The sequence below is a fragment of the Nonomuraea sp. NPDC050383 genome (assembly GCF_044459125.1).
Classification (GTDB): domain Bacteria; phylum Actinomycetota; class Actinomycetes; order Streptosporangiales; family Streptosporangiaceae; genus Nonomuraea.
Genome location: NZ_JBITIP010000001.1, coordinates 338774 through 394626, shown reverse-complemented (window position 1 = coordinate 394626; position 55853 = coordinate 338774). Strand labels below are relative to the sequence as shown.

Here is a 55853-nt window from a genome sequence, read left to right as displayed (position 1 = left end):
GCTTGCGCCCCCAGCGGTCGGTCAGCTTGCTGCAGGGGATCATGCAGATGGCCATGATCAGCAGGAACAGCGTGATGGTGATCTGCACGCCCTTCACGGTCGTGTCCAGGTCCTCGCTGATGTCGTTGATCATCACGTTCATGTTCGAGCCCGCGAAGCTGCAGATGAACTGGGCGAGCGCGAGGGGCGCCAGCATGCTCCGCGATGAGGCGGCGGAGCCGGAGGTCCCGTTCACCACTAGCTCCCGGGCGTCAGCGACACGGCCCGCGGGGCGCGCGAGACCACCCGGCCCCTGGGCCGGCGGTGCCGCAGGACGAGTTTGACCAGCTCCTCGACCACGACGAGGCTCGCCGCGAGCCCGGCGCACGCCGCCCATTGGGCGCCGCTCAGCTCGGTCGTCCCGAAGACGCGCTGCAGGAGCCCGATCCCGGTGACCGCGATGATGAGGATCAGCGCGAAGGCGTACCGGCGCAGCTGGGTCGGGCCCGGTATGGCGGCCCGAGAGAAGATCGTGTTCGTCTGGTCGCGCGCCAGCAGCCCGGCCGCGACGTGGAAGAGCGAGAGCGTGGTCAGCAGCATGGTGGACGCCACGGCGGCGCCACCCTGGCGGGCGCCGATCTGGTACGCGGCCAGCGATCCGGCCGTCATGACGAACCCCTGGAAGCACAGCCTGACCCAGTTCGCCCGGGACAGGACGGGCGCGCCGACCGGCCGGGGCGGGCGGCTCATCAGGCCGCGCGTCGGCTCGTCGAAGCCGAGGGCGACGGCGACCGGGATGTCCACGAGCATGTTCACCCACAGGATCTGCAGCGGGGTGAGCGGGATGCCGCCGGCGACGCCCAGGGCGGCGGCCCCGATGAAGATCGCGATGTAGGCGACGAGGGTCGACATCTGGAAGCGGAGGTACTTGAGCAGGTTGTCGTAGAGCGAACGCCCGTACTCCACGGCGCCGACGATCGTCGCGAAGTTGTCGTCCGTGAGGATCATCACGGCGGCTTCCTTCGACACCTCGGTGCCGGTGATGCCCATCGCCACGCCGATGTCCGCCGCTTTCAGGGCGGGGGCGTCGTTCACCCCGTCGCCCGTCATGGCCACCACGTTGCCGTCCTGCTTGAGCAGCCGGACCAGGCGCAGCTTGTCCTCCGGCGAGACCCGCGCGATGACGCCGATGTCGTCCAGTTGCCCGCGCAGCTCCTCGTCGCTCAGCGACGCGAACTCCGCCCCGGTGATCGCCCGGCCGGGGATGCGGAGCTCGGCGGCGATCGCGCCCGCGGTCGTCACGTGGTCGCCGGTGATCATCCGTACCCGGATGCCGGCCTGCGCGCACTCGGCGATCGCGGCCCTCGCCTCCGACCGCGGCGGATCGACGATGCCCACCATCGCAAGCAGCGTCAGGTCCCGTACCAGGTCGATGAGGTCCGCGCCGGGGTCGAACGCGGCCGGGGCGAGGTCACGCTGGGCCACCACCATGACGCGCTCGCCCGCCCGTGCCATCCGGTCGTTGGCCTCCAGCGCGAGCGGGCGGTTCTCGTCCGTCACCGTGACGAGGGTTCCGTCGGGGGAGCGGTAGGACGTCGCCCGGGAGATGAGCACGTCCGGCGCCCCCTTGACGTAGCAACGGACGACCGGCTCACCGTTCGCGCCGGTCATCCGGTGGAACGTCGCCATGAACTTGTAGTCGGCGTCGAACGGGACCTCCCCGACGCGCGGGTAGGTGCCGCGCGTGCTCTCGACGTCGAGGCCGCCCTTGGCGGCCAGCACGATCAGCGCGCCCTCCGTCGGGTCGCCGATCAGAGTGTCACCGTCCAGCACGGCGTCGGCGCACAGGATCATCGGCAGCAGGTACGGGTCGAGGTCGATGTGCGCGCCGGCGACGTGCTTGATCTCGCCGGCCGTGCCGTAGCCCTCGCCCGACACGGTGAACCTGTTCAGGCCGGGGATCACCAGCTCGCGGGCCGTCATCTTGTTGAGCGTCAGCGTGCCCGTCTTGTCCGAGCAGACCGCCGAGGTGGAGCCGAGCGTCTCCACCGCCGGCAGGCGCTTCATGATCGCGTTGCGGCGGGCGATCTCCTGGGTGCCGATCGACAGCAGCGCCGTCACGACCGCGGGGAGGCCCGTCGGGATGGCGGCGACCGCGAGCGCCACCCCCGTGATGAACAGGACGTCGAACGGCTTGCCCTGGAGCAACCCGAGCACGACCACCAGGGCGAGGGCGATCCCCGCGATCGTCGCGATGATCTTCGACAGGGAGTCCAGCTGCTTCTGCAGCGGCGTCTTCTCGGCTTCCGTGCCGGCGAGGAGCCCCGCGATGTGGCCGATCTCGGTCCCCATCCCGGTCGTGGTGACGACCATCTCGCCCCGCCCCCGCGTGACGGAGGTGTTCATGTAGCCGAGACAGGTGCGGTCCCCGAGCGGCACGTCCTTGCCCGGCACCGGATCGGTCCTCTTGGCGACCGGCAGGCTCTCGCCGGTGAGGGCCGCCTCCTCGATCTCCAGCGAGGCGGCGACGCAGATCCGGCCGTCCGCCGGTATCCGGTCGCCGGCTTCGACGAGCACCACGTCACCCGGTACGAGCTCCTCGGCGTCGATCTCGACGGCCTGGCCGTCCCTGCGGACCCGGGCGACCGTCTTCATCATCCGGGAGAGCGCCTTGACGCTCTCCTCCGCCTTCGCCTCCTGGCGCAGCCCGATCACCGCGTTGAAGACGGTGAGGCCCGCCAGCACGGCGAACGTCCCGACGTCGCGCGTGACGACCAGGCTGATCACCGCGGCGGCGAGCAGCACGATCTGCATGAAGTCCCGGTACTGGCGGAGCCACGCCTGGATGGCGGACTCCTTCTTCGCGGTCTCCAGCCTGTTGGGGCCGTGGGTCCGCAGGCGCTCGCGGGCGGCCTCGGGGCTGAGCCCGCGGTCGAAGCGGACGTCCAGCTCCCGGATCACCGTCGTGGTGTCGGCCTCGTGCCACGCGGGGTGGCCGTCCTGCTCTCGTTCCACGGTCCTCCCCTTGCGACAGGAGCCGGTCGGCGAGCGTCATCGGCGCCACAGGGCCCGCCTTATCCGTAAAAGCTGCAGTATGTGGTGTTGTGTCCGTTTCTGGTGAGGGTATGCCTCTCGACAGGGGTATTGCGTGAGGACGGGGACATCCATGAACGACTATCCGCCGATCGCGGACCACGGCATGGTCGGGGACCTGCAGACCGCCGCACTCATCTCCGGGACGGGGACCGTCGACTGGTGGTGCACCCCCCGCTTCGACTCGCCGAGCCTGTTCGCCTCCATCCTCGACAGCGAGCGCGGCGGCCACTGCCGGTTCGCGGCCGACGTCGAGCGCATCGCCGGAGAGAGCGTCCGGCAGCTCTACCTGCCGGACACCGCCATCCTCGTCACCCGGTACATGGCCCCCAGCGGTGTCGGTGAGGTCGCCGACTACATGGAGCCGAACACCTCCTCCACGCCCACCGACCGGCACCGCCTGCTGCGGGTCGCCCGGGTGGTGCGCGGCAGCCTGCCCTTCACGCTCGTCTGCCGCCCCCGCTTCGACTACGGGCGGGCGCCGCACACCCTGTCCCTCCTCGACGACGGCTCGGCCCTCTTCCGCGGCCCCGGCACGGACCTGCACCTGCAGGCCACCGAGCCCATCGCCTTGCGCCGGGACGGCGACGACATCGTCGCCGACTTCACCCTCCGGGCCGGAGAGACCGCCGCCGTCGCCCTCACCAGCGCCGACAGCGGCAACCACACCATGACGCCGCTGACCGCCGGCGAGGTGCGCGACAGCATCGAGGGCTGCCACGACTTCTGGCTCCGGTGGCTGCGCTCCTCCCGCTACCACGGCCGCTGGCAGGAGATGGTCAACCGTTCGGCGATCACCCTCAAGCTGCTCACGTACGCGCCGACCGGCGCGCCGATCGCCGCCGCGACCATGGGCCTGCCGGAGCAGATCGGTGGGGAGCGCAACTGGGACTACCGCTACACCTGGATCCGTGACGCCTCCCTGTCCGTCAGGGCGCTGATCGACCTGGGCTTCACCGACGAGGCCCAGGCGTTCCGGGGGTGGCTGCGTGAGCGCCTCGCGGCCGGCAGCACCGCGTCGGGCGAGCCCCTGCAGATCATGTACCGGATCGACGGTGACCCCCACCTGACCGAGGAGGTCCTCGACCACCTGGAGGGATACCAGAAGTCCGCCCCGGTCCGGGCCGGCAACGCGGCCGCGGACCAGATCCAGCTCGACATCTACGGCGAGGCCGCCGACGCCCTCGCCCAGGCGCAGGACATCGGAGGCGTCCACGGCTGGCGGGCTCTCGTCGGCGTCCTGGACTGGCTCGCCGACACCTGGGACCGCCCGGACGAGGGCATCTGGGAGACCCGGGGCGGACGCCAGGACTTCACCTACAGCCGCCTGATGACCTGGGTCGCCTTCGACCGCGGCATCCGCATGGCCACCACCTACTCCCGTCCCGCCGACGTCGTCCGCTGGACGACCACCCGTGACGCGGTCTTCAACCAGATCATCGAGCGGGGCTGGAACCCGCGACGGCAGGCGTTCGTCCAGCACTACGCCACCGACGTCCTGGACGCCTCGCTGCTGCTCATGCCCCGGGTCGGCTTCGTCTCGCCGCGCGACCCGGCCTGGCTGAGCACTCTCGACGCCATGGACCAGGAGCTGGTCAGCGACAGCCTCGTCTACCGCTACGATCCCGCCGCCTCCCCGGACGGGCTGCGCGGCTCCGAGGGCACCTTCAACCTGTGCAGCTTCCTGTACGTCGAGGCCCTCGCCCGCGCCGGCCGGGTGCGGCAGGCGCGCTACGCCTTCGACAAGATGCTCACCTACGCCAACCACGTCGGCCTGTTCGCCGAGGAGATCGGCCCGTCCGGCGAGCAGCTCGGCAACTTCCCGCAGGCCTTCACCCATCTGGCGCTGATCGCCGCGGCCATCGCCCTCGACGAGCAGCTCGACGCCTCCACAGGCTGACCACCGGGTTCTACTGGCGGGTTCTACAGGCCGGCCACCGGGTCGAAGGCGCTGATCTCGTACCGCCCGTCGCGGATCAGCGCCCAGGAGCTCTCGGGCAGCTCGTTCCACGCGCCCGTGAGGTCGAGCAGCGGCTCCGAGACGACGAAGCGCGCCCGGGCCCCCAGCCGCCGCAGGCTCGCCAGCTCCGGGTGGAGCTCCCGGAGCTGGGAGATGTCGGTGGAGTAGAACAGCGTCCGGGTTTGTCCCTCACTGGAGTAACGGAAGATCCAGACGGACTCGCCGTCGCTCGTGGCCACGGTCATCTGGACCGGCTGGAGGATGCCGTGGCGACGGGCGAGCTCCTCCACCAGGCCGACGGCGCGGGCGACCGCGCCCGGCGGGTCGTCGGCCAGGCCGAAGGTGAGGGCCAGGAAGAACAGCAGCTCGGAGTCGGTCGAGCCCTCGATCTCGGGATAGAGCGCCGGGTCCACCGCCAGCGACAGATCGCGCTTGAGCTGCGGGAATCCCTCCACGTGCCCGTTGTGCATCCACAGCCAGCGTCCGTACGCGAACGGATGGCAGTTGCTGCGCTGCACGGGGCTGCCGGTCGAGGCGCGGACGTGCGCGAACAGCAGGGGTGTGCGGATCTGCCCGGCGATCTCCCGGAGGTTCTCGTCGTTCCAGGCCGGCAGGATGCTCTTGAACACGGCGGGCGCCGGCCCCTCGCCGTACCACCCGATGCCGTAACCGTCGCCGTTGGTGGTCGTGTGCCCGAGCCGGGAGCGCAGGCTCTGCTCGATGAGCGAGTGAACCGGCTGGAACAGCAGGGCCCCGGCGAGAACGGGATCTCCGCAGTACGCCATCCATCTGCACATCGGCTGCTCAGTCCCCCCGGTGACGCCTCCGTCGAATTCCGCACGACATGCAAAAAACTCTATCGGCCGGAAAGTTCGGCGCATGGCATCAATTGGGTCGTTTTACCTCTTTATGGCTATATACCGAGACGGCGTCGGGAAAGCTTCCCAGGCAGCCGTTCAAAGGATGAATCATGAGCAACCTCATCGTCATTTCCTATCCCGACGTCGCCACCGCCACAGCGGTGCGTGATCGCCTGCTCGACCTCCAGCGTCAGAACCTGATCACGATGGAGGACGTCGCCGTCGTCGAGCGCCGGCGGGACGGCAAGATCAAGATGCACCAGGCCAGCAACATGGCCGGCATGGGGGCGGCCAGCGGCGCCCTCTGGGGCGGCCTGATCGGGCTGCTGTTCTTCATGCCGCTGTTCGGCATGGCCCTGGGCGCCGCCACCGGTGCCGCCGGCGGCGCGATGGCCGACGTCGGCGTCAACGACGACTTCATGCGCCAGGTCTCCGACCGGCTGGAGCCCGGCATGGCCGCGCTGTTCGTCCTGGTCGTCCGGAGCACCCCGGACAAGGTCATCCCGGAGATCAAGCCCTTCGGCGGGAACGTCCTCCAGACGTCGCTCAGCCACGAGGAGGAGGCCCAGCTCCGCGAGATGGTGCAGGGCGCCGTCTAGCTCGTCCGGAGCACCGAGCGCACGAGATCCCCGGAACCCGCCGCACGGGTGCCGGGGATCTCCATGCCCGCCCTCCCGCCGATGAGCTGACCGTTTTATGACCATACGTTCTGTACGTTCGGTTTTGGGCCCTCGACACCCCACCCGGAACCGAAGAGGAGCGACCCATGGAGCACCACGACGTCCCCGGCACGACGACTTCCCGCCGCGGCATCCCGTGGCTGATCGCGACGGCCGTCGCCCCTCTCCTCCTCCCGTGGTGCTCCGCGCTCGTCCCGGCGGCGTCGGCCGACGCCGCGGCGGAGGGCCGTCAGCCCGCGCGGCCGACCATCGTGTTCGTCCACGGGGCGTTCGCCGACTCCTCCAGCTGGAACGGGGTCGTGTCCCGGCTGGCCGCGGACGGTTATCCGGCGATCGCCGTCGCCAACCCGCTGCGCGGCGTCAAGAGCGACGCCGCCTACGTGTCCTCCGTCCTCGGCACGGTCAAGGGCCCCGTCGTGCTCGTCGGGCACTCGTACGGCGGGATGGTGATCACCCAGGCCGCGGCCGGCGCCAAGAACGTCAAGAGTCTCGTCTACGTGGCCGGCTTCGCCCCGGCCGCCGGGGAGAGCGCCCTGAAGCTGTCGGGCCGGTTCCCCGGCAGCACGCTCGGCCCCGCGCTGACGCCTCCGGTGCGGATCCCCGGCGGCGGCGCCGACCTCTACATCCGGCAGAGCAGGTTCTGGAAGCAGTTCGCCGCCGACCTGCCGGAGGGGCAGGCCAGGCTGATGGCCGTCGCCCAGCGCCCCGTCACGGAGGCCGCGCTCGGCGAGCCGGCCACCGGCGCGCCCGCGTGGAAGACGATCCCCTCCTGGTTCGTCTACGGGGAGCGGGACAAGAACATCCCGCCGGCCGTCCACGCGTTCATGGCCAAGCGGGCCGGCGCCAAGGAGACCGTCGAGGTCAAGGGAGCCTCACATGTCGTGATGCTCTCGCGCCCCGCCGCGGTCGCGAAGACGATCGAGGACGCCGCGGGGGCGAAGTAGGGAGAGCCATGGCCAAGCTGGTGTCGGTCAACGTGGGCCTTCCCCAGGACGTCGCCTGGCAGGGCAGGACGGTGCGCACCGGCGTGTGGAAGCGGGCCGTGACCGGCCCCCGGATGGTGCGGCGGCTCAATGTCGAGGGCGACGGCCAGGGCGATCTCGCCGGGCACGGCGGTGAGTACCGCGCCGTCCTGGTGTACCAGCTCGACTCCTACCGCCACTGGCAGGAGCACCTGCGCCGCGACGACTTCGCCTACGGGCAGTTCGGCGAGAACTTCACCGTCGACGGGCTGCCCGACGACGAGGTCTGCATCGGCGACAGGTTCCGGGTGGGGGAGGCGCTCTTCGAGGTCACCCAGCCGCGCGTCACCTGCTACCGGGTGGGGCTGCGGATGGGGGAGCCGCGGATGGCCGCCCTGCTGGTGGCCCACCGGCGTCCCGGTTTCTACCTGAAGGTCCTCGCCGAGGGGCGGGTGGAGGCGGGGCAGGAGATCGTCAAGGTCGCCTCCGGCCCCGAGGAGATGACGGTCGCGGACATCGACGCGCTCCTGTACCTGCCGGGCCACCCCCGCGACGACCTCGTCCGGGCGCTGCGCATCCCCGCGCTCAGCCCCGGCTGGAAGGCGTCGCTGCGGGCGCTGCTCGACCAGGCCGGCGTTTCCGGCGCGCCGGCCGGCAACGCGGGGCTGGCTCCCGCCGCCGCACCACCCCCGGCCTGGCCCGGATTCCGGCCGCTCCGGGTCAGGCGGATCGACGCGGAGAGCGCCGGCGTGTTCTCCGTGACCCTGACCGCCCCCGACGGCACGCCGGTCCCCGCGGCGCTGCCCGGCCAGTTCCTCACCGTACGGCTGCGGCCCGGCGGCGGGCCGGCGCTCGTCCGCAGCTACTCGCTGTCGGGCCCGCCGGACCGCGGGGAGTACCGCCTCAGCATCAAGCGGGAACCGCACGGGGCCGCCAGCGGATGGCTGCGAGCCCGTCTGCGGGCCGGGGACCTGCTCGACTGCGCCGCCCCGCGCGGCGCCTTCACCCTCACGGCCGGCGACGGCCCCGTCCTGCTGATCTCGGCCGGCATCGGCGTCACGCCCGTCCTCGCCATGCTGCACGCGCTGGCCGCCGGCCGCTCCACGCGGGAGGTGTGGTGGGTGTACGGCGCCCGCGACGGCACCGAGCATCCCTTCGCCGAGGAGAGCCGCACCCTGCTGGGCCGGCTCCCCAACGCCCACCGGCACGTCTCCTACAGCCGCCCGGCGCCCGGTGACCGGGAGGGGCGCGACTACGACGCCGCGGGCCGGATCTCCGCCGGCCTGCTCCGCGACCTCGGCGTGCCACACGGCGCCGACGCCTACGTGTGCGGCCCTCCCGCGCTGATGCGCGAGCTCCCCGGCGCGCTCGCGGCCTCGGAGCTAGCGCCGTCCCACGTCCACACGGAGGTCTTCGGCGCCGGCCCCGCGCTGACGCCGGGCGTCGCGGCCGCTGCGGAGCGGCCGGTCCACCCGCCCACCGGCCCGCCGGGTGACGGGCCGGTGGTCTCCTTCGCGCGCAGCGGCCTGACGGTGAGCTGGAGCAGCGCGTACGCGAGCCTGCTGGAGCTGGCGGAGGCCTGCGACGTGCCCACCCGCTGGTCGTGCCGGACAGGCGTCTGCCACAGCTGCGAGAGCGGGCTGCTGGCCGGAAGCGTCGCCTACTCGCCCGAGCCGCTCGACGCGCCCGCCGAGGGCGACGCGCTCATCTGCTGCTCCCGCCCGCGCGAGGACGTCGTCCTGGACCTGTAGACCAGGCCGGCGTCAGAGCGGTTCAGCCCTGCGCCTTCAGCTCCTTCTGCTCCTTCTCCGGGTTGCAGTACGGGCAGGCGGGCGCGGGGTCGACGCAGACCTTGACGGAGTCGCTGTTGTTCGACGGGTCGAGCTCCATCTCCTTGCTGCCGGCCGTGGCGGTGTTGACGGTCTCGGCGACCGTGGTGGCCTTGGCCTGGACGACCAGGGTGGCCGTGGCGCCGGCGGCGAGCGTGCCCACCGTCCAGGCCCCGCCGGCGTACGTGCCGGTGGACGGCGTCGCCGACAGGAGGGCGAGCCCGGCCGGGAGTGCGTCCTTGACGACGACGCCGGTCGCGTCGTTCGGCCCGGCGTTGCGGACGGTCACGTGGTAGGCGACCATCCCGCCGACGGAGACCCGGACCTGCTCGGCCGACTTGACCACGCTCAGGTCGACGGCCGGGTTGACCTCGGTGACGGTGTCACCGCTGGTGGAGGTCAGCGGCTCGGGCTGGGGGCCGAGCCGGTTGTCGTAGGTGACCGTGCCCTGGTTGGTCACCCGCTTGCCCGCGGCGGCCACGCCGACCTTGACCCGGAACTCCACGGTGGTGCCGCCGGGCAGGATGTCGCTGTTGGGCAGGCTGCCCCCGGCCGTGGCCGTCGCGCCGTTGCCCAGTGTGAAGGCGATCTTCCCGGTGCCCGGGTCGAACGCGGCCTGGTCGTCGCCGGCCCCGTCGGTCTTGGCGCCGGCGTTCGGGCCGCTCACGACCTGGAGCGAGCCGGGCACCAGGGAGGTGCCCGGCGGGACGGCGTCGCTCAGCCGGACGTTCTCGGCCACGCCGCCGCCCTTGTTGACCGCGGTCAGCCGGTAGGTGATCACGTCGCCCACGTCGACCGGCCCCTGCGGGCTCGCGGTCTTGGTCACGATGACGCACGGCGCGGTGCCGAAGAAGACGTCGTCGAGGAAGTTGCCCACGCTACGGCTCCCTCCGGCGGCGGAGAGGGAGCGGAAGGCGAACCTGGTGGTCGTCTGGCCGGCGGGCACGGTGTAGACGCCGGAGTAGGTGCCCCACTTCGTGGTGCCGTCCGACATGGTCGCCTGCTGCGCCGGGCCGGCCGGATCGCCGATGTCCAGTGCCATCGTGTCGGTGCCGGAGCGCCCGCGGTGGGACAGCCGCCAGTACAGCTTCTGCCCCGGCGTGGTCGCGTGGTCCTGGTACAGGGTGGCGACCTGGGTCGCGTTCAGCTCGGCGAACTGGCCCCCCTCGAGGGGCGGGACGCCCATCCGGGTGCTCCAGAGCTCGATCAGGTGGTCGGAGGCGGTCGTCCGCCAGCCCGGCACCGAGTTCGGGCGGTTCTGCGTGGCGTCGGGGAACGAGAGCCACGGCGCGCCGGTGATGACGGGCTGCTCGAAGCCACCGTTGACCAACGCCACCCGCTCGGGGCAGGAGGCCGGATCCGGCGCGGCCACCCGGGCCGGTCCGGCGTGGGTGCCGGCCGCCGGCGCGGTGTCGGCCAGCACCGCAGGGGACAGCGTCAGTGGCAGGGCCATCGCCGCCAGCGCGGCGACCGGGTAACACATCCCGCGGATGTGCCTCATGGTGATGTTCCTCTCGTCGGGCGGAAACCGCCTCCGTCCACCAGCACCGGGCAACCGGCACTGGCACCGCATGGCAGGTTCACCCGGCGGGACGACCGGCCGGGACGTGACACCGGCCGACCGGCGAACTTTTGACGCGATCTTGTTCCTGCCGGGAGCGGCCGCGCGTCGAGGCCAGCAAATGGAATTTTCCAGTTGCTGGAAGTTTCCATCGGACGTACATTGTCGCCATGCAGGAGTCGCGGCGTGAACGGAAGAAGCGCGAGACCCGGCGGCGGATCGTCCTGGCCGCCATCAAGCTGTTCGAGGAGCAGGGGTACGAGCGGACCACGGTGGCGCAGATCGCCGCGGCGGCGGACGTGGACCCCAAGACCTTCTTCAACTACTTCCGTACCAAGGACGACGTCCTGTTCGTCGACATCGGACAGGACGTCGACGTGCTGCTCGGGGCGATCGCGCGGCGCCGGCCGCACGAGAGCCCGGGCGAGGTGCTGGCGAGGGCGTTCCAGGAGTACGCCGCCCACCGCCGGCCCAAGGCTCCGCTCAGGGAGCCCGAGGAGCTGCCGGCGGCGGCCCGGCTGGCCCTGACGACGCCGGCACTGCAGGCCAAGGGGCTCTACCTGCTGCAGGACCTGCAGCAACGGGTCGCCGGCGAGCTGCTGAAGGCGTTCCCCGGGCTGGATCCGATCACCGCGGCGGCGATGATCGGGTCCGTGATGGGCGCGATCCAGCAGGCGAGCCTGACCAGTGTCCGGCTCGGCCGCTCGCAGGACGAGCTGTGGGAGGCCGCCGGTCAGGGCCTCGGCCTCGCCATGCACGGCCTGCTCTCGGTGCGGCGGCCCACCGAGAGCCCATGAGACCAGGTACGAGAGAGGATCGGCTCGTCATGGACGGACAAGAGAGCATCCGGCACCTCGCCCGCGACGCACGGCGCGTCATGCGGGACGGCCCCGGGGGGATCGCACGGCGGCAGCGCGACCGCCTGGCCCGGATGGTGGCCCACGCCCGCGCCCGCTCGCCCTACTACCGCGCGCTGTACCAGGACCTGCCGGAGCACGTCGACGACCCGGCGCTGCTGCCGGTCACCGGCAAGAAGACGCTGATGGCCGCCTTCGACGACTGGGTCACCGACCGCGAGGTGACCCTGGAGCGGGTGGAGGCGTTCGTGGCCGACCCTGGCCTCGTGGGGCAGCGGTTCCAGGGCCGGTACCTGGTGGCGACCACCTCCGGCACCAGCGGCCTGCGTGGCCTCTTCGTGATGGACGACCGCGACCTGGCCGTGCGCACCGCGCTCGGCGTGCGCGTCGGCGGGCTGTCGGCCCGCGATGTCCTCCGGACCCTCGCCCGCGCCGGCCGGACCGCCGTCGTCACCGCGCCCGGCGGCCACTTCTCCACCGTCGCGGCGACGGTCCGGTTCGGCCTGGACCGGCCGTGGCTCGCGCGGATGATGCGGATCTTCTCGATCGACCAGCCGATGGCGGGGCTGGTCGACGAGCTCAACCGGTACGACCCCGCGAGCATCGCCGGCTTCACGGGCATGCTCACGCTGCTGGCCGGGGAGCAGGAGGCGGGCCGTCTGCGCGTCCGCCCGGCGATCGTCATCCCCGGCGGCGAGACGTTGACCCCGGGGGCCCGGGAGCGGATCGCCGCCGCGTTCCAGGCCAAGGTGCGCGCCGCCTACGCCTCCACCGAGTGCGGATTCCTCAGCTCCGGCTGCGCGCACGGCTGGTACCACGTCAACAGCGACTGGGCCGTGCTGGAGCCGGTCGACGCCGACCACCGGCCTGTCCCGCCGGGTGTCCAGTCGCACACGGTCCTGGTGAGCAACCTCGCCAACCGGGTCCAGCCGATCCTGCGCTACGACCTGGGGGACAGCGTCCTGCTCCGCCCCGACCCCTGCCCGTGCGGCAGCCCGCTCCCGGCCATCCGCGTGCAGGGCCGCGCCGCCGACCTGCTCACCTTCCCCACCGAGCGCGGCGAGCACGTCAGCCTCTCGCCCATGCTGTTCGGCGCTCTGCTGGACCGGATACCCGGCGTCGACCAGTTCCAGATCCTCCAGACCGCGGACACCACCCTGCGCGTCCGCCTGCGGTCCGGCGACGCCGCCGACACCGACCGCGTGTGGGAGACCGTGCGCGACGAGATCACCCGGCTGCTCACCGAGCACAAGGCCGGTGACATCACCCTCGAACGCGCCGGCGAACCGCCGCAGCAGTCACCCGGCGCCAAGTTCCGCAGGATCATCCCCCTGCCCAGGCCCTGACCCCTGGAAAGAGAGATCCCCGGGACTCGGTGGACGAGTCCCGGGGATTGTCGGCTGACGGCGTCGGGGCAGGCCGATCCGCAGCCGAGCCTGTTGGAGACCGAGGCTGCTAGTAGCCGAGGCGCTTCAGGTCAGGCTGCTCGGCGCCCGACTGCGGGACGTCGCCGCGGTACGGGCCGGTGATGACCGGCGGCACGAACGTCTCCTTGACCGTGCGGGCGTTCACCCAGCGGATCAGGTTGAAGATCGAGCCCGCCTTGTCGTTGGTGCCCGAGGAGCGGGCGCCGCCGAACGGCTGCTGGCCCACGACCGCGCCCGTCGGCTTGTCGTTGACGTAGAAGTTGCCCGCCGAGAAGCGCAGCCGCTCCGAGGCCGAGGCGATCGCGTAGCGGTCCTGGGCGATGAGCGAGCCGGTCAGCGCGTACGGCGAGACGGACTCCATCTGGTCGAGCACCCGGTCGAAGTCGCCGTCGTCGTAGACGTGGACGCCGAGGATCGGGCCGAAGTACTCCTTGACGAAGACCTCGTCCGTCGGGTCGGCGCACTCCATGACGGTCGGCTTGACGAAGTAGCCGGCGGAGTCGTCGTAGGAGCCGGTGAGCACGTCCACATGGGACGCCTGGCGGGCGCGGTCGATGGCGGCCTTGTGCTTGGCGAAGGCCCGCTCGTCGATCACGGCGCCCATGAACGTCGACAGGTCGCCCGTGACGTCGCCCACGGTCAGGGACTCGGCCACGGCCACGAACTCGTCGCGCATGCGCGTCCAGAGCGAGCGCGGCACGTACGCCCGCGACGCGGCCGAGCACTTCTGGCCCTGGTACTCGAAGGCGCCCCTGATCAGCGCGGTCTGGAGCGCGCCGAGGTCGGCCGACGGGTGGGCGAGCACGAAGTCCTTGCCGCCGGTCTCGCCGACGAGGCGCGGGTAGCTCCGGTAGGAGCCGATGTTCGTGCCGACCGTCTTCCACAGGTGCTGGAACGTCGCGGTCGAGCCGGTGAAGTGGATGCCCGCGAGGGCGGGGTGGGCCAGCGCCACCTCGGAGACGGCCTGGCCGTTGCCCGTGACCATGTTGATCACACCGGGCGGCAGGCCGGCCTCCTCCAGCAGCCGCATCGTGAAGTGCGCCGCGAACTGCTGCGTGGGCGACGGCTTCCAGACGACGACATTGCCCATGAGGGCGGCGGAGGTCGGCAGGTTCCCGGCGATGGCGGTGAAGTTGAACGGCGTGATCGCCAGCACGAAGCCTTCGAGCGGCCGGTACTCCATCCGGTTCCACACACCCGGCGACGACGCGGGCTGGTCGGTGTACAGCTGCCGCGCGTACGCCACGTTGAACCGCAGGAAGTCGATCAGCTCGCACGCGGAGTCGATCTCCGCCTGCTGCGCCGACTTGGACTGCCCGAGCATGGTCGCGGCGTTCAGCGTCGCCCGCCACGGCCCGGCCAGCAGGTCCGCGGCCTTGAGGAAGATCGCCGCCCGCTCGTCGAACGACAGCGCCCGCCACGCGGGGGCGGCCGCGAGCGCGGTGGAGACGGCCTCCTCGACGTCCTGGACGGTGGCGTCGTGGGTGCGGCCGAGCACGGCCGCCTTGTTGTGCGGCTGCACCACGTCGATCGGGGCGCCGCCGCCCATCCGCTGCCGGCCGCCGATCGTCATCGTGAGGTCGATCGACGCCCCGGACAGCTCCTTGATCCGGTTCTCCAGCGTGGAGCGCTCGGCGCTGCCCGGCGCGTAGGAGTACACCCGCTCGTTGGCCGGCGTGGGCACGTTGGTGATGGCGTCCATTTACTTACCCCCAAGGGCACGAAGGAAGAAGGCGACGTTGGCCGGGCGCTCGGCCAGGCGGCGCATGAAGTAGCCGTACCAGTCGTCGCCGTACGGGACGTAGACGCGGACCGTGTGGCCGGCCCCCGCCAGGGCCTCCTGCCGGTCGGTCCGGATGCCGTAGAGCATCTGGTACTCGTAGTCCCCGACGGAGCGGCCGAACCGGTCGGCGAGCAGCTCGGTGACGGCGATCAGCCGGTCGTCGTGCGTCGCCACCATGGGATACCCCTTCCCCGCCATGAGGATGCGCAGGCATCGCACGTACGCCCGGTCGACGTCGCCCTTGCTCTGGTGGGCGACCGAGGCGGGCTCCCGGTAGGCGCCCTTGACCAGCCGCACCCGGCTGCCCTCGACGGCCAGGTCGCGGCAGTCCTGGACGCTGCGGAACAGGTACGCCTGGATCGCCACGCCCGTCGACGGGTGGTCCTCGCGCAGCGCGCGCAGGATGCCGAGCGTCGAGTCGACGGTGGTGTGGTCCTCCATGTCGAGGGTGACGGTCGAGCCGTTCGCGTCGGCGGCGGCGCAGATCTCGCGGGCGTGGTCCAGCGCCATCGCGTCGTCGAGCCGCTGGCCGACGGCCGAGAGCTTGACGGACACCTCGGCGCTCGGGCCCAGGCCGAGGGGGCGCAGGGACTCCAGCAGCGTGACGTACGCCTTGGCGGTCGCGGCGGCGGCGCCCGCGTCGCGGGTCTCCTCGCCGAGATGGTCCACGGTCACGGTCAGTTTCGCGTCGGTGAGCCGTTGGATGGCCGTACGGGCCTCCTCGACGCTCTCGCCGGCGACGAACCGGTCGACGACCTTCCGCGTGAGCGGGAAACCGGACACGGAGCGGCGCACCAGCGCGCTCCGGGACGTGGCGAGCAATACTTGACCGAGCATGTAATCAGCCTAAAACCGCAGCTCAACCGGGGCCATCCACACTCGTAACGCCCAATGTGGCAGGCTGTCATACACATGGACAACTCGGCTGATCTGCAGGACATCGTCGATGAGCTCGCCCGCCTGCTCGGGGCCTCCGCGACGCTGGAGGACCGCTCGTTCCGCCTGCTCGCGTACGGCGCGCAGCACGGCGACATCGACACCGTGCGGCAGGAGTCGATCCTGCGCCGCCGCGCCACGCCGGAGGTCCGCGACTACTTCGAACGGTACGGCATCGCCCGCGCCGGCCACCCGGTGCGCATCCCGGCCGACGCCGACCTCAAGGTGCTGGCCCGGGTCTGCTGGCCGCTGCGGCACCAGGACGTCACCTACGGCTACCTGTGGCTGCTCGACTCCGGCAGCCTCACCGACGAGGTGCTGAGGCGGGCCGAGCCGCTGGTGGGACGCGCCGCCGCCGCGCTGGCGCAGGAGGCCCGCGGCCGCCGCGACGCCGGGCGCGACCTGCGGGCGCTGCTCTCGGCCGACCCCGAGGAGCGCGCGGGCGCCTCGCTGGAGGTGCTCGGCCCGGTCGCGGCGATCGCGGTGCGCGAGTCGGAGGAGCGGGTGGCGGCCCTGTGGACACTGCCGCGCGGGGTGCTGGCCCGGCCCGGCTCGCCGGTCGCGCTGCTCGCCCCGGCCCACCTGGCCGCCGAGGTCGCGCGCACGGTCCAGGCCGCGTACGGCACGGCGGCCGGCATCGGGGCGACCCGGCGTGACCCGGGGGAGGCGTGGCAGAGCTGGCGGGAGGCGCGGCAGGCGCTGCGCATCGCCGAGCACTTCCCGCGCTTCGCGCCCGTCGCCCGCTGGGAGGACCTGGGCGCGCACCGGCTGCTGGCCCGCCTCGGCCAGGCCGACCTGACGGAGCTGGCGGCCGAGACCGCCGTGCTGGACCCGGAGCTGGGCCACACCGTGGAGACGTACCTCGACCTCGGCGGCCACGCCCAGAAGACGGCGGCCGAGCTGGGCATCCACCGCCAGACGCTCTACTACCGGCTGGGCAAGGCGGAGCGGCTGCTGGGCCGCGACCTGTCGGACGGCGACGACCGCCTGGCCGTCCACCTGGGCCTCAAGGCCGCCCGGCTCGTCTGAGGAAGGTTCCCGGCGAGGCTCTCAGGACAGGTGACGCAGGGCCGAGACGTCGCCGGGGCCGCCCCGCGCGGCCAGGAGCCCCGCCACCCGGCCCTGGTGCCCGGCGTCCTTGTGGCCGTCGTACTTGAACTTGCCGCGGATCTCCTCGACGGTCAGCCGCAGCCCCTGGAGCCCCGACAGCAGCCGTGGCATGGCGGCGGGGTCCCCGGCCTCCGCGTCGAGGTCGCCGAGCTGGGCCCGGAGGATCTCCAGCTTGCCCTCGGGGTCCGCGACGATCTCGGCGTGGCAGGCGAGCTGGACCGCCGAGTAGTAGGTGGTCGGGACGCCGAGCGCCGGGTCGGTGCCCGGCTCGGCCCGCCACGAGCCCGGGATGTACGCCCAGGGGCCGGCGACGGACAGGAGCACCTTCGGGTTCTCCTCGACGGCCGCCCAGACGGGGTTGGGCCGGGCCAGGTGGAGGAGAACCGTCCGGTCGTCGTACAGGAGGAACTGGGTGGGGACCACCACGGGGAGATCGCGGCCCCGGCCGGCGGCGATGAGCTGCCCGAACGAGTTGGCCCTGACGTAGGCGAGGGACTGCTGCTCGTCGCCGGCGTCCCAGGGGTGAATCAGCATGCGGGGGATCATATGTCCCGTACGGGCCGGACACGGGGAGCGGGTCCGGCCCGGGGGATCAGGCGCAGGCGGCCTCGTACACGCGGACGAGCTCCTGGCTGACGCGCTCCCAGGAGTAGCGAGAGCGGGCGCGGTCGGCGCCGGCGTAGCCGAGCGCGGTCCGCAGCGTGCCGTCCGCGAGCAGCTCGCGGGCCAGGCGGGCGGTCTGGGCCGGGCGGTCCGGCGGCACCAGCAGGCCGGTCACGCCGTCGATGACGGAGTCGAGGTGGGCGCCCACGGCGGAGGCGATCACCGGAACGCCGCAGGCCATGGCCTCCAGGGCGACAATGCCGGTCGTGGACTCGCGGGGGACGGTCACCACGGCGTCGGCGCCGCGCATGAGCTTGGGGACGGCGGTCCGCTTGACCTGGCCGAGCAGGGTCACGCGGTCGGCCACGCCGAGCTGCTCGGCCAGGGCCCGCAGGCGGCGCGCCTCCCGGTCGTCGCCGAGCTGCTCGGGGTCCGGCCCGCCGGCGATGACGAGCTCGACGTCCGTCAGGCCCTGCAGGGCCCGGATGATCGTGTGCACGCCGCGGTCGGGGGAGAGGGCTCCGACGTGCAGCAGCCGCTTGTGCGAGCCGCGCGTCGCGGCCGGGCCGGTGCGGTGGAAGCGCTCGGTGTCGACGCCGTAGGGGACGATGGCGATGTTGTTGCGCGGCACGCCGAGCCGGATCAGCGCCGACTCCTCGTCGTTGGAGCCCGCGATGACCGCGTTGGCGCGGCGGCCGAGCGCCCGCTCCAGCTTGATGTGGGCGGCGTCGACCGAGTGGAAGGTCTGCGTCACCGGCACGTCCAGGCCCTTGGCGCCGGCCACGGCGGCCAGCCCGCCGGTCCAGGAGTGGGCGTGGATCACGTCCGGGCGCTCCTGGCTCCAGCGACTGGTCAGGTGACGGCCGATCTCGTTGAGGTACGGCATGACGTCGTCAGGCCGCAGGTCCTGGGCCGGGCCCACGTCGATGTGCTCCACCGTGACCCCCGGGGCCACCCGCGTCCTGGGCTTGCCCTCGGCGCTGTCCCGGCGGGAGTAGATCGTGACGTGGTGCTCACGCCCCAGCTCGCGGGCTACGGCGTGGATCTGGTGGCGCTTGCTGCCGTTGACGGAAGCGACGATCGCGATATTCATGGCACACCTCAGGTGGAAAGCACAAAGAACAGCCTTCAAGGTGTGCCTGCGTCTTAGGCACGGATATCTGTGCTGAAGACTTTACCCGGAACGGGCCCACGCGCAAACCCCGACAGAACCGACTTCTCACCCAAATACCGCGTACTACCCGCTGGAGCTCCAAGAATTCCGACCACGCCGGGACCGGCTCCGGCGGAAACCGCGAGGTCAGACGCCGCGCAGCGCCAGGACGACGATCTCGTCCCACACCTGGCCACCCGAGAACGCGCTGCGGTCCGCCTCCACGGCCTTGACCACCGTCGCCGGGGACTGCCCCGCGCACCGGCCCAGAACGTCCGCCAGCCGCTCCTCGCCGTACGGCTCACCGGCCTCGTTGCGGGAGGAGACCAGCCCCTCGGAGTAGAGCACCAGGGTCTGGCCCATGCCGACCGTGATCTCCTCCACCGCGGTCTCGGCCGCGGGTGAGATGCCCAGCGGAACGCCGCCGCCCGCCGCGAACCGCACGCTCCCGTCCGGCTGCATCAGCGCCGCCGGATGGTGCCCGGCCGACGACAGCCGGATCCGCCGCCCCTGCACGAACCCCGCCACCGCCATGACGAACATGCCCGAGCCCTGCTTCATCAGGGCCTCGTTCACCTTGCGCACGACCACGTCGGGGTCGGACTCCCATGCGCTCAGCACCCGCAGCCCGCCCCTGACCAGGGCGCTGACCGAGGCGGCCTCCTCGCCCTTGCCGACGGCCCCGCCCAGGGCGAACCCCCACCCGCCCTCCACGGGGAACACGTCGTAGAACTCCGCCCCCACCGAGGCGCCCGGATGGTAGATGGCGCTCGCCTCGTACCCCGGCACGTCCGGTAGGTTGCGCGGCGCGACACTGGCCGACAGCGCGTCCGCCGCCCGCGAGCGCCGCTGGAAGCTTCGCTGCGCCCGTACGGCGAGCCCGAGCTGCAGCCCCACCTCCTGCATGACCCCCAGATCGGCCAGCGTGAACGGCGGCCGGTGGTGCTCGCGCACCAGCGTCAGCGCGCCGTCGCCGGTGCCGATCGGCACGCACAGCAGCGAGCCCGCGCCCATCGCGGTCAGCAGCGGCCCGTCCGCGCAGAAGCCGAGCAGCGTCTCGTCGTCCACCATCTCGTGGACGAGGCCCGAGCCGCGCGCCAGCACCTGCGCCACCACCTGGGCGGCCGCCGGCTCCGCGCCCTCGACCTGCCGTACCAGCCCGCCGAGAGGATGGTCCTTGGGCGCCACCACGACCGAGCGGCGCGGCAGCCCGTCGCGGACGACGTCGGCGATCACCCAGTCGGCCCAGCCGGCCGCCAGCAGCCGCGTGGCGCGGGGGAGCGCGACCGGCTGCCGCAGCGCCTCCTCGTCCAGCAGCAGCGCGCCCATGCGGGCCAGCAGGTCCTGCCGCCGGGCCGCCGCCATCAGCAGCGCGCCGTCGGACTGCTCCGGCCGCTCCGCCGCCGGGCCCGGGAGCTGCACCTCGGTCGGCAGCGCCACGGCGGCCACCATCTGCTGCGGCTCGCCCGGCATCGTCAGCCGGGTCAGGGCGAGCTGGACGGTGTGCGTGCGTCCCTGGTGCGCCAGCCGCGTCTCGAACGCGGCCGGCTGCCCGGTCTGCAGCACCGACGTCAGGTGCGAGCGGAACGCGGCCCGCCGCGACACGTCCACCAGCAGCGGGAACGAGCGGCCCACGAGATAGCCGTCGGGGCTGCCCAGCACCCGTGAGGTCTCGCCGTTGACGCGCCGCACCACGCCGCCGCCGTCCAGCACGATCACCGGCACCGGGAACGCGCGGAACACCTGCCGCAGCAGCTTCAGCTCCCGCTGGGGGCCGTCCTTCTTGCCGCCCTGCCGCCTGTCGGAGGCCCTGCTCAGCTCGGCGCGCGCCTCGGCCAGCAGCTCGGTCGCGGTGTCGAGCTCGGCGAGCGCGGCGTCCAGGGTAGGGGCGAGTTCGGACGGGTAGGCCGTCCTCGCCTCACGCAGAGACGTGACGCGCGCCGAGAGCGCGTCCAGAGCGTGTTCGAGGTCCGGCACAGTCATGCTCTGACGCTACGCCACGCGGGATAATGCTAGCTATAAGGGGTAGGGAGGCGAAGCTATGGAATCGACCGTGACGATGATCACCCCCGGCCTCGCGCGTGACCTCGCGGCACTCGGCCGCCTGGACGAGGCCACCTCGACCGAGAGCGTGCTGCGCGGCCTCACCACGGCGCTGGCCGACGGCGTCCCCGGCTGCTCGGGCAGCTCGGCCGAGCACTGGCGCGACCAGCGCGTCCTCGTCTCCGGCTCGCACAGCGAGCTGATCACACTGGCCGAGGAGGAGCGCCGCCTGGGGGAGGGACCCTCCGTCGACGCGCGCCGCACCGCCGGCCAGGTGGTGGTCGGCGACGTGCTCGATGAGGGCCGCTGGCCCCGTTACGCCGCCCTGGCCAACCGCTGGGGGGTCCGCTCGGTCCTCGTCCTGCCCATCAAGGTCGCCCCCGCGTTGCTGCTCGTCGGCCTCTACTCCGTACGGCCCGGCGCGTTCTCCCCGGTGGCCGCGCACGCGCTCGCCGAGATGCTGACCCAGCAGGTCGGCGTCGCCATGGCGAACATGTGGGACTTCGAGGAGGTCCGCACCGACGCCGCCCAGCTCCAGGAGGCGCTCAACGGCCGGGCCGTCATCGACCAGGCCAAGGGCATCATCATGCAGACCAGCGGCTGCACCGCCGAGGCCGCATTCGAGGAGCTGCGCCGGATCTCCCAGCACCACCAGGTCAAGGTGGCCGACCTGGCCAGGCTGCTCGTGGACGAGCACCAGCGGAAGTCACGCCGCTGAGGGTCGCGCCGCAGATGGTCACGCCGCCGAGGGGCGCCACCCGGCTAGCCGAACGCCGCCAGTGCGTCGTCCAGCGTGTCGTACAGCGGCAGCCGCTGCGCCAGGCCGGTGATCCACATCACCTTGGACTTCGAGTACTCGACCCCCACCAGGGCGAACCTGGAACTGGCGGCCAGGCTTGTCTGCCACTGGTGCACGATCAGCCCCAGGGCGCGCGAGTCCATGAACGTCACTCCGGCCAGGTCCAGGATCAGATCCGGGCCCGACAGGGACAGGTAGTCGGCGAACTGCTCGCGCGTCGTCGCGTCGAGCACCCCGTCGACCTTGACCACAGTGATCTCGTTCACGGTCGACGACGTCAGGCTCAGAGCGGCCACAGAGCCCTCACCGTTCTCCGGCATTGTCACGGGGCAACCCTACTGTCACCGCGGTGGGGAGGCATACGCCCCGCGGGATGAGGCATACTGGAAGCTGAAGTCCAGCAGAGGGCTTTCGTCTCGAAGTTAGACGCGAGGCGTGCCTCTGCATGGGCTTTTTTCGGTGGAGGCCGCCCTGCGACCCATATGAGGAGCAGCGATGGCCCTGCAGGAACTCGTTCTCGAGGAGTTGACCGCCGAAGAGCTCCTGGCCGAGATGGTCAGGATCGACACCCCCGACAGTGTGCGGGAACGGCTGCGCGAGCGCATCGTGGAGATGCACCGCCCGCTGGCCATGGAGATCGCCCGGCGCTACCGCTACCGCGGCGAGCCGCTGGAGGACCTGCTCCAGGCCGCGTACGTGGGTCTGATGAAGGCCATCAACGGCTTCGACCCGACCCTCGGCCACGCCTTCCGCGGCTATGCCGTCGTCACGATGACCGGCGAGGTCAAGCGCCACTTCCGCGACCGCACCTGGGCCATCCGCGTCCCCCGCCTCTACCAGGAGCGCCGCTCCGAGCTGAACCGGCTCGTCGCCGATCTCAGCCAGACGCTCGGCCGCTCGCCGACGGTCGCCGAGCTCGCCGCCAAGATGAACATCAGCGAGGAGGACGTCCTGCTCACGCTCGACGCCTCCGCCGCCTACAGCACGCTGTCGCTGGACGCGCCGCTCGGCACCGACGACGACGCCGCCTCGCTCGGCGACGTCATCCCGGAGGACGACGACACCCTCAGCACCATGGTCGACCGCGAGGCGGTCAAGCCGCTCATCGACGCCCTGCCCTCCCGCGAGAAGCACATCCTGCTCCTGCGCTTCTTCGGCAACATGACGCAGGCCGAGATCGCGGCGGAGTTCGGCATCTCGCAGATGCACGTGTCCCGGATCCTGCGCAAGGTCCTCGACCAGCTGCGCGCCGAGCTTGTCGGCTGAGAGGGCGGAACGCCGGGTGCACGAGGACAGGCATCCTCACGACGCGGGCCTGACGGGCCCGCCACCCGGCACGCCCATCAGGAACATCACCTTCCGGCTGCAGGACCTGCCACGGGTCCGGGAGCTCGCCGAGACCGAGGCCCGCGGCGCCGGCATGCCCGAGGAGGCCGTCGGCGACTTCGTCATCGCGGTGAACGAGGTCGCCACCAACGCCGTCACCCACGGCCATGTCGAGGCCCGCGCGCGGATGTGGGCGGACGGCGACGACGTCCTGGTGGAGGTGCACGACCGCGGCGCCTGGAAGCCCGGCCCCATGCCCGGCTCGGTCGGCGGGATGGGACTGTGGGTCGCCCGCATGCTCTCCTCCGACCTGGACCTCCGGGTGGGCGCCGGCGGCAGCACGGTCATCATGCGCTTCCCCGCCAAGTGATTCATGCGAAAGACCCCCGGACCGTTGCCGTCCGGGGGTCTGGCCGGTCATGCCGGCCGGTCCTACCTCCTGGTCCGCCCGCGCCAGCCGCTGTAGCTGCGGACGCTCGCCGTCCCCACACCGGCCTGGTGCAGCGCGAGGAACATCAGACCGAGGAGCATGAACGTCGTACCGGAGATGCCGCCCGGTATCCGTACGTTGACCAGGTCGAGCAGGAACCCCAGCCCGAACACGATGGCCGCGACGATCGCCAGCATGAGCCGCTCACCTCGTCCCTGTGGTGGCGGGCGTTGTCGTGGTGGCGGGCGATGCCGTGGTGGCGCCGGGCGTCGCCGTGGTGCCGCCGCCGGACAGGGCCAGCAGCCGTTCCAGCACGGTCCGGTACTCGCGCAGCGCCAGGCGGAGCTGCTCGGTGTCGGTCCGCCCGCCGCCGTTCCCGTCGGAGTCGTTCCAGCGTCGGCGCAGCTCGCCCGTGCGGGACGTCAGCGCGCTCGTGAGCGCCTCGACGACCTCGCCGACGAGCCCGTCGGCCCGCTTGACGGCCTCGTTCGGGTCGTCCACGAAGCCGGCCTGCAGCTCGCGCCAGCGCGCCTGCACCTCGGCCGGGTCCTGGTCGAACAGCACGATCTCGGCCGGCGCCGCGTGGGACGGGGCCGCGCCGCCGTCCGCTCCCGCCACGTCCTCGTCCACCGCGGGACCTGGGCCGGTGGAGACGCCGGTCGCGTACGGCTCCCGCCGCACGCCGTCGTCATTCGGCCCCGGTACGTCGTCCTCGTCATCCAGCCCGTCACGCCCGGTGCCGCCGTGGTCGAGGCCGTCGCGCTCTCCGCGGGCGCCGTCCCCGTCGCCGGCGCTGTGCACCAGGACGTCGTCACCCGTGCCGCGCGCCGGTTCGTCATCCAGGGCCGCCCGGCCGCCGTCGCGGTCGTGGTCGTCGTCCACGATCATGCGCAGATCGTCGTCCTCGGGCCGCGCGGCCCGCACGTCGTCGTCGCCGCGCACGTCGTCCAGCGCACCGTGACGGTGGTCGTTCGCCGGGTCCCGCCGCTCCCCGCTCCAGTGCCCGCCGCCCGGGCGCCCGTCAGCCACGTGCTCGTCACCCACGTGCTCGTCCCCGGGCCGCTCGTCGGCCCGCTGGGGCGGCACTCTCATCTCGTCACCCACGTCCCTCACCGTCCTCGCGTCGTCTCTTCCAGCAGTTCCTCGAAGAGCGCGCGGTAGTGGACCATCGCCTGCCGGAGCTCCTCCGTGGAGGCCTCCTTACGGGCCGCGCGCCCGCTGATCTCGTGCGCCCTGCGGTAGTGGTCGAGCGTCGACGCGTGCACCACGGACAAGTCGGACAGTCGCTGCTCGAAGTTCTCCGTCGGATAGCCGCGGTCGGCCATGACGGACGTCACGAGCTGGTCCGCCTCGGTCACCGCGAACCCGGGCGCGTCCACGAAGCGCTCCTGCACCTCGGTCCACCGCTTGGCGTAGCTGTTGCGCGTCTCCTCCGACAGGGGGCGGATGTCGAGCTCGGCGTGCCGCTGCTCCCGGGCCAGCAGCTCCTGCTCGGCTTCCTTCTTGTTGTCGTGCTCGGCCATCAGGCGTTCGTACTCGGGGCCGAAACGGGCGCGGAGGCGGCTACGGCGCTGCTGCTGGAGCACCACGTAGCCGACTGCGGCGAGCGCCACCACCGCGACCACGACGACGGCCACCCAGATCAAGGTGGACATGATGTTCGCCTCCGGTCTCTGTGTTGAGACCAGCGCCTGCCCCCGAACCGGCTCTCGAAACGCTCGGGAACGGCCCGCAACCCCCTGCCGGCCGCGCTTTCCGGGACCGCGGAACCGCCCCTGCCCCCGGGACAGGATCACCCGGCGTCCAGCGCCTCCCTCGCCTCGGCCAGCACCGCGGCAACATGCGAACGGCCAGCCCCCACCGGCACCTCCCGGAACCCCTCCACGGGGTCGTACGCCACATCCAGCCCGGCGTCGACGAGCCGCTGCGCCCACCGCAGGGCGGTGTTCAGCCGCTCGGACGCGGGCGGCTTGCCCTGCGCGGCGGCGGACAGGTTGCGCAGGTTCGTCGCGGGACCCGACTGGATGTGCTCCCGGGACACCTTCCACGGCACGGCACGACCGTGATCCAGGGTCGGCTTCACCAGCCCGGCGGCGCGCTTCGCCTGGAGCACCCCGGACTCGCTCACGCCGAAGTGCGCGGCCAGCTCCCGCACGCTCCACCCCTCGGCCACGAGCCTCGCCAGCTCCCCGCGATCGATCGCCGCCCTACGCCCCAAGGCCGCCTCCGCTCCCGCCCGCGCTGTGCACAGGCACCTCCGATGTGCGCTAAGGTTATGACGTCTCGCCCCACAGGGACGGACACACACCGGGACGTAGCGCAGCTTGGTAGCGCACTTGACTGGGGGTCAAGGGGTCGCAGGTTCAAATCCTGTCGTCCCGACCAGATTCTCGCTGGTCGATGAGGGTGTCACTCGAAAGGGTGGCACCCTTTTCAGTTCTGGGAAGCCAAGTGGGAAGTCACTCGCTCACGCCGTCCTGGCCTTGAAGATCTTGTCCATGGCCTCGGCGCCCTTGGTCAGGGCGGGACGGATCTCCTGGCGGTAGATGGTCTCGGTCACGTTCGTCGACGAGTGTCCGACGAGACGCGAGATCTCCTCTATGGCGACATCATGCGCGGACAGTAGCGAGACGAAGCTGTGCCGCAGTTCGCGCGGACACCAATCGGTGCCGATGCCCGCCGCATCCGTGATCTTCTGGAACTCCCGGCGGACGTACCAACGGTCCATGGGACGCCCGTCTTCTCGCCGGAACACGAGAGCATCGTCGGTGCCCCGTTCGCCTGACGCGAGGCGTTCGGCCGCTCTGGCCTTGTGAAGGTCCTTGAGGACCTGCAACGCCCTCTTGGAGAGCTTCAGAACACGCCTCGACTTGCGGGTCTTGGTGTCACCCTTCGCTCGCACGGAGCGGTACACGGCCACGGTGCCGGCCTTCAGATCGACCTCTGACCACCTGAGGGCACGCGCCTCCTCTGTCCGTACGCCGGAAAGCAGGCTGACGATGACGTACGCCCGCAGGGGAGTCAGCATCGCCACCTTGATCACCGCCTTCGCCTCCTCCAGGTTGAGAGACTTGGACGGGCGGCCCTCCTGACCTTCCGGGACGTCCACGAGGCTGGCCACGTTCCGCTTGACGCGGTCGCGCGCCTGAGCGTGGGAGGCGGCTAGGGATGGGCTGGCAATCGTGCGGGAGACCGCATCGGTGATCTGGCGACCCCGCTTTGAAGTGCTGGGGGAGTCGCTGAGGCGTTGGCGCACTCAGCAGCCGGTGCGGGCCTTCCTGGAGGACCTCGTCATGACGAGGCGTCACTTTGCCTCGTCTCCTCGCTAATCCAGCGGAGATATTCGGGACTTCCCGCGACGATCGGGGTCGCGATGATCTCGGGAACTTCGTATGGGTGGTGCGCCCTAATGTGGCTCTGTAGCGCAGGGTAGAGGGTCGCCAGTGTTTTGAATAGTAGCTGCCACTCTTGTGTATCGTGCAAGGCCCCCTTCCACCAGTAGACGGACCGTATGGGACCAATGATCTGCACGCCCGCAGACAATCGGGTTGTGGTAAGAGTGTGTGCCAGCTCCGCTGCACTTGTCATGGAATCTATAGTTGTTGAAACCTGCATATATTCCGTCATGGATTTGTTTCCTCGTCTACTTGCGTGCGAAAATGCCGGTCCGGGCACCCTATTCGGTCTTCCGTCCCGTGATCAGTTTGCGGGATGGAAGGATCGCTGCTGTCCCGTGGAGCCTCAGCTGACCACATCAACGCCACGACAGGCCGATGCTAGATCATTTAGCATCGGCGGCGCTATCGTCATGTGCGACAGGAGCTGTGGCTCCTCTATAGCGATAAAGAAGCTCCATTGCAACGCACGTAAAGCTACCTGCTATTAGTCCAATGCCCGCTTTCACTTGAATGTCAAGAACGGAGTGCACCCCACCGTACTTCAGCGCTATATATGTGGACCGAAATATCATGAAAACACCTAAGATCATGAAGGATGCTTGGGCAGTTCTGGTGGCGAGGTATCTCCTGTGTTTGCGCAGCCAGAGTACGGAAGCGATAACCAAGGGCAAGGTGGCCGAGATGGCGAATAGCTCGCCCGTGCCCATCAGGAAACCTTCGACATTTGCCCATAGTATATTCATATCGCTGTTCGTCCTCATGTCATATCCCTTCTCTCAATATTAACGAACGGTCTTCGCCAGGCCGCTTCCCGGCGAAGACCGTTCAGGAGTGGGCTGCCACTCAGCTGCTACCGTACCGCTTTCCCCAGTAGGTCATCCACCAGCTGTAGTAGTCGTTATTCTCCCATGGAATGCATCTAGCGGTTGACTTTGTCACGTGGTAGCAGAATGTGACTTCTGCTCGGAAGTAGTGTCGGTATGCTTCGACCTGGCAGTACTGCAGCATATTCTGGAAGCATTCGGCTTTAACTCGTCTCTTGTTCCAGACGGGTTGTAGCTCGAAATCTTCTCCCGGGTTGGGGTCGGATGGCTTTAGTGGGCCTGCTGCTTCATAGGACTTGCAGGTTACTTCTGCATTCCCCTGCACTGTGCCGTTGACTCCACCGCTGGGGGAACGGGCGCCGTCTATTTCGATCGAAAACCCAATCTGGGAGCTGTACTTGTTGTTAAGAAAGCATGCCTCCCCGACGGATTTGATGGCAAGGTTGCGCTTTATGTACTTCGCTTCCGCCGTGTTCGTCTTGCTTTCTTGGGACCAGACGCGGATGTAGTTGTAAAAAGTCCCTGGATCTGTTGACGGGAAGTTTCGGTTAGTCGCTAGATCCCAGACAGTCTCCCCTAATCCGTCGTTCTCGCTCGACCGGGCGAACCAGTAAGACCCTGCATCTACTGTAATTCCCCAGCCCTTGCGCTTCTTCCCCTTCGGCGTGTATTCATTCTTGATCAGAAGTGTAGATGTTTTGAACCCAGGCTTCTCGCACTTCCATTGGCCTGATGGGTCGCTCATTTCATATTTCAGGCATATGCCCTGGCCGGCGGAGCCTCCACCAGAGCCACCCCCGGAACCGCCTTCGCTACACGTTCCCGCGCTGGAGATAGATGCCATGGAGGTCGGAAAACTTCCGTCGACCTGACCCGCGCAGGAGTCGGCATTATCGGTCCAGTCTTCATAGGTGGCGTAGGGAACTTGGATCACAGTCATGTTTCCGCAGCGGTCGAAAACATGGACCGAGATACTGAACGTTCCCGGATCCACCTCCCCTTGCGTACCTGCGGTCGCCGACTGGGACTTCGCTGGCGCATCCCACGTGCGCTTAACTTCGGTCGTGACATTGATTGTACCGTTTGCCCCAGGTGTAACAGCCGCATTGTCCAGAGCCACCGTGAGATTCTTGCGTGGCTCCCCTAGTTTTGTCAGACTCTGGCGTTCTTGGATCAGCGCGGTGTTCAGAAGGGAAAGCTTGGCCGTATTTGGAGCTGTAGCTGAAACTCCGGGCGCTTCCCATATGGTGGGTGCGAGTCCTTCGAGAACAGCATTTTGAGCCTCATAATACTTCTTTACTCGTGCGATGTATGAGCTGGCGCTCGACTCGCTGGGCGTTGATGCTCTCGCTGGCTGAGACTGATCCAAAAAGGGGATGCATGCGTCCCCGGCGGCGGGCGGTGGAGGCAGTGCTTTGGGATTCGCCTCTGCTGTGACCCAGTCACCTGAGCCGAAAGCGGTCTTCGCTCGTACTTTAACGGTGTACTTCGCGCCGTTCGTCAGCCCTGTGATTGCGGCGTAGGGCTCTTTCACCTCAAGGTTCTTCACCGCTGTACCATCATCGGCGTTCACCTGAACGTCGTAACCGTCGAGTAGGGCGACACTGCCGTTGTTTGTCGGCAATCCCCAGCTGGCCACCGCACTGCTATCGCCAGCTTGGACCGATAGATTCAGCACTTCGCTTGGAGGGCCTGCTGGAAGATAGGTAATCGCTATAGACGGTTGCTCAGTCGACGTGGCATCAGCGAAGCTGATAACGGCATCAACGTTTGATGTAAGCAGCAGCCATTGATATTCGCTTCCCGCAATATCGGCTTGAGGCTTCCCTATGGGGAAATCGTATCGCTTGTTGAGGTCGGCATCTCCTTCCAGGTCTGAGCCTTTGGTATCGACGGTGACTGGGTTCTTCAGCGGTCTTGCCGAGATCACTGCATCCGCCGGGCAGGTTCCTGAAGGGCAAACAGGTGCACCGAGCTTCAGGATGCCCTCTGAGACACCCGCGCCATCTGGAAGTTCATCGAGTTTTAGCGCGATTGCAGCAGCAGACTTGTCGGTACCTGTGCCACCAATCCGGATCACGGTGTCATCGGTAACTGGACAGGGATTTCCATTGCAAGCGGTGGGATCAGTTTTGACGGTCTTGATTGCGATACTGTCCCTTGCCAGGGTCAGACGCCGCACGTCCTCAACCGGGTTCGGCGGAGGGGTTCCTGGGATTGTAAAGGAGACCGCGCCGGTCTTGGCGGTGCAGACTTCCTCCAGCCCGCCAGTGTCAGCATCACTCATGCTGTCGACCCGGCTGGTGGCTGTAGAAGGTGAAGGCCCAGCCCCCGTGACGGCGGTGCCCATGTCAGCCGTGATCTCGGCGGCGGTTTGGGCGCGGTTGTAGATGCGGACCTCGTCGATGGTGCCCTTGAAGTACTCGCCGTAGATGGTGTTGCCGCCGATGTGGACGGCGCCGCCGTCGTCGAGCACGGCGCCTGAGATCGCCTTCTCGCCGATCTGGCTACCGTTGAGGAAGAGCCTGGCTGTCGTACCGTCATAGGTGAGGGCGAGGTGGTTCCAGGCGTTGAGGGGCAGCAGTGCGCTTCCGGTGACTTCGCCGGGTTTGTTGTTCTCCGTGTTCAGCCATCCATCCGGCGTTCTGTTGTTCGAGGCGTACAGACCGTAGGAGAGGTCGGTGCGCGTGGCGTAGTCCTTGGCGACGACGGTGCGCCAACTGGTGACATCTGATGGTTTGACCCATGCCGACAGTGTCAGTCCGGTGGTCATGGTCAATGAAGGTGAGTGATTGATGTTGACCATGCTGGAACCGTCGAACGACAGAGCCTTGCCGTTCTTCCCGTCGACCCACGTTGCGCCGCTCGTCGTGCCGTTGTTGGCGCCGGTGGAGTCGGTGATGGTGGTTCCGGCACCCTCGTTCATGCCGTAGGCGGCGACCAAGCCGTCCGGCGTGGGACTCGGTGTTGGCGTGGGAGTCGGCGTCGGGTTGGGGTTGGGGCCTGGATCGGGGTTCTGCGCGGGGGCGCAGGCGATCATTTGCCACTTGTACGTGGTGCCGGCCTGCACGGTGTTGGCGGGGATCTGGAAGGAGGCGCGTTCGCCGCCGTTGACCGTGCGGGTGCCCAGTGGTGCTGATCCGACCGGCGCGCCGGTGTTGTCGTACAGGTAGTACTTGGCCAGGACCGGGCCTCCCGATGGCCGGTTGACCATGCCGGACAGGATGGGCTGCGTCGGGTCAGCCATGCCGGTCTCAGTGTCGGTGGGCCGCATCGCCGCGTCGGAGGTGATGCGATAGGCCGGACTCTCGTTGCAGGACGGCGGCGTCACACCGGTACGGCATGCCTTGACCACGAACTTGAAGCTGGCCGGATTATCGAGCGAGAAGATCCTCTCCGGGATCTGGCCCGCAGGGACGCCGTTGTTCGTCGTAGTGCCCGGAGCAGTGACCATCGTGCGGAGATCGGCCGGTGACAAGACCCTCTGGTACGCGTGGACGTCGTCAATCGCGCCGGTGAAAGGCGTCCGGATGCCCGCGATCTGGCCCTTGCCGAACTGAAAGGCGCCGCGGGCGTTCCAGTCCACGGTGTGATCGCGTTCGTCGGCCAGCTCGCCGTCGACGAACAGACGGATTTTGTGAGCCGTCTGGTCATACTGGACGGCCAGATGGCTCCACCCGCCGACCCGCGCGATGTTCTTGGACACCGCCCACCGTTCGTTGATCCGGTCAGAAATGTCCTGGGTGACCAGGGTGAGGACCCACCGCTGATCCACCTCAGGAACCGTTGAGCGGGCGTAGGCCAGGGTGAAGGCGGGCTGGTTGACACCCTGCTGAGAGAAGACCACCTGGTCTTTGGTGCTGTCCTCCAGCTTGACCCAGGCCGTGACGGTGTAACTCTGATCGGTGTTGAGCACCGGTCCGGAGGTAGCGCCGCTCCCACCGGAAAGTTTGAGGGCCTGGCCGACCTGCCCGGGAACGCGACTGTAGTTCCCTGCCAGGGTGACCTTCAGACCGTGGCCGGAGGCGTCGGCTGCGTTGTTTCCAGAGGTCTCATCCAGTTTCCAGTAGGCCGCCTCGCCGGTGGGAAGCTGCGCCGGTGGCGGGGTCATGGTCGAGTCGTTGACGCTGACGGTGTAGTCGAGCGGGCTGGCCTCAGGCACGCTGGACTTGTAGGTGACCTTGACCGCGGTGGAGCGGGCGATTGCGTCTGTGCCGCTCAAGGAGTCGATGGACTCGGCCGCGACAGTCGGGATCTCCGGCGGTAGCACCCAGTCCACGCTCAGCTTGGGCACATTCTGGCTCCACAGCTGGGGCCAGAAGTCGAAGTTCTCGCTGGCGTTGGAAGCGGGCGTGGTTTCGGTCCCCAGCTGCAGCATCAGTCCGTGGTTGGCGGTGCCGCTAGCCCAGGCCTGGGCCATCGTGGTCAAGTCCCAGCTCCACACTGCGCCGGCGGCCTGCGGCTGGATGCAGGGATTGATCGAGGAGCGTCCCTCGGCAGTGGTGGCGGGTTGCCTGCTCCAGAAGGTGTCGTCGGCCACCCAGGCGTCGGTGATCCGGTGCGCGAAGATCGATTGGTAGTTGACCAGGCAAGAGCTGGCGTCGGTGCGCAACGTCAGCTGCATGGTGGCCTTGACAACGTTCCGGTTGGCGATCGGAGTGGTGTCGAAAGCCATGAGCGCACGGAGACTCTCCGGCCTGTCGGCACAGGTCTGGTTGGGCCACTCCCCGGTACAGGTCCGGTAGTTCTGACGGCCGACCCTTCCTGGGGCGATCTGCGAGTTCGGGGACTTGATCCCCACTTCCTGGGTGACCCCCAGAGTAGTGGTGGGGTCTACGGTCACCGGGTACTGGGTGGCCGGGTCGGCCAGCCACGCCGCATCCGGCTTCAGCACGAGGACCGTCGCGTCGTCCTTCACCTCCACCGAGGTGTCGATTTTATCCTGCCGGCCGGGACTCCCGGCGCTCGGCTTCTCCGCCGCCGCATCCCACATGAGCGGAGCGGGCGCCGACGCCACCTCCTTGCCCTTACCCGCGGTCAGCGACAACCCGCCCGACTTGGTCTTGCCCAGCTTCAGGCCCTTGGCCTGCACGGGGATGCGATACTCCACCGGGCCAGTGGGACGCTCGCGCAACACGATGTCGTGCCGGAACCCGGTGGGCAGCGCCGTGACGACGAGGTCCGCCGACGGACCCGCAGCACCCACGTACGTGGCCACGTTGCCCTTGATCTGCGGACGCGGAAGCTCTGTCGGCCACGACAGCCCAAAGGAGCGTTCCCGATCCAAGGTCATGGAGGCGAACGGACCGGAACCCCCGGTCGACAGGCGCACGTTTCCCTTGGCCAGCTTGGGCCTCAGCGCGCCGTTCTGCTCGACCAAGGACGTGTCGATCCACGCCCACCCACCGTCTCCTTGACGCAGTTGCGCCGGCCCTGTATAGGACTCGGTGGCCAGATGCCCGTCCGGATACGCCCACGTCCGGGACGTCTCAGTGAAGGCGGTCTCAACAGCGACCGCCTTGTTCTGCTTCATAGCCTCCTGCACTGCGGCCCGAAGCGGCGCATCAGCATCTTCCGGGCGCGGGAAGGTGGTCACCGCGGGAGTCACGGGGCCCTTGGCGGCTTTTGGGTTAGGGGCGGCAGTTGCTCCAGTAATGGAGCCGGCGACAAGTAGTGACGCTGTCACGGTTAGTATCGTCACAGCAGCCAGCTTGCGCTTCGCGCGCCGTTGAGGTCTGAATGAGCCTAACTCGTTCACTAACACCTTCAATCACGGTGAGTCGGATTGTCGGCCTTGATCTTCGAGTGGCAGGCATAGATGATCAATATGAGAAAGATCACTGCGAGATGGATGCAAGTTCATGTAACGTTTGTGCGGCGAAAAACGATACATACCTTAAACTCGCACATTTGGTAATCTCGCTTGCCGGGCCGATTTGCGCGAAGCCTGCTGCTCGAGAAGATCGTCCCTGTAGCTGGCAGCCTGTGGCAGGGCGATACAGACGCCGTCCGGGGTGGCCAGATGCCCCTTTGATCGCTAGACCTCTGCCTGACTAATGCGCCATCTGATGGCGGGCAGAAGGGCAGCTGGGAAGCCAATCCGGGAAGCCAACGGGCTCAGGCGCTGCCAGATCTCGACCGACGTACCTGGACTGTTGTTGCTGGTGAGTGGCTCCCCACTCGACTTGCCCAGACTGGCCCGGACCCTCGTCCCGTGGCTGGGGGTCAAGGGGTCGCAGGTTCAAATCCTGTCGTCCCGACGGTGACACAAGGCCGGTCGGCTTGGGTGAAAGCCCAAGTAGGCCGGCCCTTCTCGTTGTCGTAGTCGTGATCGCAGTCTCCTTCGCGATCTCTGACCTGGGGACCAGCCGGCGGACAGATGGCTGCTCAGAGCGGCTCCGGCCGGATAGAGCGGCCTTTCTCCATCCTGCGGGGCGAACGGCACGGATCACCGTGATTCCGATCACCGGCGCGAATCGTGCCACCGGAATCGCGGCCGCAGCCAAGCCGTTACCGAATGCCGCGTTCCCATGCCACTGCGCTGAGCCGGGATTCGAGTGCGCCGCGAGCTGCTTCGGCGGTGAGCATGATCCGCGTCGTGACATAACCCAGTTGATGATTGACGCGCGTCATGTAGTCGTTGCCCGCGTCCACGTTCGTCACTACCAGGCAGATCTCCGGTCGCTCGGCCAGCAGCCACCGCATCATGGCGGCTTTCACGGTGCGGCCCAGCCCGCGGCCCCGGTGCCTGGGTAGCACGGCCGTGTCCTGCTGGACGGCCGTGTCGGGCATGCCGGGGAAGATCTCCAGCTCTGTCAGGCCGACCACGGCATCGCTCGCCTCGTGCACGACCACGACGGCCCGGTGTTCGACGCCGCGCCGGCGCGCGTCGTGCTCGGCTTGCCGCACTCGGGGTACGGACCAGTGCGGGTGACGGTAGCTGGAGTCTCCGACGGGGGCGTCATGGATGGCGCCGCGCGCTCGTGCGAAGGACTCCACGAGGGTGTCGGGTGCGGCTCCCGTCCATTGTTCCAAGCGGTGACCGGCCGGCACGGGGACCTCCCACAGCGCCGGGTCCACCTCAGGAACCCTGAGCACCTGGAGGGCCACCCGTTGCACGACGGTGAAGCCCCGTGCCCGGATCCACTGCTCGCCGTCGCCGCCGGCGGTCACGCCTCGTCCCACGATGAGCTCACGGCCTTCGGCGGGCGAGCCGCCGAGCGCTCGGCGGAGCAGCGCCGTCCCGATCCCCTGCCGGCGCAGCTCAGGATGGACGCGGACGTCGACGACAATGCTGTTGTCGTCCTCCGACCGTGACACCTGCGTGATCGCGAGGCCCGCCGGGTGACCTTGCCTGCGCGCCGCCCAGAACCGCTGCCTGTCCACGCCCGGCGGAATGGCACGCAACCGGCCCACGAACGTGTCGTAGCCGGGCTTCGGCGCGTCGGGCCGATCCACCGAGAACGCGGCGATCGCCAGGTCGTACTGACCACGGAGCTCGGCGTCAGAAGCTTTGTCCGGATCAAAGGGAAAGATGTCGACACTCATCACGCCCTCGCTTCCACTGCCAGGTCAGCCGCGCGCACGGCCGCTGGGGATATGGGCATCCGCCGGCACCGGCCATCAATACGGACGCGATCATGATCACCCCGAAACTCAAGAGTCCCATTCCGAGGATGATGTCCGAATGGAGAGACTTTTGCATGGCCACCAGCGGCGACACGCACCTGGCCGTTGACACTCTCATGCCTGCTTCTGAACCCCTTCGCGTTCCGTCAGCGGTGTGACCTGCTCGATGATCCTCTGTCGCTGCAACGGCACCCGGACGGGGGCAGCACGGTCCGGCACCGATGCGAGCGCGCCGATCACTGACAGCGTCAGGTGCCCGCTGCGTCTGCAACCGAGGGGTCACCGCGGCTGTGAGGTCATCCTCAGGGACGACGTCGTCGCGACCTCCGGAGGAGGCGGCCGAGACCCGGTGACGATGTGCGGGGCACCGCCGCGGCGGCAGATTGGGCCGGGTGAACACCTCTTCTCCACGAAGCCGCCGTACGATCGTGCCGGTCCTGATCGTCGCCGTCTGGTCGGTGAGCTATCTGGTCCTCGGCCTGCTCTGGGCTCTCGGCGGGCCCGGCTATCCGTTCGACGCCGGCCGTGCGGGTCCGGGCAGCACGCTGCTCGACCCTCTTCCGGCGGCGGCCGGCGGGGGTGTGCTGGCGATGACGGCGCTGGTGGCCGCCGTCGTCGCGGTGCTCGCCGCCAGAGGTCCGCTCAACCGGGCCTCCGCCGTCGTGGCCGTCGTGGCCGGCGCCGGCCTGGCGGTCCTCCTGCCCGACGTGCGCATCATGATGAGCGCCGGGTACCTGCCGGTGATGCTGGCCGCCGCGCTCGCCGGCCAGGTCGAGTTCTCGTTGATCGCGACCATGCTGACGTGGCCCAGCGTCAACCTGCTCATCCTGATGGCGGCCGGCGTCAGCCTGCTGGTCCTGGGGACGCGCACGCTGATCGGAGGGCCCGGTCGGTCCGGCAGCGCCGCCGGCGCGCTGCGGATCGGGCGGTACGCGACCGCTGTCGCGGTCGCTGTCCCCGTCGTCTACGCCGTCACCCGCTTCGGCTGGCTCCTGGGCGTGCCCGTCGGTATCAGCGACCACTTCCTGGCCTACATCGCCGAGATCACCCCGATCGGCGCCGGTCTCAGCACGCTCGGTCTCGTCGGCGCGGTCCTGACCGTCGGCCTGGTCCGGCCGTGGGGTGAGATCTGGCCGCGCTGGGTGCCGTTCCTGCGCGGGCGGCCGATCCCGGCGCGGTTCCCGGCCTACTCGGCTCTGGCCGCCTCCCTTCCCATCACCTCCGCCGGACTGATGTACGTCCGCAAGAAGCTCACCGGCGAGCAGATCGGCCCGGCGGGCGCGGGCGCGGAGCTGGGCGCCTGGCTGCCGGAGATGTTGTGGCCGCTGTGGGGGCCGGCCCTGGCGGTGGCCGCCCTGGCCTACCTCGCCCGCCGCCGGCACCTCGCCCACGCACGCCGACCATAATGGTGGGCGTGGGAGAGTCCCCGTCCCCTGCCGGCGCCGCAGTGGACTCGTTTCTCAACCGGCATCAGGTGAGTGCTGATGCCGTGCTCGCCGTCCTGCTCCTCCTGCCGCTCGGCCTGGTCTCGTTGAGCCTGCTCCGGGCCTCGGACAGTCCCCTGTCGCTCCGCCTGCTCGCGGGTGCCGGCCTGCTTCTCCTGCATGGTTGCGTCGTCCTGCGTCGGCTGCGCCCGCTGCCGGCGTACGCGCTGGCCGCCGCGGCGATGCTGCTGCTGGTGGCGCTGCCGCCCCTGCACGACCCGGGCGGCGCCTACTATCCGGCGGTGCTGCTGCCGAGCACGCTGGTCTTCGGGCTGCTGCTGTACACGGCGTCCGGCCGGCTCGAACTGCTGCCCGGCCTGGTCTGCCTGGCCGTCGCCGTGGCCGGAGTGGCCCTGGTTCTGGCGCGTCTGTGGGACCCGGCCTCGTGGGGCGGCTCGTCGGGCTCCTACGAGCTGGTCGCGTGGCGCATCGGCCTGTCGGTCGGCCTGGTCGCCGCGGCGGCGTGCCTCTGGTCGCTGGGGCGTCTCAGCCGGATGCGGGTGTTGTTCCTGTCCGAGCTCAGAGCGAAGGCCGAGCGCGCCGAGGCCGACCGTGCGCGGGAGCGGCAGGAGGCGGCGCGGGCGGAACGCGACCGCATCAGCCGCGAGATGCACGACGTGGTGTCCCACTCGCTCGCCGTCATGGTCAGCCAGGCGGAGGGCGGCAGGCTGTCCGATCCGGACTCGCCCGGGGCGGGGGTGTTCGCCACCATCGCCGAGGTCGGGCGCGACGCCTTGCGCGACATGCGCGGGCTGCTGGGCGTGCTGCGCGCCGACGGCGGCACCGCTCCGCAGCCGGGCCTCGGCGACCTGTCCGACCTGCTGGACCATGTGCGCGATGCGGGCGTACGCCTTGCCTTCCAGCAGGTCGGGGACGCCCGGCCGCTACGCCCCGCCGCCGACCTGACCGCCTATCGCGTCATCCAGGAGGGGCTGACCAACGTCATCAAGCACGCGGGGGAGACGGCCGCCGCCGACATGACGCTGGCGTGGCGCCCGGACGGAGTGCACATCACCATCACCAATGACGGCGCCGGGCCGCCCGCCGAGGAGGCCGGCGTCGGGCTGACCGGGATGCGCGAACGTCTGAGCATGGTGGGAGGCACCCTGGAGGCAGGCAGACGTCCCGGCGCCGGCTTCGAGCTGTCGGCCACCGTGCCCTATGAGCCGAGGAGCCTTCCATCATCAGGATCATGATCGTCGACGACCAGGAGCTGCTGCGCAACGGCCTGGCCATGGTCGTCAGGTCCCAGCCCGACGTGGAGGTGGTCGCCGAGGCCGCTGACGGCCTGGCGGCCCTGAAGGCGTTGGAGTCGCGGCACGTCGACGTGGTGGTGATGGACATCCGCATGCCTCGAATGGACGGTGTCACCGCCACCCGGGAGATCCAGCGGCTGGACGACCCGCCGAAGGTGCTGGTGCTGACCACGTTCGACCTGGACGAGCACGCCCTGGCCGCGCTGCGCGCCGGTGCGAGCGGGTTCATGCTGAAGGACGCGCCAGGGGAGGAGATCATCGCGGCGATCCGGCACGTGCACCGGGGCGACTCGATCATCGCGCCCGCCACGACCCGGCGGCTCATCGGGCGGCTCGTCGCGAAGGCCGACACCGACCCGGACGCCGTGCTCAAGGTGCTCACGGAGCGCGAGCGTGAAGTGTTCCTCAGCCTGGCCCGAGGCGCGTCCAACGCCGAGATCGGAGTCGAGCTGTTCTTGTCGGAGACCACGGTCAAGACCCACGTGGGGCGCATCCTGACGAAGCTCGGGTTGCGCGACCGGGTCCAGGCGGTGGTCCTGGCGTACGAATCCGGCGTTGTCACTCCCGGCGAGCGTTAGGCCCGGCCGTGGGATCGGTCGCCTGACGACACCGGAGATGCTCTGACGGGTCGCGCCAGGCGACCGATCGGCGTGATCTGACCAGGTAGTGGAGCCCGATCCCCAGACCCGTGGTGAGCAGGACAAGTCCGATGACGACCATCGTGATGATCGCCGGCCATTGAAGGCTCCCCGGCAGGTGGAGTGCCAGGAACCACGAGCGGTTGATCTCCCCGGTCGAGAGCATGATCGCGGGGATGGCGCCCTGCGCCACCAGGGGCACCCAGCACAGCGTCAGGCTGGCGATGACGTAGGCCCGTAGCCCGGCGGGGGCGAGGTCGAGGCCGAGGCGCCGCAGGCCCGGATCGGGCTGGGGGCGGTGCGGCAGGCCAGGGTGCCGGGTCAGGGCGATCGCCGGGCGCCTGCGTGCGGGTCGCGTGCCGGAACGAAAGCGCAGGAGGAGGTCGGGCGCGGTGCTCAGCAGCCGGGCGGCCGCGATCCGGCCCAGCAGCCACGCCATGGCCGCCCCGCCGGCCACCCCGACCACCGGTCCGGCCCAGATCGGGCCCTGCCATGCGGCCAGGAAGGCCGGTGCGGCGCCGGCCGCGGTAAGGATCAGCATCAGCAGGACCTGGGCGAAATCGGTGCCGTTGTCCAGCAGGTTGCCGCCGCGGCGGTGCGGGTCGCCCAGCGGGACCGGGCGCAGGACCGAGACGAGCACCGTGATCCCGGCCCCGCCACCCAGCACCGCGGGGATCAGAGCGGCCAGCCACGGCCAGGCCTCGTGATGGCCGGAGACAACGACCAGGCCGACGGTCAGCACCACGGTCGGCGGCGCGGCGACCAGGAACCAGCCGAGCTGCCGGCCACGCACGTCGCGCCGGATCGCGCCGGGGATCATGATCTTCCCCCACAGCTCGGTGCCGTCGTCGCCGTAGAGGTTGGCGGAGATCGCCGTGATCCAGACGGCGAACAGCAGCCCGGTCCACGGCAGGAACACCGTGGCGCCGGCGACCAGCGGCAGCAGGCAGAACACCAGCGCGTACGCCAGGGCGAAGCAGACGAAATGGAAACGCTGCAGGTCACGGGTGTAGGTGCGCAGCTCGCGGGCGGCGACCGCGGTGACCGGGCCGCGCACCCACCGGTCGGCGGTGGCCCTGGCGGGTCGTCCGCCGGCGCGGCGGGTGGTCAGCCGGCGCTGGATCAGTACGGTCCAGCCGTACAGACATCCCGCGCCGAGCGCGGCCAGGCCCGCCAGGGCGGCCGCCACGAGCGGCCAGTCACCGTGTGCGGCGGCTTCGACGGCGCTCAGGCCCCAGCCCGAGGGAAGGGCCCGCACCCACGTGCCGACCACGCTGGGGAATCCGGTGTCCAGCGCCGTACCGGCCAGGGGTGACAGCACCCAGCCGGAGTGGAGGGCGGCCAGCACCGTCGCGCTGACCAGCGCCGCCAGCGCGGCGCCGGTGCGCGATCGCATGACCTGGCCGAGGGCGGCGGTGACCAGCCGGGAGGCGATCACGGTGAGGACGAGTTGGAGGACGACCGCCACCACGGCGACCACCGTCGCCCCGAGCCCGGTCGCCACGACCACCAGTCCGGCCAGTGCCACCAGGGTCACCGCCGGTGCGACGCCGATGAAGGAGGCGGCGGCCAGGCCGGCGGTCAACGCGCGCGGGGACATCGCCTGCAGGGCGAAGTGCTCGGGGCGCAGGGTCTCGTCCCCGCCACCGAACAGGGCGGGCCCCACGAGCCAGCCGGCCGTCCAGAGCGCCAGCGCGGCACCGAGCAGGTCGAGCCGCAGCGATGCCACCGGATAGTCCTGACCGGCGAGCAGCACGACCGCGCCCGCCAGCGCCAGGCCCACCACACCACCGAAGACCATCTGAGCGGCACGCGGCCCGCTCATCGAATTACGCTGGACGGCCAGCTTCATCCGGATCAGGACGCCAACCACGCCAGCTCCTCCATCTCGGGCAGCCGGCCGCCGACCAGGCTCACGAACCGCTCCTCCAGGCTCAGCCCGCCCCGCACCCGCTCCAACGGACCCGAGGCGGCGACCCGGCCCGCGTCGATCACCGCGACGTGGTCGCACAGCTGCTCCACCAGGGCCATCACATGGCTGGACAGCACCACCGTCCCGCCCCCGCGCACGAACCGCTGCAGAATCACCTTGATGGTCGCCGCGCTCACCGGGTCGACCGCTTCCAGCGGCTCGTCGAGTACCAGCAGCTTCGGCGCGTGCAGCAGGGCGGAGGCAAGGCCGATCTTCTTGCGCATGCCGGTGGAGTACTCCATCACCAGGGTCCGGCCGGCCGTCTCCAGCCCGAGGACGTCCAGCAGCTCCTCCGCCCGGCGATCGACCTCGGAACGCTCCATGCCGCGCAGCAGACCCGTGAAGCGCAGCAGTTCCGGGCCGGTCAGCCGTTCGGGCATCGCCAGCCCGTCGGGCAGCACGCCGATCAGTCTCTTGGCCCGTACGGCGTCCGTCCACACGTCGGCACCGAAGATCTCGGCACGGCCCGCATCCGGCCGGAGCAGGCCCACCGCCATCGACAACGAGGTGGTCTTGCCGGCGCCGTTGGGGCCGACCAGGCCGAAGAAAGAGCCGCTCGGCACCTGCAGCTCGACATGGTCCACGACGTGTCTGCGGCCGAACGTCTTGGTCAGGCCGATCAGGCTCAGCGCGGGTGACTCCACGATGTCCGTCCTCCATTCCCTATCCGGTACGGCACGTGCCGTACAGGATGGAGGAATCATGTCAAAGCTGTCAATACGGCACGTGCCGTGCTGCTATGGTGGCGAAAATGAGGGAGAAGAGCGCCGACCGGACCGTAGCCATCATGCGGACCACGCTGGAGCTGGGCCAGGAGATCGGTTACGCCAAACTCAGCATCGAGGCGGTGGCGGCCCGCGCCGGCGTCGGCAAGCACACGATCTACCGCCGCTGGTCGTCCAAGGGAGCCCTGTTCCTCGATTCCCTCATGTCGTTGAACGAATCGGGACTGGACTACCCCGACACCGGCGATATCGTCGCCGACCTGCGCGCGCAGATCCACGCGGCCGTCGACCTGCTGGGCCGGCCGCCGTTCGGCCCGCTGGTCCGGGCGCTCGTGGGCGAGGCCCAGTACGATCCCCAGATCGCCGCCGCGCTCAGCGAGCGATTCATCGCCCCGCAGGAGGCCAAGACCGTCGCCCGGCTGGAAAGGGCGCGCGAGCAGGGGCAGATCTCACCCGACTTCGACCTGGACCTGGCGATGGCGATCCTGTCCGGACCTCTGTACTTCAGGTACCTGATCACCAACGAACAGCTGACGCATGCCTACGTCGACCGCGTTCTCGAAGCCCTCTTCGCCGGGCTGAGAGGGCATTTCGCCAGTTGATGTCCCTTTTCGTCGAGGGCACTCTCATGGAGATGGAGCCGGGATCGTTCGCTCGGCCGCGTCCGTGGCCCGGCGGTGAGCCCGTGACCGGACCTTCGGTCGCCGCAGGCCGAGGACGACGCCTGCCGCGACGAGCAGGGTGCCGGCGACGTCGGCGGGGCCCGCCTGGCCGAGGCCGAGCGCGAGGGTGGTGAGCAGTGCCCCTACCGGTACGAGGCCGGCGAAGAGGCCCGCGCGGTCGGCGCCGAGGCGGCGCAGCGCGTCGTACCAGAGGAAGAAGGCGGCTGCGGTGACGATCGCGCCGAGGTAGCCGAAGGCGGCTGCCTGGCCGGGTGTGGGCAGCCGCAGGGAGGCCGTGCCGTCCAGGGCGAGCCCTGCGGCCAGCAGCATGGGGACGGACAGGGCGGCGGGATAGGCGGCGACCCTCAGGGGGCCGAGTTTGGGCAACAGGGGGATGGCGAGCAGGGAGAACGCCACCTCGCCGGCGAGCGCGCCCAGGGACAGCAGGAGGCCCGTCAGGCTGCCCGAGCCGAGGCCGGCGGCGACGGCTGCGCCGAGTGCCACCACGAGCGCGGCGCCGACGGTGCGGGGGGCCGGGCGCCGGCGTTCCATCAGGGGGCCGACGAGGGCGAGGACGAGGGGGACGGCTCCGATCACGGTGCCGATCATGGCGGGGCCGGCGTGCCGGGTGGCTTCGACGAGGAAGAGGTTGAAACCGGCCAGGCCGGTGGCGGCCAGCGCGACCAGGAGCAGCATGTCACGTGCGGTCAGGCGGACGCGGGGCAGGCGCTGGTGGCCCACGACGGCGAGCAGGATGGCCGCGGCGATGGCATAGCGCAGGGCCTGGCCGGTGAAGACCGGGTAGTCGGCGATGGTGGCGGAGACCGCGGTGGAGGTGCCGACGAGCAGCATCGCCGAGGCCGCGCCGACGGGGGCGGCGGAGGGCCTCATGCGACGTGCTCCGCCACGGTCGAGGGGGCGGCAGCCGAGGGGGTGAGGACCTTGCGGGTGATGCGTTCGGCGATGGCGGCGACCAGGGTCCGGGGGCGCCGGGGGGTCAGGTGCGCGGTGAGGGCGTTGCTGAATCCGGGGGCGACGTAGCCGCGGTCTCGCTCCAGCGCGCGCAGGGCCGCGCGGACGACGGGCTCGGGGGTGGTCATGGAGCCGGTGACGGCCGCGTTGCGGGTGCCGATGGTGTCGAAGAAGGCGGTCTCGACCGGGCCGGGGCACAGGGTGAGCACGCGGATGCCGCGCCGGCGGTACTCCTGTCGCAGGGCGAGGCCGAAGTTCAGCACGAAGGTCTTGGCCGCGCCGTAGACGGCGAAGTACGGGGAGGGCTGGAAGGCGGCGTTGGAGGCGACGTTGACGATCGCGCCGCGGCCGCGCTCCAGCATGCCGGGCAGCACCTCGTGGGTGAGGTCGACGAGTGCGACGACGTTGACCATCAGCTGGTCGTGGTCGCGGGCCGCCGGTATCTCCTCGAAGCGGCCGCAGGTGCCGAAGCCGGCGTTGTTGATCAGGAGGTCGACGTTCAGACCGCGGGTGGTCAGCTGGTCGGCGACGCGGCGGGCGGCGTCCGGCTCGGCGAGGTCCTGGACCAGCACATGGGCGCGGACGCCGTGTTCGGCGGTCAGACGCTGGGCGAGGGCGGTGAGCCGGTCGCCGGAGCGCGCCACCAGGATCACGTCGTGGCCCTGGGCGGCGAGCTGGGTGGCGAATTCCTTGCCGAGGCCGGACGACGCTCCGGTGATGAGGGCGGTGCTGTGCATGCGGTTCTCCTTGGCCGGTGGCACCTGAGTCGGTGTCAACTGGAATCAGAATGTACCAGCAAACCGTCTATATGCAACAGAGGTGATGCAGATAAGTGCGTGACGGCATCAACGATGTAATGTGTTTCTGGATAAGTGGTCGAACAGGAGGCGTGATGGGTGAGACGGTGGCGCGATCGTTGCGGGCGGACGCGGAGCGCAGCGTGCGAGCGATCCTGGAGGCGGCCGAGCGGGTGCTCGCCCAGGAGCCGGGCGCCTCCATGGAGCAGATCGCCGCAGCCGCGGGAGTGGCCCGCACGACCATTCACCGGCGGTTCGCCAGCCGGCAGGCGCTGGTCGATGCGCTGGCCTCGTCCGCGGCCCGCCAGCTCGCCCAGGCGGTCGACGACGGCCGGCCGGACACCGCGCCGCCGCTGGTGGCGATGCACCGGATCACCGCCAACGTGCTCGAGATCAAGGGCGCCTGGGCGTTCGCGCTGGGGCTGCCGGCAGACCCCGGCAGCGAGGCCGCCGCCCTCCACCAGGACATCGCCCGCAGCTGCACCGCCGTACTGAAGCGGGCCCAGGACGACAAGCTCATCGACCAGGCGGCCGACCTCGACTGGGTGCGCCGGGTCTACTACGCGCTCATCGGTGAATCCCTGCACGGCAACGCGGACGGCGCCGACCCGGACACCCTCGCCGCCCGTATCATCGACACCCTGCTGCACGGCGCCGGACCACGCGCCTGACCCGCGAGAGTGGTCGAACGCGGCTCCAGCGGGGTTGGTTCGCCTGGGGCGGCGGTCTCGTCATCCCGCCCCTGTCAGCTCCTCGTCAGGAACGCCGACGGCGCCATCCGCGGGCACGGGCTTGGTGAGGAAGGCTGTCGCGCCGTCGGACGACTCCGTGCGGTAACCCTGGGCGTGGTAGAGGCGGATGTTGTGCCGGCTCCGGGCGCCGGTGGACAGCACGATGCGGCGGCACCCGGCGTCGACCGCGGCTTCGGCCTCGCGCAGCAGCCAGCGCCCCACGCCCTGGCCGCGCAGGTCGGGGACGACGCCGAGGCGGCCCACGTGCCAGTCGTCGTCCACGCGTCGCGTGCGCACCATGCCGAGGAGCCGGCCGTCCCGCCACAGGCCCGTGGCCTGCCAGGTGGCCAGCCATGCGCGTACCTGCTCCAGCGACTCCTCCAGGGCGGAGAGGGCCAGGGTTTCGTTGGCCAGCGCCTCCTCCACCCAGCAGCAACGCTGGAGCACCAGAACCTCCGGAGCGTCGTCCGGGGTCAGCGCTCTCACGTACGACCCCGGCAGCGGCACCGCCTCCGGACCTGAGCGGGTTCGCTCGCGCATCGGCCGCAGAGCGTGGGCGAGGCGGACGAGCTCGTCCAGGACCCCGATGGCGGCCTGGCCGCGGCCGGCGTCCGGGCGGAGCCGCCCGCTGTCCACCGTGTCGGCGATGCGCAGGGCGACCGTGGCACCCAGCGGCACCAGTCGCAGCGTGGTCACCACCTGCTTGGCGTGCTGGACCGATCGGGTGCCCGCCGAGGTGTTGCCGTAGCTGACGAACCCCATCGGCTTCCACGCCCATTCCCGGCCCAGGTAGTCGAGGGCGTTCTTGAAGGCCGCCGGCATGCCGTAGTTGTACTCGGAGGTGACCGCGATGAAGCCGTCCGCCGCGTCCACCATCGCGCTCCACCGCTTGGTGTGCTCGTGCCGGTAGACGCCGGCGGCCGGCACGTCCTCCTCGTCGAGGAACGGCAGGGCGAGGTCGCCAAGGGACACCGGCACGAGTTCCACGCCCAGCTCCGCGGCCTGTGGCGCGATGGTGTCGATCAGCCACCGGCCCACCACCGGCCCGAGAGCGCCGGGACGGGTGCTGCACACGAGGACAAGGACCCGCACAGGTTTCGTTGACATGGAAACGAACCTAGCTGGTAATTTGTTTACATGTCAAAGACATGGTCCGGTGAGACGGTGCGCTGGCTCGACGCGGACGAGGAACGCGCCTGGCGCGCCCTGCGACGGATGATGATCGCGATCCAGTCGCGCACCGCCCAAGACCTGGCCGCGATCGGCCTGTCCGACCCCGACTACGAGGTGCTCAGCACGCTCTCCGAGCGCCCGGGCCACGCCAGCACGCTGCACGAGCAGGCCGCCAAGATGGGCTGGTCGCGCAGCCGCCTGTCGCGGCACGCCAGCCGCATGGAGACCCGCGGTCTCGTGCGGCGCGAGCCCGACCCGGACGACGGCCGGGGCTGTTATCTCGTCCTCACCGAGCAGGGCCTGGAGACGCTCGAGGACGCCGCCCCGGCCCACCTGGAATCGGTCCGCCGCCACGTCATCGACCGGCTCTCGCCCGCGGACCTGTCCGCCCTGGAAAGCATCGCCCGCAAACTGGAGGAACCCGCATGAGCATCACCGGATGAACCGAGCCACATCGGTGCACCGGCTCGCACGGTGACAGCCGAAGCGGCGTCCCCAGTGCTGTGACCGGGAACGATCACCAGGTTGGGCAGGAGGATTTCAGGCTGCGGAAGCCAGGGGCCGGCCGCCGCAGCGGATGCCCTTCTCGCTTCGGACGCGGGCGCGCTCGCGGCGCTGGGCGGCCGGCACGTGTGGCGGGCGTGGGCGTGGCACGGTAGGTGGCCGCGCTCATGACGGCGGTTCGTCTCCGGCCTGTTCGCGCACCATGTAGTCGGCGTACCAGTCCGGCCAGTTCGGGTCCTCGGCGCCGGTGCGCGCCTCGTGCTCGCCGTGCGCGGCGGCGGCGCGGCGTAGCGCCGCCGCGAGGTCCGCCGTCGAGGCGAAGCTGGTGATCGACGGGTCCACCCGTCCGGGGAGCCGGGTGGTGATCTCCTGCAGGATCCAGCCGTTGCCGTCCGGGTCGCTGAACGACAGGAACGAGCCGTAGCTCGTACGCTGCGGATCCGGGCCGGGCACCCGGGCGTCGGCACCCGCGTGGTGGAAGACGCCGCCTTCGTCGTGGAACACCTCGCTCGGCTCGGCACCGAGCCGCTTGAGCTCCGCGTGGGCGGCGTCGATGTCGTCCACGATCAAATGGATGCCCTGGGCCGAGCCCGGTGTCTGGGACGTGACCGACGTGCCGAAGATGATCGAGGCCGGGGAGCCGGGCGGAGTGACCTGCACCACCCGGAAGTCCTCGCCGGTGGAGATGTCGGCGTCGAGCCGCCAGCCGAGCCCCGTGTAGAAGTCCCTGGCCCGGTCGACATCGGCGACCGGCACCACGAGGACTTCGAGTTTCATGTCCATGACCTGCGCCCCCTGTGCTCATAGCAAGGCCGACATGATGAGATTCGTGCAGCCTGCCCCGGGGTCGCCCCGGGGAAACTCAGTGGCCGTCCAAGACAGGATGTGTCGCTCCCGTAGGTGCGGTCCTCAACAGGGCTGACAGCTGAGCGGGGCCGACCTGGAGTGCCTGGCATGGAACCCCTGATCACGTCGGCACCACGCGGCCGATCCGGCAGGGCGTCGGACGGCGGATGTGGCGGCGCTCACTCACCGAAGCTTCCCGCTTGCGTTTGTGGCGGCGTCCGTGGCACGGACGGGGCCGCGTCCTCGAATGCGGTGGTGAGCTCCCTGGTAGTGATGATGGCGTGGGCGAAGGTGGGGCCGTTCAGCTCGTGCGCGGCGTGCATCATCTCGGGGAGGAACGCCGCGGTGGCGTCACGCACGAGCGTGACGTGGTAGCCGAGTTCCATGGCGAAGCGGCCGGTGGACTCGATGCAGGTGTTCGCCAGCAGGCCGACGAGCACGACATGGGTGATGCCGTGCTGCTTGAGCTGGAAGTCAAGGTCGGTGTTGGCGAACCCGCTCTGCGCCCAGTGCTCACGGGCCACGACGTCGCCGGGCTGCGGCTGGAAGTGCGGGTGGAACTCCCCACCCCAGGTCCCGCGGGCGAAGCTGTGCCGCTGCATGATGGCGCGTTGTGTGGGGTTGGGGTGGTCCCATGTCTCGTAGTCACCAGGCTCCCAGCGCCGATGCGGAACGATCACCACCCGTATGCCGGTCTCCCGGGCGGACGCGATCACAGAGCGCAGGTGACCCAGCAGCCCGACCTGCTGCGCCACGGACTCTACGCGCGGCCAGACCTTGCCGCCCTCAGAAAGGAAGTCGTTGTAAGGGTCGACCAGCAGGACGGCTGTGTGGCGGGGGTCATACGCCTGAGACATGGCTCTGCCTCCTTGCCTCGTCATCCGGTTTCGGCGGTCGTGACGGCCGCGGTCATCTCGGCGACATCCTCATCGGTCAGCTGGAGGCCGGCAGCTGCCACGTTCTCCTCGAGATGCTCCACCGACGAGGTGCCAGGAATGGGCAGCATGACCGGTGAGCGGTGGAGCAGCCACGCGAGCGCGAGCTGTGACGGCGTGGCCGACAGCCGGGAGGCGACTTCCTCGAACGGTCCGCCGGGCTTCGCCAGGCCGCCGGTGGCCAGCGGGAACCACGGGATGAAGGCGATGTGATGGTCTTCGCAGTACTCGAGCACGTTCTCGGCCGTGCGGTTGGCCAGGTTGTACAGGTTCTGCACGGAAGCGATCGGGACGATGGCGCGGGCCTGTGCGATCTGGTCGATGCTCACCTCCGACAGGCCGATGTGCGCGATCTTCCCTTCGTCCTTCAGCGCTTTCAGCTCGCCGACCTGGTCTTCCAGGGGCACTTCTGGATCGACGCGGTGCAGCTGGAACAGCGCGATGTGGTCGACTCCGAGGATGCGCAGGCTCATCTCGCACTGCTGGCGCAAATAGGCCGGCCTACCGACAGGTGTCCACTTGTCGGGGCCCTGCCGGGTGAGCCCGGCCTTGGTGGCGATGACGATGTCCTCGCCGTACGGGGCGAGGGCGCGGCGGAGCAGCGGCTCGGCCACCAACGGGCCGTAGGAGTCGGCGGTGTCGAAGAGAGTCACACCGAGTTCCGCCGCCCGGCGCAGCACCCGCACAGCCCCGTCCGGATCGGCCGGAGGCCCCCATACGCCGGGGCCGGTCAGCTGCATGGTTCCGTAGCCGAGGCGGTTGACGGGGAGAGCATCGTCGATCATGAATCGGCCGGACGCGTCGGCCCTCACAGAAGTCATCACGGTGTCCTTTCGCTGATTGCCGCTGGGCGTGCCGGGTGGCGGAGGACCAGCGGCCGCCGGCTGCGGTGTCGCCGCGAACGGTCAGGGCAAGCGCCACCGGCGTATCCGCTGCCGGCGACCGGGACCCCCTGCCATGCATCGACCCCGTGCACCCCCGCAGCCTGCCCGGTGGGCCTGCGCCCTACCTCAAGGCGGGGCAAAGCCGTATCTCCAGGTTCCCGCGCGTTCAGGCACCGCCCTGTCCTGATCGGCCGGCTGGGTGCCTGTGTCACAACCTTGGCGTGGCGCTGACTCGTGAGGTCTCGGGCGTGATGATGGTTGCCGTGAAGCCCGTGCCGCGGCCGGGAACTGCCGGGATGGACGGGTGCAGGTTCTTCACCGCGCCGGGGTCACCGGCGCCTCCTGACCTCCGACGGATGCGGTGGCGCCGAGAATGGCCAGGCAGTTGGTCCACAGAGCGTCGAGGCGTTGGGTGTTGTTGTAGAGCTTGGCGAAGAGCACTTGGCCCTCAAGCTGGGCGACGACGGATCGTGCCGCCTCGTGGGTGTCGGCGACGATGGCCTCGTCGCGCTCGCGGGCTTCAGCGATGACCTTGTCGACCATGTCGACCTGCGCGTCGAAGATCTGCTGCAGGCGTACACGGAGGGCTTCTGTCTGGTTGCTCATCTCCAGGGTCAGGTTGCCGAAGAGACAGCCCGAGACGGTGCCGCAGCTTTGCTGCCCGGCGCGCTGGTCGGCCTGGGTCACCTCGAACAGCTGCCGAAGGCGCTGGAGCGGCGGGTCATCGTTGCGCAGGATACGGTCCCAGTTGCTGCGCTGGGCGGCCCAGTGCTCGTCGATGACGGCCAGGGCGAGGTCCTCCTTGGAGCTGAAGAAGTAGTAGAAGCTACCCTTCGGCACGCCCGCCGCCTTGCAGATCTCGGCCACGCCCAACGCGGAGTAGCCACGCAGCTCGATGAGCGTCTGCGCGGCGCTGAGGATCCTCTCCTTGGCGTCACTCGTTCGTCCCATATTACTAGTGTACGACCGGTCATCTACTTTTACTAGACCGGTCGCCTATTAGCATCGACGGGGGAGAGGTGCCGGCCAACAGGCTCGTCGCATGCGACCGAGAAGCTGAGGCCACTCCGGCTCACTTTGACGATTGTAGACCGGTCGTCTACCTTATAGACGACCGGTCGGCTAGTTCGGCTGGAAGCATCCTCAACCACCAGAGAAGGTCATCATGAACAACCACGGTCAGAAGGTCGCGGTCATCACCGGTGCGTCGCAGGGCATCGGGGCCGGCATCGTCGAGGCATATCGCCACCTGGGCTACGCCGTTGTTGCTGTCTCCCGCACCATCGCTCCCTCGGACGACCCCGGCGTCGTCACCGTCCAGGGCGACATCGCCGACCGTGTCACCGCCGAACGTGCGACAGCCGCGGCCGTCGAGCGATTCGGCCGCGTGGACACCCTGGTCAACAACGCGGGCATCTTCGTCGCCAAGCCGTTCACTGACTACACCCTCGATGATTACGCCGTGGTGACCGACGTGAACCTCGACGGCTTCTTCCACTTCACCCAGCTCGCCATCGCGCGCATGCTCACCCAGGGCGGCGGCCACGTCGTCAGCATCACCACCAGCCTGGTCGACAACCCCGACTCCCGGGTCCCGTCCGTGCTGGCCTCACTGACCAAGGGCGGCCTGCAGGCCGCCACCAAATCCCTCGCCATCGAGTACGCCACGCGCGGCATCCGCGTCAACGCCGTCTCACCGGGGACCATCAAAACCCCCATGCATGCGGAAGAGACCCACGAGGCCCTCGCGGCGCTGCATCCGGCAGGCCGGATGGGTGAGACGAAGGACATCGTGGACGCGGTCGTCTTCCTGGAGAACGCCCCCTTTGTCACCGGCGAAATCCTCCACGTCGACGGCGGCATGAGCGCCGGCCACTGACCGGGGACCACTCACCGAGCCCAACCATGTGAGTCCCGTTCCAGCGACAGGAGAAGTCTGATGACCAGTGACATGGACCGGGAAACGGTCCTCCGCGACGTCCTCGACCGGTGGAAGGCCGGCATCGACGCGCACGAACCCCAGCAGATCGCGGCCCTGTTCACCGAGGACGCGATCTTCCAGGGGCTGCACCCCTACGACGTCGGGCGGCCGGGTATCGCCGCTTACTATGCCTCCCAGCCACCCGGCTTGACGGCCGCGTACCGCATCCTGGAGACCAGGGCGCCCGCTGACGACCTCGTCCTCGGTTACCTGGCCGTCGACTTCTCCTTCCGGGACCGCCCCACCCTCCACGTCTACCTCAGCGTGCTGGTGCGGCGGATCGAGGAGGGCTGGCTCATCAGCCATTACCAGGTCTCCCGGCTCGACTGAGGAACGACACCTGTGTTGCGCGGCCTGGCCGTCGCTGAGGTTCCGGCTCTCAGAAGGCGTAGCGAATGCGGCAGTAGGGGAGCTTGGCGGCGAGCAGGTCGGTGAGGGCGGTGACATAGCGCCCCTTGTGACCGTTGCGGTAGCGGACGTTCCAGCCGCCCGTCTCGGAGCGCTTGGCCTGCTGAAGCTCCGGCCGCCACAGCACCTCCTCCGCCTTGGGATGCCAGCCCAGGTTGACCTGGTGGAGCCGGTCGTTGTGGGTCAGGAAGATCACCTCGGCGGCGAGCTGGGCACGGGCCTCGGGAGACACCGAGTCGTCGAGCCGGTCCAGCAGCTCGGCCCAGTCCTCCAGCCAGCCGTCCCGGACCACCACCGGGCTCAGGTTGACGTGGACCTCGTAACCGGCCGCCACGAAGTCGTTGATCGCGTCGATGCGTTCGGCGATGGGGGAGGTGCGGATGTCCAGCAGCTTGGAGTCGGCGGCGGGCATGAGGCTGAAGCGGATGCGCGTGTGCCCCCGCGGGTCCCAGTCGAGCAGGTCGCGGTTGACGTACTTGGTGGCGAAGCTGGCCTTGGCGTTCGGCAGGTCACGGAAGAGCTCCACCAGGTCCCGTACGTTCTCGGAGATCATGGCGTCGACCGAGCAGTCGGAGTTCTCGCCGATGTCGTACACCCACAGACGGGGATCGACCTGGTCGGGCTCGGGCTTGTCGCCCTGGCGACCGGCATGCCGCCGCAGATAGCCGGCGATCTTGTCGATGTTGGCGAACACCGTGATGGGGTTGCTGTAGCCCTTGCGGCGCGGCACATAGCAGTAGGCGCACGCCATCGCGCAGCCGTTGGCCGTGGACGGCGCGATGAAGTCGGCCGAACGGCCGTTGGGGCGGGCGGTCAGCGACTTCTTGACGCCGAGCACGAGCGCCTCGGTCTTGATCCGCACCCAGCGGGCCACGTTCGCCTCGTCGCCGTACAACTGCGGGATGCGGTGGTGGCTCTCGACTTCGACGATCTCGGCGCCGGGGAATCGAGCGAGGATCTGCCGCCCACGCGGCAGGACGGCCGCCTCGGGCTCGACGTAGACACGCCGGATGTCGAGGAGGCCGGTCAACGGCACTCCTGCTGTTCCATGGGGCAAGAATATGCGGTCCTGGAAGCGAGTTGCCAGGTCAGGACGGGTGCGCCGCAGCTGCGGCAGTGCTCGCGCCGGTACACCCAGCGCTCCGAAGGCGCCTCCGGGTCGCTCACCACCTGCCCGGCGTCCCGGCCGAGAGCGAGGTACGTGACCGCGGTGTCCCAGAGCCGCCCGGCGGCTTCCGGGGAGACGCCGCGGGCGTTCGGGTGCAGGCCGACGAGGAAGAGCAACTCGGCCCGCCACGCGTTCCCGATCCCCGACCACACTCCCTGGTCGAGCACGGCCGCGCCCACCGGCCCGGTGAAGGCCGTCAACCGGGCCACGGCCTGCTCCGGAACGGCGTCCGCGCGCAACGGATCGGGCCCGAGCGAGCCCCGCAGCGCCGCCACCTGCGCCGCCGACAATGCCTCACAGCGGGACGGGGCGATGAGGTCGTAGGCCACCTCGTCGGTGGCCAACCGCAACCGCGTCCCGGGCCGCGGCGATGTGCCCGGAACGTCGTACCGCAGGAAGATCCCCCGCATGCCCAGGTGCACGTGCACGGTGGGGGTGTCCTCGAAGTGGTACAGCAGGTGCTTGCCGACCGCCTCCACTTCCGTCAGCATCCGCCCGTCCCACGGCCGCGCGTCGAACCGCCCCTGCGGCCCCGACACGCGCACCGCTCGCCCGGCCAGGTCCGCCCGCTGTTCAGCCGCGTGACGGTGAATGAGATGTCCTTCCGGCATGCCCGGGGACGTACCCCCTGAGCCGGTGGGTGCCCTCATCATCGATGTGCTGTCATTTCACTTCCTTGCGCGACACACGGGCAGTGCCGAGCAGCAGGGGAATGACGATCCACACGGCGGCCGAGGCGGCGAGGCGGGCGGGGGAGATGTCCGCCCAGTCGCCGGTGGCGAGCGGCGCGATGGTCCTGTTGAGGTCGAGCCATCGCGCGAGCGTCTCGCCGGCGCTTCCGAGCATGGCGACGGCGTTCCACACGCCGGTGCTCGCCAGGTGGACGACGATCGCGGCCGGGGCGTTGAGCAGCAGCGTGCCCAGGGCCACCCCCATCAGGGTGAAGAGCACGTTGGCGGCCGTCCAGCCGGCCATCGTCGTGGGCGTGGCGTTCCAGTGGGCCGGGACGTGCTGCACGGCGCTGGTCAGCGCGGTCGCCGGAACCGCGACGAGCATCGCGAGCAGGCTGGCCACCACGGCGGCGAGTGCCGGCGGGACCACCTTGGCGGCGATCACCCGCCACCGGCGTGGTTCGAGGGCGAAGGTCGTGAGTGCCGTGCGGTGGCTCCACTCGTTCGTCACCGTGAGGATCCCGAGCACCGGCAGGAGGGTGGTGTAGCCGATGCCGGCCGTCCAGATCAGCCATCGCAGATCGGGGCCGGCGTACAGGCCGCGCCCCGCGATCGCCGCGACGGTCAGGCAGAGCAGGACCGCGGTCAGGACGACGGCGCTGCGGGTGTCGAAGAGCTTGCGGGTCTCGACGGCCAGCAGGCGGTGGAAGGGGACGGTCATGCCAGGCTCCGATCGGCGTTCGCGGTCAACTCGAGGAAGGTCTGTTCCAGGCCCCGGCCGCGGTTGAGCTCGGCGACGGTCCCCTGGAGGAGGACCCGGCCGCGGCCGATCACCACGACGTGGTCGGCCACCTGCTCCACCTCGTGCAGCAGGTGGGAGCTGAGCAGGACGGCGCAGCCCGCGTCGGCCAGGTCGCGCAGCAGCGCGCGCATCCAGTGGATGCCCTGCGGGTCGAGGCCGTTGACCGGCTCGTCGAGGACGAGCGCGCCGGGCTTGCCGAGCAGCGCGTGCGCGATGCCGAGCCGCTGTCGCATGCCGAGGGAGTACGAGCCGACGGCACGCCGTGCCTCCGCGCGCGTCAGGCCGACCAGGTCGAGCATCTCGCCGACGCGCGCCCTGGGCAGTCCCAGCGCGATGGCGCCGAGGGTCAGGGTTTCGCGCCCGCTGCGGCCCGGATGCAGGGCGCCGGCGTCGAGCAGCGTGCCGACCTGGCGGGCGGGACGCTCCAGCTGGTGGTAGGGGAGCCCGGACACGGTGGCCGACCCGGAGGTGGCCCGGCCGAGCCCCACCAGGATGCGCAGCGCGGTGGACTTGCCCGCGCCGTTGGGACCGACGAATCCCGTGACGCTGCCCGGCTCGACGGTGAAGGACACGTCGTCGAGCGCCTTCACGTCCTTGTAGCTCTTGGTGACATGGTTGAACTCGATCACGTGGCCAAGTGCATCGCGAGAAGGGCGGCTGCCTCATCGGAGGCAGGGCGACGATCGGATAGACCCAGGGTGGTACGGCGATCGACCCGGGTCGCTAGGGGCACGGCCGCGGCCTTCCTAGGCTTGGGCGCGTGCACGACTGCCCCGACCATCGACCGCCCCTCGACCGGTGGGGCAACACGCTGCGCCATCTCGCGGCCTTGGCGCCGATGCTCTTCTTCGGCGCGATCTGGGTCTGGGTCGTCATGAAGAATCCGGAGCGGCTGCCGCGCGCCCTGCTCGACGCGGGGCCGAGCGTGCTGGGGCTGGTCCTCCTGCGGTGGCGGCACCGGTGGCCGTGGCAGATCGCCGCGGTGACCGCGCTGCTGACCGCCCTGTCCAGCATGGCGACCGGCCCGGCCCTGGTGGCGTACGTGTCCCTGTGCACGCACCGCCGCCGGCGGCAGATCATCCCGCTCGCGGTCCTGCTCTGGACGTGCATGTGTCTTCAGTCGGTGCTGGGCGGCACAGCGCAGCACGCCGTGATCAGCCTGACGACGAGCACCGCGATCCTCGGCGGGCTGACCGTCCTCGGCCTCTACCTGCGTTCCCTGCGCGACGCGGAGCTGGCCGCCGAGCTGGCGGAGCAGCAGCGCATCGCGCAGGCCAAGCTGGCCGAACGCATGAAGATCGCCCAGGAGATGCACGACGCCCTGGCCCATCGCATGTCGCTGCTGGCGATGCTCGCCGGCGGCCTGGCCTACCGCACCGACCTCGACCCCGAGCAGACCCGGCAGACCGCCCAGGCCATCCAGCAGAACGCCCACCAGTCGCTGAACGAGCTTCGCACCGTGCTCGGCACCCTGCGCTCCGACGGCGCCACCGCGCCGCCGCAGCCGACCCTGGCCGATCTGCGGGAGCTGTTCCACGAGGTACGGGCCGCCGGGCAGAAGATCGTCGTGACCGACACCGTCGAGCAGCGCGACCTGTTGCCCACGCAGACCGGGCGCAACGCGTACCGGGTCGTGCAGGAGGCGCTCACCAACGCGCGCAAGCACGCGCCGGGGAGCAGCGTGGTGGTCGAGCTCGACGGACGGCCGGGCGACGCGCTGCGTATCCGCGTGACCAACCCGACGCCCTACGGCGCGTCCGCCGGTCCCGGTGGCCGGCTCGGCCTGGTGGGCCTGGGCGAACGGGTCCGGATGGCGGGCGGCACGATGGCGCACGCCCACCACGACGGACGCTTCGTCCTCGACGTCCAGCTGCCGTGGAAGGCTTGACCCCGTGATCCGAGTGGTGATCGTCGACGACGACCCGATGGTGCGGACGGGCCTGCGCCTCATCCTGGGCGGCGAGTCCGACATGGAGATCATCGGCGAGGCGGGCGACGGCCG

The 55853-nt window shown here is 69.9% G+C and carries 52 protein-coding genes and 1 tRNA gene (2 of these 53 running past the window's edge); 21 read left to right on the top strand and 32 right to left on the bottom strand.

Annotated elements, in window-relative coordinates; all coding sequences use genetic code 11:
- Together ACIBG4_RS01770 and ACIBG4_RS01765 are read right to left on the bottom strand one after the other, a co-directional pair.
- On the bottom strand, positions 1-196 hold the start of the coding sequence (locus ACIBG4_RS01770; protein ID WP_397200231.1) for an MFS transporter. It extends 1169 nt beyond the left edge of the window; 196 of the gene's 1365 nt are visible here — the first part of the coding sequence; the start codon lies at positions 194-196; the stop codon falls past the left edge of the window.
- 41 nt (positions 197-237) lie between these two features.
- Positions 238-2994 carry a cation-translocating P-type ATPase gene (locus ACIBG4_RS01765; protein ID WP_397200230.1) on the bottom strand — a complete coding sequence of 919 codons (2757 nt, stop codon included), beginning with the start codon at positions 2992-2994 and terminating at the stop codon, positions 238-240.
- A gap of 151 nt (positions 2995-3145) precedes the next feature.
- Between ACIBG4_RS01765 and ACIBG4_RS01760 the strand changes: the two genes are divergently transcribed.
- Complete coding sequence (locus ACIBG4_RS01760; RefSeq protein WP_397200229.1) at positions 3146-4972, top strand: glycoside hydrolase family 15 protein; 1827 nt, start codon at positions 3146-3148, stop codon at positions 4970-4972.
- Positions 4973-4995: 23 nt separating this feature from the next.
- Here the strand turns inward: ACIBG4_RS01760 and ACIBG4_RS01755 are convergent, their stop codons facing one another.
- Complete coding sequence (locus tag ACIBG4_RS01755) at positions 4996-5817, bottom strand: class II glutamine amidotransferase (protein WP_397200227.1); 822 nt, start codon at positions 5815-5817, stop codon at positions 4996-4998.
- A gap of 185 nt (positions 5818-6002) precedes the next feature.
- On the opposite strand from ACIBG4_RS01755, the gene ACIBG4_RS01750 reads away from it, so the two are divergent.
- From ACIBG4_RS01750 to ACIBG4_RS01740, 3 genes are all read left to right on the top strand, one after another.
- Positions 6003-6491 (top strand): DUF1269 domain-containing protein, encoded by a 489-nt coding sequence (locus ACIBG4_RS01750; RefSeq protein WP_397200226.1) that lies wholly within the window; start codon positions 6003-6005, stop codon positions 6489-6491.
- A gap of 167 nt (positions 6492-6658) precedes the next feature.
- Entirely contained in the window at positions 6659-7516 is an 858-nt protein-coding gene (locus ACIBG4_RS01745; RefSeq protein WP_397200225.1) for an alpha/beta fold hydrolase, read from the top strand.
- An 8-nt stretch (positions 7517-7524) separates the two neighbouring features.
- Positions 7525-9285 carry an MOSC domain-containing protein gene (locus ACIBG4_RS01740; protein WP_397200224.1) on the top strand — a complete coding sequence of 587 codons (1761 nt, stop codon included), beginning with the start codon at positions 7525-7527 and terminating at the stop codon, positions 9283-9285.
- Between the two features lie 22 nt (positions 9286-9307).
- Here the strand turns inward: ACIBG4_RS01740 and ACIBG4_RS01735 are convergent, their stop codons facing one another.
- Positions 9308-10864 (bottom strand): hypothetical protein, encoded by a 1557-nt coding sequence (locus tag ACIBG4_RS01735; protein ID WP_397200223.1) that lies wholly within the window; start codon positions 10862-10864, stop codon positions 9308-9310.
- A gap of 230 nt (positions 10865-11094) precedes the next feature.
- Between ACIBG4_RS01735 and ACIBG4_RS01730 the strand changes: the two genes are divergently transcribed.
- Both ACIBG4_RS01730 and ACIBG4_RS01725 read left to right on the top strand, forming a co-directional pair.
- The gene (locus tag ACIBG4_RS01730; protein WP_397200222.1) at positions 11095-11721 is read left to right on the top strand and encodes a TetR/AcrR family transcriptional regulator; all 627 of its coding nucleotides are present in this window, start codon (positions 11095-11097) and stop codon (positions 11719-11721) included.
- 29 nt (positions 11722-11750) lie between these two features.
- Complete coding sequence (locus ACIBG4_RS01725) at positions 11751-13127, top strand: phenylacetate--CoA ligase family protein (protein ID WP_397200221.1); 1377 nt, start codon at positions 11751-11753, stop codon at positions 13125-13127.
- 109 nt (positions 13128-13236) lie between these two features.
- On the opposite strand, the gene pruA is transcribed toward ACIBG4_RS01725, so the two are convergent.
- Entirely contained in the window at positions 13237-14910 is a 1674-nt protein-coding gene (pruA, locus tag ACIBG4_RS01720) for an L-glutamate gamma-semialdehyde dehydrogenase (RefSeq protein ID WP_310711841.1), read from the bottom strand.
- Entirely contained in the window at positions 14911-15828 is a 918-nt protein-coding gene (locus ACIBG4_RS01715; RefSeq protein WP_397200220.1) for a proline dehydrogenase family protein, read from the bottom strand.
- 75 nt (positions 15829-15903) lie between these two features.
- Between ACIBG4_RS01715 and ACIBG4_RS01710 the strand changes: the two genes are divergently transcribed.
- Positions 15904-16956, top strand: a complete 1053-nt coding sequence (locus ACIBG4_RS01710; RefSeq protein ID WP_310711839.1) for a helix-turn-helix domain-containing protein — start codon at positions 15904-15906, stop codon at positions 16954-16956.
- Between the two features lie 21 nt (positions 16957-16977).
- On the opposite strand, the gene ACIBG4_RS01705 is transcribed toward ACIBG4_RS01710, so the two are convergent.
- The 3 genes from ACIBG4_RS01705 to ACIBG4_RS01695 all read right to left on the bottom strand — a co-directional run bounded on the left by ACIBG4_RS01705 (position 16978) and on the right by ACIBG4_RS01695 (position 20776).
- Positions 16978-17571 (bottom strand): FMN-binding negative transcriptional regulator, encoded by a 594-nt coding sequence (locus ACIBG4_RS01705; protein ID WP_397200219.1) that lies wholly within the window; start codon positions 17569-17571, stop codon positions 16978-16980.
- Between the two features lie 58 nt (positions 17572-17629).
- Positions 17630-18733, bottom strand: coding sequence for a glycosyltransferase (locus ACIBG4_RS01700; protein WP_397200218.1), 1104 nt, complete (start codon positions 18731-18733; stop codon positions 17630-17632).
- 207 nt (positions 18734-18940) lie between these two features.
- On the bottom strand, positions 18941-20776 hold the full coding sequence (locus ACIBG4_RS01695; RefSeq protein ID WP_397200217.1) for a SpoIIE family protein phosphatase: 1836 nt from the start codon (positions 20774-20776) through the stop codon (positions 18941-18943).
- A 58-nt stretch (positions 20777-20834) separates the two neighbouring features.
- Between ACIBG4_RS01695 and ACIBG4_RS01690 the strand changes: the two genes are divergently transcribed.
- Positions 20835-21554, top strand: a complete 720-nt coding sequence (locus ACIBG4_RS01690; protein WP_397200216.1) for an ANTAR domain-containing protein — start codon at positions 20835-20837, stop codon at positions 21552-21554.
- A gap of 44 nt (positions 21555-21598) precedes the next feature.
- On the opposite strand, the gene ACIBG4_RS01685 is transcribed toward ACIBG4_RS01690, so the two are convergent.
- Positions 21599-21955, bottom strand: a complete 357-nt coding sequence (locus tag ACIBG4_RS01685; protein ID WP_310711942.1) for an STAS domain-containing protein — start codon at positions 21953-21955, stop codon at positions 21599-21601.
- A gap of 175 nt (positions 21956-22130) precedes the next feature.
- Here ACIBG4_RS01685 and ACIBG4_RS01680 point away from each other — a divergent pair, with 175 nt between their 5' ends.
- Complete coding sequence (locus ACIBG4_RS01680) at positions 22131-22901, top strand: SigB/SigF/SigG family RNA polymerase sigma factor (RefSeq protein WP_397200215.1); 771 nt, start codon at positions 22131-22133, stop codon at positions 22899-22901.
- A 16-nt stretch (positions 22902-22917) separates the two neighbouring features.
- Positions 22918-23331 (top strand): ATP-binding protein, encoded by a 414-nt coding sequence (locus tag ACIBG4_RS01675; RefSeq protein WP_310711833.1) that lies wholly within the window; start codon positions 22918-22920, stop codon positions 23329-23331.
- Positions 23332-23393: 62 nt separating this feature from the next.
- Here ACIBG4_RS01675 and ACIBG4_RS01670 read toward each other — a convergent pair whose 3' ends face one another.
- The 4 genes from ACIBG4_RS01670 to ACIBG4_RS01655 form a co-directional block, all read right to left on the bottom strand.
- Positions 23394-23588: a hypothetical protein gene (locus ACIBG4_RS01670; protein WP_310711832.1), complete on the bottom strand. Its 195-nt coding sequence runs from the start codon at positions 23586-23588 to the stop codon at positions 23394-23396.
- A 7-nt stretch (positions 23589-23595) separates the two neighbouring features.
- A complete protein-coding gene (locus ACIBG4_RS01665; RefSeq protein WP_397200214.1) occupies positions 23596-24483 on the bottom strand; it encodes a hypothetical protein in 888 nt (295 codons plus the stop codon).
- A gap of 17 nt (positions 24484-24500) precedes the next feature.
- Positions 24501-25046: a hypothetical protein gene (locus ACIBG4_RS01660; RefSeq protein WP_310711830.1), complete on the bottom strand. Its 546-nt coding sequence runs from the start codon at positions 25044-25046 to the stop codon at positions 24501-24503.
- A 137-nt stretch (positions 25047-25183) separates the two neighbouring features.
- A complete protein-coding gene (locus ACIBG4_RS01655) occupies positions 25184-25609 on the bottom strand; it encodes a hypothetical protein (RefSeq protein ID WP_397200213.1) in 426 nt (141 codons plus the stop codon).
- A gap of 90 nt (positions 25610-25699) precedes the next feature.
- On the opposite strand from ACIBG4_RS01655, the gene ACIBG4_RS01650 reads away from it, so the two are divergent.
- A tRNA-Pro gene (locus ACIBG4_RS01650) sits at positions 25700-25776 on the top strand.
- Between the two features lie 82 nt (positions 25777-25858).
- Here the strand turns inward: ACIBG4_RS01650 and ACIBG4_RS01645 are convergent.
- The 5 genes from ACIBG4_RS01645 to ACIBG4_RS01625 all read right to left on the bottom strand — a co-directional run bounded on the left by ACIBG4_RS01645 (position 25859) and on the right by ACIBG4_RS01625 (position 35161).
- The gene (locus ACIBG4_RS01645; RefSeq protein WP_397200212.1) at positions 25859-26512 is read right to left on the bottom strand and encodes a tyrosine-type recombinase/integrase; all 654 of its coding nucleotides are present in this window, start codon (positions 26510-26512) and stop codon (positions 25859-25861) included.
- Between the two features lie 170 nt (positions 26513-26682).
- Positions 26683-27006: a divalent-cation tolerance protein CutA gene (cutA, locus tag ACIBG4_RS01640; protein ID WP_397200686.1), complete on the bottom strand. Its 324-nt coding sequence runs from the start codon at positions 27004-27006 to the stop codon at positions 26683-26685.
- Positions 27007-27172: 166 nt separating this feature from the next.
- Positions 27173-27550, bottom strand: a complete 378-nt coding sequence (locus ACIBG4_RS01635) for a hypothetical protein (protein WP_397200211.1) — start codon at positions 27548-27550, stop codon at positions 27173-27175.
- Between the two features lie 82 nt (positions 27551-27632).
- Positions 27633-32993: a LamG-like jellyroll fold domain-containing protein gene (locus ACIBG4_RS01630; protein WP_397200210.1), complete on the bottom strand. Its 5361-nt coding sequence runs from the start codon at positions 32991-32993 to the stop codon at positions 27633-27635.
- Positions 32994-34123: 1130 nt separating this feature from the next.
- Positions 34124-35161: a GNAT family N-acetyltransferase gene (locus tag ACIBG4_RS01625; protein ID WP_397200209.1), complete on the bottom strand. Its 1038-nt coding sequence runs from the start codon at positions 35159-35161 to the stop codon at positions 34124-34126.
- A gap of 473 nt (positions 35162-35634) precedes the next feature.
- Here ACIBG4_RS01625 and ACIBG4_RS01620 point away from each other — a divergent pair, with 473 nt between their 5' ends.
- The 3 genes from ACIBG4_RS01620 (at position 35635) to ACIBG4_RS01610 (ending at position 38560) form a co-directional block, all read left to right on the top strand.
- A complete protein-coding gene (locus tag ACIBG4_RS01620; RefSeq protein ID WP_397200208.1) occupies positions 35635-36648 on the top strand; it encodes a hypothetical protein in 1014 nt (337 codons plus the stop codon).
- A 68-nt stretch (positions 36649-36716) separates the two neighbouring features.
- Positions 36717-37922 carry a sensor histidine kinase gene (locus ACIBG4_RS01615; protein ID WP_397200207.1) on the top strand — a complete coding sequence of 402 codons (1206 nt, stop codon included), beginning with the start codon at positions 36717-36719 and terminating at the stop codon, positions 37920-37922.
- Positions 37919-38560, top strand: a complete 642-nt coding sequence (locus ACIBG4_RS01610; RefSeq protein ID WP_397200206.1) for a response regulator — start codon at positions 37919-37921, stop codon at positions 38558-38560. The genes ACIBG4_RS01615 and ACIBG4_RS01610 overlap by 4 nt, the downstream gene beginning before the upstream one ends.
- On the opposite strand, the gene ACIBG4_RS01605 is transcribed toward ACIBG4_RS01610, so the two are convergent.
- Positions 38541-40493: a hypothetical protein gene (locus ACIBG4_RS01605; protein ID WP_397200205.1), complete on the bottom strand. Its 1953-nt coding sequence runs from the start codon at positions 40491-40493 to the stop codon at positions 38541-38543. The two genes, ACIBG4_RS01610 and ACIBG4_RS01605, sit on opposite strands and share 20 nt — an antisense overlap.
- Complete coding sequence (locus ACIBG4_RS01600) at positions 40478-41236, bottom strand: ABC transporter ATP-binding protein (RefSeq protein ID WP_397200204.1); 759 nt, start codon at positions 41234-41236, stop codon at positions 40478-40480. The genes ACIBG4_RS01605 and ACIBG4_RS01600 overlap by 16 nt, the downstream gene beginning before the upstream one ends.
- 107 nt (positions 41237-41343) lie before the next feature.
- Between ACIBG4_RS01600 and ACIBG4_RS01595 the strand changes: the two genes are divergently transcribed.
- The gene (locus tag ACIBG4_RS01595; protein WP_397200203.1) at positions 41344-41919 is read left to right on the top strand and encodes a TetR/AcrR family transcriptional regulator; all 576 of its coding nucleotides are present in this window, start codon (positions 41344-41346) and stop codon (positions 41917-41919) included.
- A 24-nt stretch (positions 41920-41943) separates the two neighbouring features.
- Here ACIBG4_RS01595 and ACIBG4_RS01590 read toward each other — a convergent pair whose 3' ends face one another.
- Both ACIBG4_RS01590 and ACIBG4_RS01585 read right to left on the bottom strand, forming a co-directional pair.
- Positions 41944-42870 (bottom strand): DMT family transporter, encoded by a 927-nt coding sequence (locus tag ACIBG4_RS01590; RefSeq protein WP_397200202.1) that lies wholly within the window; start codon positions 42868-42870, stop codon positions 41944-41946.
- Entirely contained in the window at positions 42867-43688 is an 822-nt protein-coding gene (locus ACIBG4_RS01585) for an SDR family NAD(P)-dependent oxidoreductase (RefSeq protein WP_397200201.1), read from the bottom strand. Before ACIBG4_RS01585 ends, ACIBG4_RS01590 begins: the two co-directional genes overlap by 4 nt.
- Positions 43689-43843: 155 nt before the next feature.
- On the opposite strand from ACIBG4_RS01585, the gene ACIBG4_RS01580 reads away from it, so the two are divergent.
- Positions 43844-44419, top strand: coding sequence for a TetR/AcrR family transcriptional regulator (locus ACIBG4_RS01580; RefSeq protein ID WP_397200200.1), 576 nt, complete (start codon positions 43844-43846; stop codon positions 44417-44419).
- A gap of 60 nt (positions 44420-44479) precedes the next feature.
- Here the strand turns inward: ACIBG4_RS01580 and ACIBG4_RS01575 are convergent, their stop codons facing one another.
- Positions 44480-45586 (bottom strand): GNAT family N-acetyltransferase, encoded by a 1107-nt coding sequence (locus tag ACIBG4_RS01575; RefSeq protein WP_397200199.1) that lies wholly within the window; start codon positions 45584-45586, stop codon positions 44480-44482.
- 30 nt (positions 45587-45616) lie between these two features.
- Between ACIBG4_RS01575 and ACIBG4_RS01570 the strand changes: the two genes are divergently transcribed.
- The gene (locus ACIBG4_RS01570) at positions 45617-46081 is read left to right on the top strand and encodes a MarR family winged helix-turn-helix transcriptional regulator (protein ID WP_397200198.1); all 465 of its coding nucleotides are present in this window, start codon (positions 45617-45619) and stop codon (positions 46079-46081) included.
- A gap of 240 nt (positions 46082-46321) precedes the next feature.
- Here the strand turns inward: ACIBG4_RS01570 and ACIBG4_RS01565 are convergent, their stop codons facing one another.
- The 4 genes from ACIBG4_RS01565 to ACIBG4_RS01550 form a co-directional block, all read right to left on the bottom strand.
- The gene (locus tag ACIBG4_RS01565; RefSeq protein WP_397200197.1) at positions 46322-46933 is read right to left on the bottom strand and encodes a VOC family protein; all 612 of its coding nucleotides are present in this window, start codon (positions 46931-46933) and stop codon (positions 46322-46324) included.
- A 248-nt stretch (positions 46934-47181) separates the two neighbouring features.
- Positions 47182-47859: an isochorismatase family cysteine hydrolase gene (locus ACIBG4_RS01560; protein ID WP_397200196.1), complete on the bottom strand. Its 678-nt coding sequence runs from the start codon at positions 47857-47859 to the stop codon at positions 47182-47184.
- Between the two features lie 20 nt (positions 47860-47879).
- Positions 47880-48758 (bottom strand): aldo/keto reductase, encoded by an 879-nt coding sequence (locus ACIBG4_RS01555; protein WP_397200685.1) that lies wholly within the window; start codon positions 48756-48758, stop codon positions 47880-47882.
- Positions 48759-49136: 378 nt separating this feature from the next.
- Positions 49137-49772, bottom strand: a complete 636-nt coding sequence (locus ACIBG4_RS01550) for a TetR/AcrR family transcriptional regulator (protein WP_397200195.1) — start codon at positions 49770-49772, stop codon at positions 49137-49139.
- Positions 49773-49986: 214 nt separating this feature from the next.
- Between ACIBG4_RS01550 and ACIBG4_RS01545 the strand changes: the two genes are divergently transcribed.
- Complete coding sequence (locus tag ACIBG4_RS01545) at positions 49987-50700, top strand: SDR family NAD(P)-dependent oxidoreductase (RefSeq protein WP_397200194.1); 714 nt, start codon at positions 49987-49989, stop codon at positions 50698-50700.
- Between the two features lie 60 nt (positions 50701-50760).
- Positions 50761-51132 carry a YybH family protein gene (locus ACIBG4_RS01540; RefSeq protein WP_397200193.1) on the top strand — a complete coding sequence of 124 codons (372 nt, stop codon included), beginning with the start codon at positions 50761-50763 and terminating at the stop codon, positions 51130-51132.
- 49 nt (positions 51133-51181) lie between these two features.
- On the opposite strand, the gene ACIBG4_RS01535 is transcribed toward ACIBG4_RS01540, so the two are convergent.
- Genes ACIBG4_RS01535 through ACIBG4_RS01520 form a run of 4 tightly spaced genes read right to left on the bottom strand, consistent with a single transcriptional unit; the run spans position 51182 to position 54480 of the window.
- Positions 51182-52240, bottom strand: a complete 1059-nt coding sequence (locus ACIBG4_RS01535; RefSeq protein WP_397200192.1) for a spore photoproduct lyase family protein — start codon at positions 52238-52240, stop codon at positions 51182-51184.
- Positions 52237-52989 (bottom strand): DNA-formamidopyrimidine glycosylase family protein, encoded by a 753-nt coding sequence (locus tag ACIBG4_RS01530; RefSeq protein WP_397200191.1) that lies wholly within the window; start codon positions 52987-52989, stop codon positions 52237-52239. The genes ACIBG4_RS01535 and ACIBG4_RS01530 overlap by 4 nt, the downstream gene beginning before the upstream one ends.
- A gap of 52 nt (positions 52990-53041) precedes the next feature.
- Complete coding sequence (locus tag ACIBG4_RS01525; RefSeq protein WP_397200190.1) at positions 53042-53770, bottom strand: ABC transporter permease; 729 nt, start codon at positions 53768-53770, stop codon at positions 53042-53044.
- Entirely contained in the window at positions 53767-54480 is a 714-nt protein-coding gene (locus ACIBG4_RS01520; protein WP_397200189.1) for an ABC transporter ATP-binding protein, read from the bottom strand. Before ACIBG4_RS01520 ends, ACIBG4_RS01525 begins: the two co-directional genes overlap by 4 nt.
- 131 nt (positions 54481-54611) lie before the next feature.
- Between ACIBG4_RS01520 and ACIBG4_RS01515 the strand changes: the two genes are divergently transcribed.
- Both ACIBG4_RS01515 and ACIBG4_RS01510 read left to right on the top strand, forming a co-directional pair.
- Positions 54612-55739, top strand: coding sequence for a sensor histidine kinase (locus ACIBG4_RS01515; protein WP_397200188.1), 1128 nt, complete (start codon positions 54612-54614; stop codon positions 55737-55739).
- Positions 55740-55743: 4 nt separating this feature from the next.
- Positions 55744-55853: the start of a response regulator transcription factor gene (locus ACIBG4_RS01510; RefSeq protein WP_310711807.1), read on the top strand. Its footprint extends 538 nt past the window's final position; 110 of the gene's 648 nt are visible here — the first part of the coding sequence; its start codon is at positions 55744-55746; the stop codon falls past the right edge of the window.

Coding starts and splice junctions, on each gene's coding strand:
- ACIBG4_RS01730 (WP_397200222.1), top strand. CDS start 11,095: ATGCAGGAGTCGCGGCGTGAACGGAAGAAGCGCGAGACCCGGCGGCGG.
- ACIBG4_RS01695 (WP_397200217.1), bottom strand. CDS start 20,776: ATGACTGTGCCGGACCTCGAACACGCTCTGGACGCGCTCTCGGCGCGC.
- ACIBG4_RS01560 (WP_397200196.1), bottom strand. CDS start 47,859: ATGTCTCAGGCGTATGACCCCCGCCACACAGCCGTCCTGCTGGTCGAC.
- pruA (WP_310711841.1), bottom strand. CDS start 14,910: ATGGACGCCATCACCAACGTGCCCACGCCGGCCAACGAGCGGGTGTAC.
- cutA (WP_397200686.1), bottom strand. CDS start 27,006: ATGCAGGTTTCAACAACTATAGATTCCATGACAAGTGCAGCGGAGCTG.
- ACIBG4_RS01710 (WP_310711839.1), top strand. CDS start 15,904: ATGGACAACTCGGCTGATCTGCAGGACATCGTCGATGAGCTCGCCCGC.
- ACIBG4_RS01585 (WP_397200201.1), bottom strand. CDS start 43,688: ATGCACAGCACCGCCCTCATCACCGGAGCGTCGTCCGGCCTCGGCAAG.
- ACIBG4_RS01745 (WP_397200225.1), top strand. CDS start 6,659: ATGGAGCACCACGACGTCCCCGGCACGACGACTTCCCGCCGCGGCATC.
- ACIBG4_RS01760 (WP_397200229.1), top strand. CDS start 3,146: ATGAACGACTATCCGCCGATCGCGGACCACGGCATGGTCGGGGACCTG.
- ACIBG4_RS01705 (WP_397200219.1), bottom strand. CDS start 17,571: ATGCTGATTCACCCCTGGGACGCCGGCGACGAGCAGCAGTCCCTCGCC.
- ACIBG4_RS01595 (WP_397200203.1), top strand. CDS start 41,344: ATGAGGGAGAAGAGCGCCGACCGGACCGTAGCCATCATGCGGACCACG.
- ACIBG4_RS01565 (WP_397200197.1), bottom strand. CDS start 46,933: ATGAAACTCGAAGTCCTCGTGGTGCCGGTCGCCGATGTCGACCGGGCC.
- ACIBG4_RS01735 (WP_397200223.1), bottom strand. CDS start 10,864: ATGAGGCACATCCGCGGGATGTGTTACCCGGTCGCCGCGCTGGCGGCG.
- ACIBG4_RS01570 (WP_397200198.1), top strand. CDS start 45,617: ATGTCAAAGACATGGTCCGGTGAGACGGTGCGCTGGCTCGACGCGGAC.
- ACIBG4_RS01755 (WP_397200227.1), bottom strand. CDS start 5,817: ATGGCGTACTGCGGAGATCCCGTTCTCGCCGGGGCCCTGCTGTTCCAG.
- ACIBG4_RS01700 (WP_397200218.1), bottom strand. CDS start 18,733: ATGAATATCGCGATCGTCGCTTCCGTCAACGGCAGCAAGCGCCACCAG.
- ACIBG4_RS01690 (WP_397200216.1), top strand. CDS start 20,835: ATGGAATCGACCGTGACGATGATCACCCCCGGCCTCGCGCGTGACCTC.
- ACIBG4_RS01625 (WP_397200209.1), bottom strand. CDS start 35,161: ATGAGTGTCGACATCTTTCCCTTTGATCCGGACAAAGCTTCTGACGCC.
- ACIBG4_RS01530 (WP_397200191.1), bottom strand. CDS start 52,989: ATGCCGGAAGGACATCTCATTCACCGTCACGCGGCTGAACAGCGGGCG.
- ACIBG4_RS01670 (WP_310711832.1), bottom strand. CDS start 23,588: ATGCTGGCGATCGTCGCGGCCATCGTGTTCGGGCTGGGGTTCCTGCTC.
- ACIBG4_RS01635 (WP_397200211.1), bottom strand. CDS start 27,550: ATGAGGACGAACAGCGATATGAATATACTATGGGCAAATGTCGAAGGT.
- ACIBG4_RS01540 (WP_397200193.1), top strand. CDS start 50,761: ATGACCAGTGACATGGACCGGGAAACGGTCCTCCGCGACGTCCTCGAC.
- ACIBG4_RS01575 (WP_397200199.1), bottom strand. CDS start 45,586: ATGTCAACGAAACCTGTGCGGGTCCTTGTCCTCGTGTGCAGCACCCGT.
- ACIBG4_RS01715 (WP_397200220.1), bottom strand. CDS start 15,828: ATGCTCGGTCAAGTATTGCTCGCCACGTCCCGGAGCGCGCTGGTGCGC.
- ACIBG4_RS01610 (WP_397200206.1), top strand. CDS start 37,919: ATGATCGTCGACGACCAGGAGCTGCTGCGCAACGGCCTGGCCATGGTC.
- ACIBG4_RS01555 (WP_397200685.1), bottom strand. CDS start 48,758: ATGACTTCTGTGAGGGCCGACGCGTCCGGCCGATTCATGATCGACGAT.
- ACIBG4_RS01685 (WP_310711942.1), bottom strand. CDS start 21,955: ATGCCGGAGAACGGTGAGGGCTCTGTGGCCGCTCTGAGCCTGACGTCG.
- ACIBG4_RS01725 (WP_397200221.1), top strand. CDS start 11,751: ATGGACGGACAAGAGAGCATCCGGCACCTCGCCCGCGACGCACGGCGC.
- ACIBG4_RS01665 (WP_397200214.1), bottom strand. CDS start 24,483: ATGAGAGTGCCGCCCCAGCGGGCCGACGAGCGGCCCGGGGACGAGCAC.
- ACIBG4_RS01545 (WP_397200194.1), top strand. CDS start 49,987: ATGAACAACCACGGTCAGAAGGTCGCGGTCATCACCGGTGCGTCGCAG.
- ACIBG4_RS01660 (WP_310711830.1), bottom strand. CDS start 25,046: ATGTCCACCTTGATCTGGGTGGCCGTCGTCGTGGTCGCGGTGGTGGCG.
- ACIBG4_RS01550 (WP_397200195.1), bottom strand. CDS start 49,772: ATGGGACGAACGAGTGACGCCAAGGAGAGGATCCTCAGCGCCGCGCAG.
- ACIBG4_RS01680 (WP_397200215.1), top strand. CDS start 22,131: ATGGCCCTGCAGGAACTCGTTCTCGAGGAGTTGACCGCCGAAGAGCTC.
- ACIBG4_RS01740 (WP_397200224.1), top strand. CDS start 7,525: ATGGCCAAGCTGGTGTCGGTCAACGTGGGCCTTCCCCAGGACGTCGCC.
- ACIBG4_RS01580 (WP_397200200.1), top strand. CDS start 43,844: ATGGGTGAGACGGTGGCGCGATCGTTGCGGGCGGACGCGGAGCGCAGC.
- ACIBG4_RS01590 (WP_397200202.1), bottom strand. CDS start 42,870: ATGAGGCCCTCCGCCGCCCCCGTCGGCGCGGCCTCGGCGATGCTGCTC.
- ACIBG4_RS01525 (WP_397200190.1), bottom strand. CDS start 53,770: ATGACCGTCCCCTTCCACCGCCTGCTGGCCGTCGAGACCCGCAAGCTC.
- ACIBG4_RS01750 (WP_397200226.1), top strand. CDS start 6,003: ATGAGCAACCTCATCGTCATTTCCTATCCCGACGTCGCCACCGCCACA.